Raw genomic sequence first — 56,215 nt, 5'->3', positions numbered from 1 at the left:
CGGCCACCTCTCCCTGTACGAACAGCCGGAAAAGGTGCGCGACCTCCTGCGCGAGCTCGACGACTGAGGCGGTGGAGGCGGACACCGCCGACACACGAGAAACGGGGCCTCTCCGGTGGCCGGAGCGGTTTTTCCCGGAGAGTGCGTGTGACATCACGTTTTGTGTGCGCGCTCGGGGCAGACTCTCAACTGTTCAGACAGTATCCGGAGAGGGGCCCACGTGCTCAGAAAACTCGCGCAGGGACTCGGGCTCAAGACAGACCCCGTGATTTTCTTCGCGGCGGCGGGGCTGACCATCCTCTTCGTGGTCTCTGCCATCGCCTTCACCGACACGGTCGACCAGATCTTCGGCACCACCTCCAACTGGATCCTCACCAACCTCGGGTGGTTCTACATCCTCGGTGTCACCACGTTCCTCATCTTCCTGATCTGGATCGCGAGCAGCCGCTTCGGCAAGGTGCGGCTCGGCCCTCCCAACAGCAGGCCCGACTACAGCAACGTCGTCTGGTTCGGCATGCTGTTCGCCGCCGGCATCGGCAGCATCCTGATGTTCTGGGGCGTGGCCGAACCCATCAACCACTTCGCCAACCCGCCCCAGCGGAACGTGGAACCGGAGTCGGTCCAGGCCGCCGAACAGGCCATGGGCTTCACGCTCTACCACTTCGGCCTCCACACCTGGACGATCTTCTGCCTGCCCGGCCTCGCCTTCGCCTACTTCGTGTTCCGCAAGGGCCTGCCCTTCCGGCTCAGCTCGATCTTCCACCCCTTCATCGGTGAACGGATCCACGGCCCCTTCGGCAAGGCCGTCGACATCTTCGCGGTGCTGGGCACCCTCTTCGGTGTCGCCGTCACCATCGGCCTGGGCACCATGCAGATCAACAGCGGCATCCACACCCTGTTCGGGCTGCCGGAGAACCGCGTCACGCAGCTGGTCCTCATCGCGGCGGTCACGACCATCGCCGTGATCTCGGTGGCGACCGGCCTCGACGTGGGCATCAAATGGCTCTCCAACATCAACATCGCCCTGGCGGTCGCACTCCTGCTCTTCGTGCTCCTGGCCGGTTCCACCCTCTTCCTCGCCAAGGGCATCATCGAGAGCACGGGCGTGTACCTGCAGTGGCTCATCCCGCTGTCGTTCTGGAACGACACCTTCAACAACACGGGCTGGCAGGGCTCCTGGACCGTCTTCTACTGGGCCTGGACCATCACCTGGTCGCCGTTCGTGGGCATCTTCGTCGCCCGCATCTCCCGCGGCCGCACCATCCGGGAGTTCGTGCTCGGCGTCCTTGCGGCGCCCACCGCGTTCAGTGTCGTGTGGTTCAGCGTGTTCGGGCTGTCGTCCTTCGACATCGAGATGAACCAGGACGGCCGACTGGTGGAGGAGGTCGTCAGACAGGGGGACATCCCCGGCGCGCTGTTCGCCTTCCTCGACCACTATCCGCTGACGACCTTCATGTCGGTGCTCAGCATCCTCATCGTGATCATCTTCTTCACGACGTCGGCGGACTCCGCCTCCATGGTGGTCGACATGCTGTGCTCGGGGTCCCACGAGGGCCCCGTCCGCCAGCGGGTGTTCTGGGGCATCGTCCAGGGCGTCGTCGCCGCGACCGTGCTCACCGCGACCGGTGTCGGCGGCCTGGAGGCCTTGCAGCAGACCATCATCGTGTTCGGTCTGCCGTTCTTCGTCATCGGGTTCCTCATGATGATCGGCCTGGTGCGCTCGCTCAACGCCGAGTTCAGCGAGGGCTCGGGCGCCGTGCGCGACCAAGGGGCGCCGCTGGCGGCCAAGGCCCGCCGGGCCCGCAAGGTCCGCAGGCGCGGAGGGGACAAGAGCGGACGCGGCTACGTCGGCGACGGCGCGCCGGAGTAGGACCGGGCCCCTCGGCGGTGCCCGGCGGCCCGGGCACCGCCCGCGGCCTACTGCCGGGCGCCGACGTGCTGGACGACCTCGTAGGTCCAGATCTCGCTGCCCGTCGCGGCCGGACCCGACCCCTCACCGTGCCCGTGCCCATGCCCGTGCCCATGTCCGTCCCCGCTCCGGCCCGCGTCGGCGGCGGCCTGCGCGTGCCCCTTGCGGAAGGACGGGCCGTTCACCCAGTTCTGGAAGTCCTCCTCGGAGCGCCAGCGGGTGTACACGAGGTACTTGTCGTTGCCCTCGACCGGGCGCAGCAGCTGGAAGTCCTCGAAGCCCGGCTGGCCCTCCACCAGGCCGGCCCGCTTGGCGAACCGCTCCTCCAGGGTGGGACCCGCGCCCTCGGGCACGGTCAGGACGTTGAACTTGACGACGCTCATACGGCACCTCCGGTGATCGGTGGATCTCTCCCCCAACCTAGGACAGCTCCTGTCCGTGCCCCTGCCGACCCGCCTGGGCGGGCATCAGCCCAGGCCGTGCCTGCGGGCCGTCATCCGCAGGATCACCGCGCGGGGCAGGAGCCTGCGCAGTGCGAACACCACGGGCGCGTTGCTGCCCACCGCGTAGAGCGGCCTGGGGTTGCGGGTCTCGACCGCGCGCACGACCGTGCGCGCCACCGCCCGTGCGGGCACGCCCCTGGCCTCGTTGGCGTCGAGGTGCTTGATCATGGTCCGGTAGTCGTCGGTGTAGGGCGAGCCCTCGCGCAGGTACTGGGTGCGGCGCTCGCTGATGCCGGTGTTGATCGACCCCGGCTCCACCGTGGCCACGCCGATCCCGTACGGCGACACCTCGCGGCGCAGCGCGTCGGCGAACCCCCGCAGTGCCGCCTTGGAGGCCACGTACGAGGAGCGGTGGGCCAGCGGGAAGCTCGCCAGCATCGACCCCACCATCACCACACGCCCCCATCGGCGCTCACGCATCCCCGGCAGGAGCAGCTGGGTGAGCCGCACGGCGCCGAACACGTTGATCCGGAACAGGCGTTCCAGGGCCTCCGGCGGCAGCTCCTCCAGAGGTCCGCTCTGGCTCTCGCCCGCATTGTTGACCAGTACGTCGACCTCGCCGGCCGCCTCGGCGCACGCCTCGACCGAGGCCGGGTCGGCCAGGTCCAGCGCCAGATATTCGACGCCCGGCACCGGGGCGGCCAGCGCCTCGGGCCGGCGGCTGGTGCCGAGCACGCGGTATCCGCGCGCGACAAGCTCGGCGGCGACCGCGTGGCCGATCCCCGACGACGCTCCTGTGACGAGGGCGGTCCTCCGGGTGGTACGTGGCATGGGTGCTTCCTTCCGGGCAGGGAACTGGCCGCGCTCGCGCCGCGCGTGAGCGACGATCCTACGACCCCGCCCCGGGGCGGAAGCGCCCGCAGGGTGCTCGGAGGCCCCTCCGCCCCGGAGACGGGGCCCGAACGCGCCGGCCGGGGGATCAGTCCCAGCGGTGGGGGTCGAACATGCCGATCGGCAGATCGGTCCGGCCGTGCCGGGCCAGGTCGGACAGGGCCTCGCCCACCGCGGAGGCGAACTTGTACCCGTGGCCGGAGAACCCTCCGGCCAGGACCAGGCCGGGGAGGTCCCGCCGCAGGCCGATGACGAAGTGCTCGTCGGGCGTCATGGTGTACATGCACGGCGCCATGCGCTCGGGCAGCTCCTCCACCCCGCGCAGCCCTGCCGCCAGTTCCGCCAGCCGGCGTGCGTCGGCCCCGTCGGGCTTGCGGGGGCCGGCGTCGGGGTCCACAGGTTCGCCCCACTGCGCCCCGGGGCGGTCGCCGCTGCCGGGGGCCTCCGCGTGGATCCCGATCTTCACGGTGCGCCCGTCCAGACTCGGGAAGCCGTACCAGGTCGTGCCGTCGGGCTCGTCGCGGGCGAACACCGGACCGCCCGCGTGCGGCGACGGGTCCTGCGTGGTGCGGAACCAGCCCAGCACCCGGCGTTCGACGCGCATGCGGACGGGTGCCATCGCGTCCGGCAGCAGTTGCGGCAGCCAGGCCCCAGCGGTGACCACGACCCGGCGGGCCCGGATCTCGGTGTCCCCGGCCAGGACGCGCGGACGGTCCGGGTCGGGTTCGATCCGGGTGACCCGGGTCCCGGTGAGCACCTCGGCGCCGGCTGCTCTTGCGAGCCGCAGCGCGGTCGTGATCGCGGCCTCGGGGAGGACCACGCCGCCCTCCTCCTCGAACACCCCCTCCTCCCCGGGGCGCACCGCATGCTGGGGGAAGCGTTCGGCCAGCTCCTGACCGGACAGGCGGCTGTGGGCGAGCCCGTGGTGCCCGGCTGCGGTCAGCGTGCCCGCCACGGCGGCGCTTCCGGGAGCGCCCAGCACGAGGGCCCCGGTGCGCAGCACCAGGCAGCTGCCCGACGCCTCCTCCAGGTCGGCCCAGGCCCGCCAGGCAGCGTGTACGAAGGGGACGTACTCGGCGCCCTCCAGGTAGGCGGTGCGGATGATGCGGGACTCGCCGTGGCTGGACCCTCTGCTGTGGCCGGGGGAGTACTGCTCGACCCCGACCGCGTCGACACCGCTGCGGGCCAGCTGCCACAGCGCCTGCGCACCCATCGCACCCAGGCCCACGACCACGGTGTCGGTCTCGATGTGCTCCGCCATGTGCGGCCTCCCGTCTTCCTGCTCCGGGGCCATGATCCCAGGTCGGCGGCGCAGGAGGGCCCCGCGGCGGTGCCGCGGGGCCGGGTGCCCGCCCCGGTCGGGACGGGGCGGGCAGGGAGGGAGGAAGGAACCGGTACCGGGATGCCGGGAGCCGGTACCGGCCGCTGTGGTCCGCGCGCGCCGAACGGGGAAGGAAAGGCCGGGAGGCATGCCCGTGGCGCGGTTCGCGGTTCGACATACGGATTTCGGGAATTCTCCCGAATCCGCTTCTCCTACGCCGGAGGAGTGGGGCCGGCGAGGAATGTTCTCGGGTGTCGGTATCAGTGGTGAGTGATGTCCTGGGCGTTCTCCAACAAGGGTTCTGCTCCAGTGCTGCCGGAAGCCGACGGCCGCCGCTTTCGAGGAGGAAGCGTGTGGCCGCAAGGGTGGGAGCGCTCCCAGTCGCATGGTGAGCGGGTGGAAGGTGGACGGATGGAAGCCGTTCCGTGGGTCCCCTTGCCGCGAATGCGGCTCCGGAACGGCTTTCCAGAACCGTAGCTTCTCAATGGTGATATGTAAACACCATAGGAAGAACTTGTTTTCGGGACCCGGTCCCTTTCCGAAAAGGTCCAGGTGATGCGCAATGCGCGGGCGGCCGGCCGTTCCGCTGTCGAAAAAATCCTCAACCTCTCCGTTTTGAGGTGACTCCTCTGGGTAACAATCAGCCTGGGAGCGCTCCCGTCGCACGGCACACCAGCCGAGAACGACGGAGACGCAATGAACAACAGCACCGACACCACCACGCGCACGACTGCCCTCGCGGCCCGCGCCCTCACCCTCACCGCCGTGCCCGTGCTGGCCATGACCGCCATGGCCGCGCCCGCCTCCGCGCACGGTTCGGTCGTCGACCCGGCCTCGCGCAACTACGGTTGCTACGAGCGCTGGGGAAGCGACCACCTCAACCCGGACATGGCCCAGGAAGACCCCATGTGCTGGCAGGCGTGGCAGGACAACCCCAACGCCATGTGGAACTGGAACGGCCTCTACCGCGACAACGTCGGCGGCAACCACCGGGGCCAGATCCCCGACGGCACCCTGTGCAGCGGCGGCAACACCGAGGGCGGCCGCTACGACTCGCTCGACACCCCCGGCGAGTGGAAGACGACCCCGATCAGCGGGGACTTCACCATCCACCTCTACGACCAGGCGTCGCACGGGGCGGACTACTTCCAGGTGTACATCACCAACCAGGGCTACGACGCGACCACCGACTCCCTCGACTGGGGCGACCTGCAGCTGGTCGAGCAGACGGGGTCCTACGCCCCGGCCAACGACTACTACATCGACGTCGACAACCCCGGCGGCCGCAGCGGACACCACGTCGTCTTCACGATCTGGCAGGCCTCGCACATGGACCAGGTCTACTACCTGTGCAGTGACGTCGACTTCGGCTGACCGGGGGAGCGCCGCTCCCTGAACCGGCCACGGCCCGCCGGGAGTCCGGCCTCCCGGCGGGCCCTCGCGCGCCCCGGACCCGCCGAGTGCGGTCAGCCCTCGCCGTGGAGGCGGTCGCGGGCCGCGTCGGTGACGGCGCTGCCGGGGTCGTGCACGAAGTCGCCGAAGGCGCCGGCCTGCTCCTCATGGGCCCGGGCGGCCTCAGCGGCCTGCTCCTGATATCCCTGCACCGCCTCGGCGGCCTGGCCGTGGGCCTCCTGGCTGTACCCCTGGGCGGCCTCGGCCGCCTGTTCCTGATACCCCTGCACGGCCTCGGCGGCCTGGCCGTAGGCTTCGTGCGCCCCACCGAAGGCCTCCTGGCTGTACCCCTGGGCGGCCTCGGCCGCGCCGTGGGCGTCTGCACCGAAGCCCTGGACGGTGTCGGCCGCACCCTGCGCGGCGGTGTCGGCCGCGTCGCCGAAGAGACCCTTGAACCATTCGATCAGACTGTCGAACATCGCGCACTCGATTCCTGGGGATGGGCTGTGCGTATACCCGGCCCCGATAAGCCGGGGATAAGGGCCTCACGTGCAGCGTGTTCAGGAAGGGGAGACAGCGCCGCGCGGGGCGGGGGCGAGGGCGAGCGCGAGCCCCGCCAGACCGACGGCCGCGGCCACTCCGTACACCGCCGGATAACCGCTCGGCACGGAGGCCGTGAGCACCGCACCGGTGACGGCCACCAGCAGCGACGTGCCCAGTGACTCCGACACCTGGAGGGCCGAGCTGTTGCCGCCCTGCTCCCGGGCCGGGGACAGCGCCAGGATCAGGGTGCTGAGCTGCGGGTAGAGAATTCCCATGCCCACGCCCATGAGCACGCACCCGGCCACCGCCGCGGCGAGGGGCGCCGCTCCGGAGACGAGCAGCACACACCCGGCGGGTCCGCACACCACCAGCGCCGCGGCCCACCGCAGCCCGGCCGGATCCCCTGCGGGCGCCTTCGACCGCGCCTGGATCCACGAACCCAGTGCCCAACCGAAGGAACCGACGGCGACCGCGGCCCCCGCCACCACGGGGCCGTGCCCCAACTGGTGCTGCAGGTACAGCGGCAGGTAGATGTCCGTCGCCGTGCAGACCGCTCCGGCCACGCCCCGGAACGCCACCACGCGGGGGATCCCCGGCCGGGCCAGCAGAGTCCCCCGGGGCAGCAACCGGGCCGCGGCCGCCACCACGGCCACGGAGCCGGCCGCTGTCCAGAGGGCCAGCCACGGCATCTCCTGCTGGCCGGCCACGTGCAGTCCCAGCACCGCTGCCGCCGAGGCGACGGCCCACATCCCCCGCCGGTCGAGGGGAAGCTTTCGGCCGTTCTCAGCCGGGAGGGTGCGCACGGCGCTCATCAGCACCGCCAGGGATCCCGCGGAGCCGACCAGGACCAGCGCGAAGACCGCCCGCCAGTGCATCACCTCCACCAGCGCGCCCGTGACCAGCGGCCCCGCGATCGACGGGAGCAGCCACGCCGCGCTCAGCAGGCCGAAGACGCGCGGGCGCAGCGACTCCGGCAGTGTCCGCGCGATGACCACGTAGAGCACCACGGAGTCGATGCCCCCGCCGACCCCCTGCAGCAGGCGCCCGAGCACGAAGACCGCCATGTCCGGCGCCGCCGCGCACAGGCCGATCCCGGCGAGGAACAGCAGTCCGCCCACCGCCAGCGGCCTCCCCGGACCGCGCAGGTCGGCCCACCTCCCGCCGACGGTCATCCCCACCAGGCCGGTGGTGACGGTCGCCGCGAAGGCCAGCGAGTACCACTGCTCCGCGGCCAGGTCCCGCGCCACCACCGGCAGCGCCGTGGTGACCGCGAAGGTCTCGAACGCGATGAACGTCATCATCCCGAACAGGCCGGCCACCACCGGCCGGTGGCGCCGCGCCCACAGGCCTCCGCCCTCCGGCGTGTTCGACGCCCCGACCCTCTCCACGCCCGCCCCTCTCGCCGCCCGTGGAGAAGAGTCCACAACCTCAACCTTGGTCGAGGTCAAGGGAGCGGGCGGTGACGCGGGACACTCTCCGGCCGCCGCTGCGCGGCACCGCCGGTCCCCGCGGGGCAGGGCGGCCCCTTCCCGGCCGAACGCACGGGACGCCGCCCGTGACGGGGAGCGTCCCGGAGGGCGCCGCGGCTCAGCGGACGTGCTCGGGGTCGCTCACACCGCTCTCGTGGTGCAGCCGGTCCAGAGCCGTCGCGTAGTAGGTGCGCGGACCCTTTCCGGCGGGTGCCGTGAACACCGCGGTACCGCCGCTCCCGGCCCGGACCGTGCCGACCAGCGTGCGGGGGTCCCCGATCCGGCACTCGGCCTCACGCCGGTCCGGCGGTGCCCCGTCGAAGGCGTAGACCGCGTAGTAGGCGGGACGCTCGCCCGGTCCGGGGCGGATGTCCAGCTCCACTCCGCCTTCGACCGGACCGGAGGCCGAGATCCGCGGAGCACTGGGGGCCGCTCCGCCCAGGTCCTCCTTCACCGGCACCAGCGCGGGGTGCGCGTAGTGCTCCTCCGCCACGATCCCCATGGCCTCCTCGGCGTTGGTGCGCAGCGAGTCCGCACTGAAGTAGACGTCGCCGCGCACCCCCGGGTGGTCCCGATTGAACTCCAGGTGCCGGGCCAGCTCGCGCGGGTCCGACCAGGCCCCCGAATTTCCGGCCTTGTAGGCCGCCTGCCCGATGTACAGGTGCACCCCGGTGCCCTCGACGGCCTTCTCCCACCACGGCACCAGTACCGCGTAGTCGGCCGCGGGATGCCCGATCTCCCAGTACACCTGCGGGTTGATGTAGTCGACCCATTCCTCGCGCACCCATCGGCGGCTGTCGGCGTACTGACCGTCGTAGGACTCGAATCCGCCGGTGTCGGAGCCCTCGGGATGCGTCGAGGAGTTGCGCCAGATGCCGAAGGGGCTCACTCCGAATTTCACGTGCGGCTTGGCGGCGTGCACCGCCTCGTCCATCTCCCGCACCAGGGTGTCGACGTTGTGGCGCCTCCAGTCGGCGATGTCGTCGAACCTCCCGCCGTGTTCCCCGAAGGTCTCCCCGTCGGGAATCTCCTCGCCCGGCACCGGATAGGGGTAGAAGTAGTCGTCGAAGTGCACCCCGTCCAGGTCGTAGTTCTCGACGGCGTGCATCATCGCCTCAATCACGAACTCGCGCGCCTCCGGCACGCCGGGGTCGTAGTAGAGCTTGCCGCCGTAGGCGAACACCCAGTCCGGGTTGCGCCGGGCGGGGTGATCGGCCACCAGTTGTCCGGGGTCGCCGTGCATGGCCACCCGGTAGGGGTTGAACCAGCCGTGGAACTCCAGGCCCCGCGCGTGCGCCTGCGCCACCGCGAACTCCAGCGGGTCGTAGCCGGGGTCGGCGCCCTGCTCCCCGGTGAGCCACTGCGACCAGGGCTCGTGCGGGGACGGCCAGAAGGCGTCGGCCGTCGGCCGGATCTGGACGAACACCGCGTTGAGTCCGCGGTCCACCGCCCGGTCGTAGAGCTCGATGAGCTCGGCCCTCTGCTCCTCGGGGCTCAGCCCCGGTTCCCCGGGCCAGTCGATGTTGTGCACGCTCGCGATCCATGCGGCGCGCATCTGGCGCTTGGGCGGTGCCGCGGGGTCGGCTCCGCACTCCGCCGCGCCCTGCCGGTCCCCGGTGGCGGCGGAGGAGGCGGAGGGGGTGGCGGGCACGCCGAGCAGGGCGGCGGCCAGCACCGCGGCGGCACCGCGCAGCAGGGCGCCGCTGCCGCGCGGCCCCCCACCGGTGTCGGCGGGTTTCGGAGGCGGACTGTTCACGGCGACTCCTCTCGGCGGGCGGAACCCGGATACGCAACCACCCATGGTGACGAAAGGAAAGCCCAGAGTGAAGAACCTTTCCGATCTTCCGGGAAATTGCCAGGAGACCGTGCCGATGCGGTGCAGAAGTATCGGGCGTGGCAGCGGGCTTCCCGCACGCGGACACGGGTCCGGACGGCCTTCCGGGGCCGGGGTGCGGAAACGCGGGACCCCGAAAACTCAGTAAGCTGCGTGGGCATCCCCAAAACAGCTCCGAGCGCTCCCCCGGCGCCATCCGGAGTCCGTTTCGCCCCGCCCCCTCCGGTCGGAGGCAACCGAGAAGTATCCAGGAGCAGCTCCGCCGTGTCCATCTTCGAAGCCATCGTCCTCGGCCTTGTACAAGGGCTCACCGAGTTCCTGCCGATCTCCTCCAGCGGCCATCTGCGCGTGATCTCCGCGCTCTTCGGCTGGCCGGATCCCGGTGCCGCCTTCACGGCCGTCAGCCAGATCGGTACCGAGCTGGCCGTGGTGGTCTACTTCCGCAAGCGGATCTGGGCCATCATCTCGACGTGGACCCGGTCGCTGTTCAAGCGCGACCTGCGCGGCGACATCAACGCGCGCATGGGCTGGTACGTCATCCTCGGCTCCATCCCCATCGGCGTCCTGGGCCTTCTCCTTGAGGACCAGATCGACAGTGTCTTCCGCGACCTGCGGCTCATCGCCCTGAACCTCATCATCTTCGGTGTGCTCCTGGGCGTCGTGGACCGGTACGCGAACAAGCGGCGGACCCTGGAGGACCTCACCGCCTCCCGCGGCCTGACCTTCGGCCTCTTCCAGGCTCTGGCCCTCATCCCCGGTGTCTCCCGTTCGGGCGGCACCATCACCGGTGGAATGCTGCTCGGTTTCAAGCGCGCGGAGGCCGCCGAGTACGCCTTCCTGCTCGCCCTGCCCGCGGTCTTCGCCTCGGGCGTGTACAAGCTCACCGACATCGGCGGCAACGAGTACGCCGGCTGGGGCGCCACCATCGTCGGAACGCTCGTCGCGGGCGTCGTCGGCTTCGTCGTCATCGCCTGGCTGATGCGCTTCATCTCCACGAACAGCTTCATGCCGTTCGTCTACTACCGCGTCGGTCTGGGCATCCTCATCCTGGCCCTGGTCAGCTGGGGCGTGCTGGAGCCGAACGAGGCCGACGAGAACCAGCCCGCCCGGAGCGAGATCGTCAGCACCGAGACCCCCGGCGAGGAGACCGAGGAGGAGGCCGCCTCCGAGCCCTCCCCGGAACCTGCCACCGAGCCCTCCGAGGAGCCCTCCGAGCAGGCCGCGCCCACGGTCGATCCGATCACCGGCTGGGAGATCGACCCCGAGGTCGGGCTGCCCCGCAACCCCGAGACCGGTCTCTACCACGACTCCGAACTGGGCATGGACGTGAACTACGACGTCACGTCCGGGCTGGCCACCAACCCGATCACCGGTGAGACCTACGACCCGAGCCTTCAGTACAACTGACGTACCCGGAAGGTGCCCGCGGCAGAAGGACGACGCCGCGGGCACCTTCTGCTTTCCCGGGAGGCCCGGAGGCGGAGGAGCCCGACCGCCGCGGCGCCCGAGGGCCCTCCGCGCGGTCGGGGGGCGGGTCTCCTCCCTCCCCCCGACCGAAGGGTGTCAGTCCTCGAAGCCCCAGTCCTCGGCGGCCTCCTCGAACTCCTCCGCGGCCTCCTCGAGTTCCTCGGCCGGTTCCTCGAAGGCGTCACCGATCTCGTCGATGACCTCGGCGGCCACGTATCCCGCCGCGATGCCGCCGGCCACGCCGAGCGCGATGCCGCCGGCGCCCTCGAGGAAGCCGCCCCGCTCCTCCTCGTGGTGGTAGCCGCCGTGGTAACCGCCCTGGTACCCGTGGAACTCGCGATGGCGCTGCAGCGACTGCACCACCCACGTGTCGATCATCCGCGGCCAGTCCATGCGGTCGGCGTCGGCGTGCTCGACGCGGAACCAGCCCGTGCCGTCCCCACCGCGGTGGTGGTCGAAGGTCAACCCCACCGACACACCGGACGGGTCGGCGACGAGGACGAGTTCCACCTCGCCCACCTCGGAGGCGTACTGCGGCGCGGGGTGGAACTCGATCTCCTGATAGAAGGGCACCGTCTGCGGAGCTCCGGGCAGGTGGCCCGTCTCCACGTCGGCGCTCTTGAACCCGAACCCGAGCTGGATCATCGCGGCCAGGATGCGGTCCTGCACCGGGAGCGGGTGGACGTGGACCTGGTCGAGGTCACCCTTGTCCAGCGCGCCCGCGACGGCCACCTCGGTACGCAGCCCCACGAAGATGCCGGGCAGCGGAGCACCTCCCGCCATGCTCACGGGCGCCTGCCAGGGAACCGGATGGCTGAAGGGGATCGAGACGTGCTGGCCGGGCGCCAGGTACAGGCCGCCGGCCACGGGGACGCGGGCGAACTCCACACCTCCGGTGTACTCCTCGTCGCCGATCTCCGCCTCGGCCCGGGTGACCAGGGCCAGGGTGATCTCGGTGATCTCGGCCGGGTTCTCACCGCCCATGAGCTCGACCCGGCCCTCGAGGAGCCCGCCGGGGTGGACGTGGGGCTGGGAGAGAACGGTGTCGACCGTGGGGCCGCCGACCCCGAAGGCCGAGAGCAGGCGTTTGAACATGGGGTTCCCTTCCGGGGGTTCGCGCCGGTGCACACCGGGGGACTCCGATGTGCGGATGACGAACACGCAACGCCGGGTACGGCGTGCGGGGTTCCCGCCCAGGGGGCGTCGCAGAGCGGGGGGACAGCCGCAACCGGTGCCCGTGGGATCGGGCGCCGGGAAACCGCTGGTGGAGGGGGCGGACTTCGACTCCCCACAGCAGCAAATGTGGTCCAGATCACTTTCTTTGCGATGGGCCTCAACCCCCGCAACGTCCCCGGTTTCCGTGGGCGAGCGCTGTGCCATCCTGGTGGGGACACGGCGCGGGCCGCGGTGGAGAAGAAGAGGTGCACGCGGGACATGGCTCTGGGAACCGTCGACCAGTGGGTCGTCAACGCCGCCGATCCGTCGGCCCTCGCCCGCTTCTGGGCGTTCGTGCTGGGTGGTGAGCCGGTGGACAGGGAGGACGGATGGGCCTTCGTCGAAGGAGCGGCCGGGCGGCCGCGCCTGTCCTTCCAACCCGATCCCGCCCCGAAGGCCGAGCGCAACCGCCTCCACCTCGACGTGCGGGTGGACGACATCGCCTCCGCCGCCGCGGCGGTCACCGCGCACGGCGGCCGGCTCCGGGGGAAGGCCGTCACCGACGCGCAGGGATCCTTCCAGGTCGCGCACGATCCCGAGGGCAACGAGTTCTGCCTGGTGTCCCCGGCCGGGCGCTGAGCCCGGAGGACGGCTCCATGCCGGGAACGGACCGGGCGCAGGGGCGGGGCGACGGACACTCCCCGGTCCGCTAACCGCGGCCTTCCTTTCCGGTGACCGGACCCTCGAAGGTCCCCCCGGAGAAGTCGACGTGGTCGCCGCCGTAGCGGCTCGCGTTCACACCGCCGTGGATGCTGCCCGCCTGGATCACGGTGCCGGAGACGTCGCCGTGGACCTCGTTGCGCACGTTCGGCCGCGGCTGCTCCCCGCCCAGTTCACGCACCAGACCCCGCAGCTGCTGCTCCGCGCCGGGGTTTGCCTCGACCAGGCGGCGCAGCCTGGTCCGCCATTCCCCGGTGACCTCCTCGGCCAGTCGGGGGCGTTCCACCACCTCGTTCCGCGAGATGTCGAGCTCGGCGGCCATCACTTTTCCGGCCTTGGGGGACAGGGCGGCGAAGGCCGCGCGGACCCGGGCCCAGGCCGTGCGGTCGGGGGAGGACATGGCTCTGACCAGGACCTCGGCAGCTTGTTCGGCCAGGGAGGAATCACCCATCGGAACTCGCACCTCGCTTCGTGCCGCAGGGAAGGGACGCCCGGCGATCGGGCGCACACGGATGAGAACACCGTAATGGCTCGCGAGATCCTCCACGCAGAAATCTGTTGAACCTGAGGATATATCTGCATGTTTGGGATATTCGGGATAAAAATCCCTTTCGCGCTCACGGTTCGCCGGAAAGGAAGAGCTCACTTTCCCGACAAGCGCGGACGAGACACAATGGTCGGTATGAGATGGCTGTGGACGTGGCTGCTGGTGGCGGTGGCGGTGGTGCTCGGCGGAGCCTGGGTGCTGTTCCGGTTCGCCGTCGACCTGAACGAGCTCTCCCAACTGTCCGGCGTCGGTTCACTGGCCACCGGCGTCGCCGCCCTGGTCGTCGCCGTCTGGACGCTCTACCGCCCGCCCGGTGGGAAGCCCGATCCCTCGGAGGCGGTCAGGACCGTCAACACCGTCAACGGCGATGTCTCGGGACCCGTGGTCCAGGCCGGGACGATCGAGAACGGGGTGCACATCGCCCGGTACGGAGGCGACCACGTCGACCCCTCCGACAGGGCTGTCCCCGATCCGGGCACCGGCAACCGGGTGGACCGCCGCGGCCGAGGCGGCACCGCCGAACCGTGAGGGGCCCCGCCCCGGAGGAAGGAGATCGGGCCCGGCCACGCTCGCCGTGATCTCGTTCCTGGCGGCACCGCCGGTGCCGCCAGGAGCAAGATCACCGGGGGCCGGGGCCCGGGTGCCGTACCGGTGACGGCGAGGTCCGCGGCCGCTGCGGTCTCAGGCCTCGAAGGCCCTGTCGGAAGCCGTGCGCGGCATCGGGGCGTACACCGTGTCCCGGATCAGGACCCCCTCGGGATCCCAGTGCTGGATGCGGATCTGGTTCCCCGCGTCGTCGAACTCCGTCCGCCTGGCGAGCCGCCCGTTGGGGTGCCACGTCCTCCAGACCCCCTGGGGGAGGCCGGTCCTGAGGGTGCCCTCGACCTTGAGTCGACCGTCGGGATACCAGACCCTCTCGGGTCCGTTCTCGGAGCCGTTCTCGTAGACGGAGTACTCGACGAGATTTCCCTCCTCGTCGTACTCGACCATCTCACCGGTGAAGGGCACCCCCTTGTAGAGGGTGTTCCAGTTGACGGGGTCGAAGTCGAGATCTTCGTCGCCGGCGTCCACCCTGAGCGGCCTCGCCATGGTGTCCTGCCTTCCGGGGGTGTGATCGATGGAGCCGTGGAGCAGCCGCCGACGGTCCCGGGGGACGGGATCCGGACAGCACGACTGTCCACGGCACCGATTGTGACGTGTCGGTTCCTTGTCACATAAGGGTTCTCGGACAAGGGGCCGCAATCGGCCAGATGTACGGAAACGGGAACCGTCCCGTACTTGTTCCGACGTGCGCTCCCCACCGCTGGGTTCCATGCGTCTCACCACCTTTGACGTGCCCACTGCCCCGTGTGCGGCACCGAAACCGACCTGACACGTCAGGGAACAGAGATGTCACCAGGGGTGAGGGGAACCGCTCCGCGCCGGTGCTCTCAGGGGGCCGGCGCCAGGGCGCCGGGGAGGGAGTCGAAGGCGGCCCGCACCTCGGTGATCAGGGTCTCGGCACCGCCGGTGCTCTCCGCGTGCTTGTAGGTGCGCACCCGGTTCATGCCGCCGAACCTGACCGCGGCCCCCCGCCGTCTCGCTTGCCGGCCGCAGCCGCACGTCCTGGCGGCTGTCGGAGCCGAGCTCCCCCTCCAGCAGTTGCACGCCCCGCTCCCGGAACGCATCCCCCGCGGGCACGCCGTCCTCGGCCGCAAACGTCCCGGACACGGGGACGGGCCACCGGGAAATCCCGGTGGCCCGTCGACGGCGGCTCGGCGCGGCTCAGTGGCCGCCGACCAGCGTGCCGGACAGCTCCTTGTGCAGCTGCTCGCTGGGCTCGTTGAGGCCGGTGATCTCCACCTCGACGCCGTGGCGACCGAAGTGCTCGGTCACCTGGTCCAGCACGGCCACCGCCGAGGAGTCCCACACGTGGGCGCCCGACATGTCGACCACGACCTTCCTCAGGCCCTCCTCGGCGTAGTCGAACCTCTGGACCAGTTCGCCGGCGGAGGCGAAGAACACCTCGCCGTTGACCGAGTAGACGCGGGTCCCGCCCTCGGGGTCCAGGACGCTGGTGACACCGGCCTGCACGGCGGCCTTGCGGGCGAAAAGCACCATCGAGACGACCACACCGACGATGACGCCCAGGGCGAGGTTGTGCGTGGCCACCACGACCACCACCGTCACCGCCATGACCAGGGTCTCGGTCCACGGCATGCGCCGGAGCGTGGCCGGGGCGATGCTGTGCCAGTTGAAGGTCACCAGTGACACGAAGACCATCACCGCGACCAGGGCGGCCATCGGGATCAGGCCCACGATGTCGCCCAGCACCACGCACAGGACCATCAGGAAGATCCCGGCCAGGAACGTCGACAGGCGGGTGCGGGCGCCCGACTTGACGTTGATCATGGTCTGGCCGATCATCGCGCACCCCGGCATGCCGCCGAAGAAGCCGACCAGGATATTGGCGATCCCCTGGCCGCGGGCCTCGCGGGCGTGGTCGGAGGAGGTCTCGGTCTGGTCGTCGACCAGCTTGGCCGTCATGAGCGACTCCATCAGGCCCACCAACGCCAGCGTCAGGGAGTAGGGCGCGAGGAGCACCAGGGTGTCCCAGGTGAAGGGCACGTCCGGGATCAGCGGCACCGGGAAGGCGTCGGGCAGCTCACCCTCGTCGCCCACGGTCCGGGTGGAGACACCCATGGCCACTGCCGCCACGGTCAGCACCACGATCGCCACCAGAGGCGCCGGCACGGCCTTGGTCAGGTACGGGAAGCCGAAGATGATCGCCAGGCCGATGGCGACCATGGCGTAGGCGGGCACGTCGAAGCCGATCAGATAGGGCACCTGCGACATGAAGATGAGGATCGCCAGTGCGTTGACGAACCCCGTCATCACGCTGGGCGGCACGAACCGCATCAGCTTCGACACCCCCAGCAGGCCCAGCACCACCTGGATGAGGCCGGCCAGGACCGCGGCCGCCATCAGGTGATCGGCGCCGTGCTCCATCGACAGGGGTGCCACGACCAGCGCCATGGCGCCGGTGGCGGCGGAGATCATCGCGGGGCGTCCGCCCAGGAACGCGATCGACACCGCCATGACGAAGGACGCGTACAGCCCCACGCGGGGATCGACCCCGGCGATGAGCGAGAAGGAGATGGCCTCGGGGATCAGGGCCAGGGCCACGACGAGTCCGGCCAGCACATCGGCGCGCAGCTGCGCCGCACCGGGGATCCGGTCCTTGAGGGGCCGGGGGGACTTCAGGGAGAGCTTCATGGAACCCATCGGGTCTCGGGCAGCCCGAAGCAGGGGCCGCGACGTTCGGGTCGGGTGAGGACAGGCTGCGTCCACACGGCCGACCGCGATGTCGGCTGCGGAGCAGGGCCCGGGATCCGGTGCGGCACGTGATCGTGCCCCGGTACGCGGCTTCCTCGCCGCGCGCCCGCCCGTGTCGGTACGGACGGGGAAGCGGAGGGGCGGTACGGCCCACGAGAGGTGGGCGGCGCGGACCGTCCTGCCGCAACACTACCGTTGCGTGAGAGTTGGCGTCGCGAAGGACAACTGAGACAACCCTCACAGGACGAGGTCCCCGGTTCTTCCCGCGGAAGTGCGCCGGATGTGTCAGCGGCGCCCCTTCGCCGCGTCGGCACCCCTCGCGCGGGGCCGTCCGGAGGTCACACGTCCGCGGACGACCCAGGGGGCCCGTGCCCCGACAGGTTCGCGGCCTCCGGGACTTCTGCGGGAGGGCGGGCGAGGCACACCACCGCTGCCGCGAGCGCGCACAGCGCTGCCAGGCCCAGCACTCCCGGCCGGTAGGACCCTGCCCACCCGTGCGCCAGCGACAGCAGGATCGGCCCCACCGCGGTGGAGGCCACCACCACCGACTGCGTCAGCCCGCGCAATGTGCCCAGGTGGGCCGTACCGAAGTAGAACGGAAGCGCGGCGCTCTCCACCGCCCGTGCGCCCGAGGCCGCCGACCCCAGCGCCGTGCCGTACAGCAGCGCGCCGATCCCGGGCTCCACCAGCGGGAGCAGGAGCAGAGCCAGCGCGTGCAGGCCCATCGCCGCGCACATCAGCACCTTGGGGGAGAACCTGTCGGCGGCCGAGCCGAACAGCAGTGCCGCGCCCAGACCCGCGACGGTCTGCGGCAGGAAGTTGGCCGCCGCCTCGGTGGGGGACAGACCCTGCTCGCCCAGCACGGAGATCTGGTGGAAGAACACGGCGGTGGCGACCAGCCCGCTGCACGCGATGGAACCGGCCATCGCCCAGAACATGGAGGTGCGCACCACCGCCCGCAGCGGCCACACCGGATCCCCGGCCCCGCTCCCGGAGGCGGCCTTCCCGCCCGGTTCGGACACGCGTACCCCGCGCAGTCCCCACCAGGCCAGGGGCAGGACCACCACCCAGATCAGCACCGCCTCCGCGGCGAAGGTGTGGCGCCACCCCAGCACGGCGATCACCCGCTCCGCCACCAGGGGGAACAGGGAGATTCCCGCGGCGCCCAGGGAGCTGACCAGGCCCAGGAGCGTGCCGCGGCCGCGCGTGACCGCGACCGCGACGGCCGTGGTGGCGATCATGCTCATACCGCCCTGGCCCAGCGCCCGTACCCCGACGAACCCCGCCGTCAGTCCTACCAGGCCCTGGGCGCACGCCAGCAGCACGAGGAAGCCGCCGAAGCCGAGCGCGACCAGTGCCAGCACCCGTCTCACGCCGAAACGGTCCACGGCGCGGCCGATCCACGGCAGCGCGAGCGCACCCGACAGTGTTCCGACCATGTAGGCCAGCGAGACGGCCGACCGGCTCGTTCCAAGGTCGGCGATGACATGGTCGACGAAGACGGAGATCCCGGCGGTCTGCCCCGGACCGCTCAGTGCAAGGACCAGGGCGGAAGCGGCCACGATCCGGAACGCGGACCGCGTGGATCCGCCGGCCGCCCGGGACGGTTCGGTGGACAGTGCTGCTCCTCGGGTCGTCAGGTGCCGGGCACCGGGCGGTTGCGCCGTTCGCGCAGCCGCTCGGAGAACTCCTCCGCCATCGCCAGTTTGCCGCGCAGAGCCCGGCAGCGGTCCGCGACGGCGGCCTCGAAGCCGTCCAGGCGCCCGGACAGCTCGTCACGCTCCTCGGGGCCGACACCGGCCTCGCCGAGCCGGTCGAGGGTCTCCAGGAGCTCCCGGGTCTCCTCCAGGCTGAACTCCAGCGGCTTCATCCGCTTGATCAGCTGGAGCCGGTCGACGTCCTCCTCGGTGTAGAGGCGGAACCCTCCCCGCGAGCGCGCGGACGGCTCGACCAGACCGACCTCCCCGTAGTAGCGAATCGTGCGCAGGGACAGGCCGGTGCGCCGGGCGACCTCGCCGATCTGCATGTGCTCTGCCGGGGGCATGTCGGCATCCCCTCTTGTGGATCCTGGGCCGGTACCGGGCAGCCGCGGGAAGAACGCGGGCGGCCCCGAGTCCGCCACGGTAGCGTGTCCGGACCGCCGGTGCGCTCCGCCCCGGAGCGGCAGGGGTTCAGGTGGGGGTGCGCAGCAGATCCGGTTCGATGTAGATGAGGTGCGCGATGGGCACGGCGGCGCGGATCCGCCTCTCGGCCTCGTCGATGGCTCGGGCGACACGGCGGGCGTCGTCCTCGGCGTCCACCGCCACCTTCAGGGCCACCAGCAGTTCCTCCGGGCCCAGGTGCAGAGTGCGCATGTGGATGACGGCGTCGATGTCCTCGCACTCCAGGACCGCCTGCCGGATCCGGCGGATGTTCTCCTCGCTCGCGGCCTCTCCCACGAGCAGGCTCTGGACCTCGATGGCCAGCAGTACCGCGACCACCACCAGCAGCAGGCCGATCGCCGCCGTACCGATCCCGTCCCAGACGCCGTTGCCGGTGACCAGGGTGAGGGACACCCCGACCAGGGCGAACGCCAGGCCGATGAGGGCGGCGGAGTCCTCCAGCAGGACCACCGGCAATTCCGGGGCCTTGGAACGGCGGATGTAGCCCAGCAGTCCGAAGCGGGCGCGTCCTTCCCTCGACTGCCGCAGCGCGGTGCGCAGCGCCGTCGTCTCCAGCGCCATCGACACCAGCAGGACGACGACAGGAACCCACTGCCAGGAGGTGATCGGATGGGGGTCGCGGATCTTGTGCCAGGCCTCGTACAGGGCGAACAGGCCGCCGAGGGTGAACAGCACGATCGCCACCATGAAGGCGTAGAGGTAGCGCAGGTGACCGTAGCCGAAGGGGTGCTCGGGGGTGGCCGTGCGCCGTGCGCGCCGCCCGCCCACCAGCAGCAGGACCTGGTTGCCCGAGTCGGCCACCGAGTGCACCGACTCGGCGAGCATCGCCGACGAGCCGCTCAGTAGGTAGGCGACGAACTTGGTGACCGCGATCCCGAGATTGGCCACCAGGGCCATGACCACGGCTTTCGTGCTCTCTCCGGAACTCAACGCCTACCCTCCCGCTGTTCCCGTACCGGCGGTTCGCCCGCGCGGTCCCGCTGCCACGGCCACCGGTTCTCCAGCTCCACCTCCAGGGAGAAGCTGAGGAAGGTCCGGACCAGGACGACCGCGGCCAGCACGCCCACCGAGCGGAAGGTCGGCTCGATCGCCACCGTGCGGATGATGTCGCCCGCCACGAGAAACTCCAGCCCCAGCAGAATTGCCCGTCCCACCGACTGGCGGTAGGAGCGGTAGATCCCGGCGAACGGCGACCGCACGGCCACCACCCGGTACAGGAACACCGAGGTCGCCGCGGCGACGCCGGCGACGATCACCGCGACCCCGGCGACGTCGATCGCCGTACCCACGGCCTCGACGGTCCCCTGGATGTCCATCGTCTTCCCCTTGCGGCCGACGGCTCCCCATGCCTCCTCTACCTGGGTCGGTGCGCACCAAACCCCGCCGTCGCGCAGGCGCACTCCGGTGGGCCGGTTCCTCAGGCCGCTCGCGGAGAGCTCCGCGTATCGGAAAGGGGTCGGAGCGGGCACGCCATATTTGTGATTACTGAGAATTTTGGTCTTTTTGTTTCTTGTGACTGATTTTCCCGCTCCGCGATGTCTGTGGCGGCCTTTGCCCTTTGGGGGGTACGGCTATTGTGTGGTGTGACGGATATCTCCTTGCCCGGGTGCTTTCTTCCCGGCGCCGCCCTCCGAAGGAGGTCCATGCTCCAGTTCGTCCCCCCGAACCTGACCGAGCACCCCCTGGTCCTGGCCCCCGACGAGGCGTACCGGGGCCCCGCGGGGCCGCTTCCGCCCTCCGGCCCTCCGTCGCCCTCCCCCACCTCCGAGAGAGGGGCCCTGACCGAGCGGGTCTTCCTGGGCGGTCCGGTCTCGGTGCCGATCACCCCCGAGTACACCGCCGGGGACCCCGCACTGAAGGCCTTCGTGGAGAGAGAGGCCGGCCACAGCACGTACCACCTCGTGCACCTGTCCGTCTCCTTCGCCAACGGCCCCGGCCTGCCCCCGCTGCGCACCGCCTCGGTGGAGCTGAAGCTGTCCTCCGCCTCCGGGGTCCGGCCGCCGGTGGCCTGGTCGATGTCACCGCTCAGGGTGGACGAGGTGAGCCAGGTCCAGCAGACGTTCCACCTCGGCCCCGAGCTCAAGTTCCAGGACGTCGAGGTGGCCCTCGGGGGCTACGAGGCGAGCCGCTCCGCCGCGCGGACCGCTCCCTTCCTCCTCGGCATGCGGGAGCTGCGCGACGACCCCGGGTGGGAGTTCACCCGGACACGGACGATGGCCCTGGACGGCACGCACCGCCTCGTCCTGGTCGTGCGCGCCGAACGCGGCGGCACCGCCGGTGTCACGGGCACCGTCCGGGCCACCACGCGGGGAAACCTGCTGCGCCGCTACCGGAGCGCGCTGCCCAGGCCCCTGACCCTCTCCACCGTCCTCTGAACGGAGACCCGGCCGTGGACGCGCACCTGACCCCCGAGGAGATCGGCGAGCTCACCCGGATCTTTCCCCCTCATCGGGCGCACCACCTCCTGAACCGGGCGGGCTTCCCACCGGGCGCGGTGCCCGCCTTCCCCTACACCGCGCGCGACTTCTGGGAGCAGGTGGCGGCGGAACTCTCCCACGGCGCCGTGTCGGACGGCCGCTGGCGCCTGCTGGAGGCGGCCCACCGCCTCTACCCGGGGAACGAGGTCTTCCGTGCCGCCCGCACCGCGCCGCCGGCCCTGCCGATGCGCGTACTGGTCATGAGCGCCGAGCCGCGCGGGACACAGCACCTGGAAGCGGGGAGGGAGGTCAGGGCGATCACACACGCCCTTCGCGGCAGCGGGGCCGAGGCCGAGCTGGTGCCGGCCGCCCGCTCGACCGACCTGGGCCGGGTCCTCTCCTTCGAACCGCACGTGCTCCACCTGGTCTGCCACGGCGAGGGCGACAGCCTGGTCTTCGGGGACGTCCACGGCGAGGCGCACCACGTGCCCGCCCGGGATCTCGCGGACACGCTGCGCCACTACCGGAAGACGTCGGACACCGGTCTGCACGGCCTGGTCCTCAGCTCGTGCGACGGCGAGCACATCGCTCCCCTGTTCACCGGCGCGGCCGAGGTGGTCGTGGCGCACCGGGGCCGCCTCGACGCCGCCTGCGCCGCTGCCTTCACCGGGCACCTGTACGAACGGCTGGCCCAGGTCGGGGACCTGGGCCGGGCCGCCGCGACGGCCGCGCACCACGTCCGGCTCACCGATGCGTCCTGCGCCCCGGTCGCGGACGGTCTGCTGGTCCTCAGGCAGGAGTGACGACATGTTCGAGAGGTTCGGCAAGCGGGCGCGGCGCGTGGTCGCCCTGGCCGAGGAGGAGGCGAGGGAGCTCCACCACGACCACATCGGGACCGGGCACCTCCTGCTCGGCCTGCTCCGCGAGGGCGAGAGCGCCGCGGCCCTCGCCCTGGCCGACCTGGGGGTGGGCCACGGCAGCGCCCTGGCCGGGGTGGTCGGAGAGGTCGGCCGCGGACGGGGGCGCCCCGCCGGGCACATCCTCTTCACCCCGCGGGCCAAGGACTCCTTGGAGCAGAGCCTGCGCGAGGCACTCCTGCTCGGGCACAAGTACATCGGGGCCGAGCACCTGCTGCTCGGCCTGCTCCCGGTCGAGGGCACCGCCGGCCGGGTGCTCCGCGGTCTCGGGGTCTCCCCGGAGCAGGTGCGCCGGCAGGTGTACCGGGCCCTGGACCACCTCAAGGAGAGCCGGAAGCGGGGCGCGGGCCTCTTCGGGAGGTTCGACAGCGGCGCGCAGCGTGCGGTCGTCCTGGCCCAGGAGGAGGCGAGGGAACTCCGCCACGACCACATCGGGGCCGAGCACCTGCTGCTCGGCCTGCTCCTGGTCGGGGGCACCGCGGCCAAGGCCCTGCACGGACTCGGGATCCAGGCCTCGGCGGTGCGCGGGCACATCGGCGAGACGGCCGGGTTCGGCGAGGGGCGCCCGGAGGGGCACATCCCCTTCAACCCCGAGGCCAGGCGCGCCCTGTCGGGTGCGTCGCGTGAGGCGGCCCTGCTCGGACACGACCGCATCGGGGCCGCCCACCTTCTGCTGGGCCTGGTCCGGATGCCCGACAGCGCCGCGGCGCGCCTTCTGTCCGGACTGGGGGCCGCTCCCGACGCCGTGCGCCTGCAGGTGCTGCTCCTGGAGGGCGGAGAGGTCCTTGCGGCGGCTCCGCCGGCCCCGCCGTCCGGTCTCCGCGAGAACGGTACGGCGGAGGCAGCCGTCCCTCTCCCGTCCCCGGAGCCCGAACCGGAGGAGATGCGGCCACCGGAGGTCGTCGCCCTGTCGGAGGAGGATCGCGACCGGTTGAGCGGGGAGCTCGCCCTCGTCTTCCCCGACCCGGACAAGGCGAAGGCCTTCCTCAAGAAGGCCGGCTTCCCGGTCGCCCAGATGCCGTTCCCCGTGAACAGCTCCGCCATGGGCATGTGGGAGGCCCTCCTGGACGAGATCGGGTACGGCATCGTCCAGGACGGTTTCCGCCTCCTCCTGGGCAAGGCCCTCGGCAGATATCCGGGCAGCAAGGTGTTCCAGCTCCTCGCGGAGAAGTACGGGGTGGCGCCGGCGGCCTGACCGCGCACGGGGGGCCGGGCCCGCGGGCCCGGCCGGTCCGGTGCCCGCAGGCCTCAGCCCGCGTACAGGGCCTCGCGCAGCGCCCGCACCTGCTGCTCCCGGAAGCGCTGCGCGACCCCGGTCCTCGGGAAACCGGCGTTGAAGCCGTGGAAGGCGCCCGGGACGACGGTCAGCTCGCAGGGGACCCCCGCGGCCCTCAGGCGCTCCGCGTACACCGTGTCCTCGTCGTGGAACAGGTCCGCGGTGCCCACCCCGATCCATGCCGGGGGCAGGCCGCCGAGGTCCTCGCGCCGGGCGGGGGCGGCGTAGGGGGAGATCCCCTCCCCGCCCGGCGCCCGGCCCAGGTAGGCGCCCCAGGCGTACCGGTTGTTCGCGGGCGACCACAGGCGCACGCCGCTGGTGTCCATGTCGGTGCGCAGCACCGTGCGGTCGTCGAGCATCGGGTAGACGAGCAGCTGGAAGACCGGGTCCGGACCGCCGCGGTCGTGGCAGAGCAGCGCCAGTGCCGCGGCGAGCCCGCCGCCCGCGCTCGCACCGCCGATCGCGATCCGCCGCGGGTCCACCAGGAGCTCCTCGGCGTTGCCCGACACCCAGACCAGGGCCGAGTACGCGTCCTCGAGCGCGGCGGGCGCCGGGTGCTGGGGGGCGAGCCGGTAGCGCAGGGACACCACCGTGATGCCGAGCTCCCGGGCGAACGCGATACTGCCCGCCTCGTCCTGGACGGGGCTGCCCATGACGTAGCCGCCGCCGTGGGCCCAGAGCAGGGCCGGGGCGGGGCGTGCGAGAGACCTGGGCCGGTAGACGCGCAGGCCCACCGGCGGCGCGCCCTCCGCGCCGGGCACGGTCAGGTCCTCGATCACCAGGTCCTGGGGGGTCTTCCCGGGACGGAGGCCGCGGGTGAGCCGCTGGAAGAGACGGACGGTGCTCCGCCGTACGGGCGGTGTCGGGAGGTACTGGGCGCGGGCCAGTTCGGGGTGCAGGGAAGGCATCTCACGCTTCTTCGATCGAGCGCCGGACGTCGTGGGCGGCGCGTCACGGGAGCGGCGGGCCGCGGACGGCGTCGGCGGCCGGTGCCGCTCCGACAAACGTTAGCCCACCGCAGGAACCGGGGCGGGCCGCCCGGCAGCGGAGGCACCGGACATCCGGTCGGACCGCCCCGCGTGTCGAGGGCCGCGGCCCGGACCGGCAACTCCGGGGGTCCGCGCCGGACCGCCCCAAGATTGCATGCTCATTCATAATGATGCATACTTATTTCCATGTCCAAGGTACTCACTTCCCTCCCCGTCGGCGAGCGCGTCGGTATCGCCTTCTCCGGTGGCCTCGACACCTCGGTGGCCGTCGCGTGGATGCGCGACAAGGGCGCGGTCCCGTGCGCCTACACCGCCGACATCGGCCAGTACGACGAGCCCGACATCGCCTCGGTGCCCGGCCGCGCCGCCGACTACGGCGCGGAGGTCGCCCGGCTGGTCGACTGCCGGGAGGCCCTGGTCGAGGAGGGGTTCGCGGCCCTGGCCTGCGGAGCGTTCCACATCCGCTCCGGTGGCCGCACCTACTTCAACACCACCCCCATCGGGCGGGCCGTCACCGGCACCCTGCTGGTGCGCGCCATGCTCGAGGACGGGGTCCAGATCTGGGGGGACGGGTCCACCTACAAGGGCAACGACATCGAGCGGTTCTACCGCTACGGCCTGCTCGCCAACCCCTCCCTGCGGATCTACAAGCCGTGGCTGGACGCCGACTTCGTCAACGAGCTCGGCGGCCGCAAGGAGATGTCCGAGTGGCTCCTGGCCCACGGCCTGCCCTACCGGGACAGCACCGAGAAGGCCTACTCGACCGACGCCAACATCTGGGGCGCCACGCACGAGGCCAAGTCCCTCGAACACCTCGACACCGGTATCGAGATCGTCGACCCCATCATGGGCGTGCGGTTCTGGGACCCCGAGGTCGAGATCGTCCCCGAGGACGTCACCGTCGGCTTCGAGCAGGGCCGGCCGGTCACCCTCAACGGCAAGTCCTTCGAGTCCGGCGTCGACCTGGTGATGGAGGCCAACGCCATCGGCGGACGCCACGGCCTGGGCATGTCGGACCAGATCGAGAACCGGGTCATCGAGGCCAAGAGCCGGGGCATCTACGAGGCGCCGGGCATGGCCCTGCTGTACATCGCCTACGAGCGGCTGGTCAACGCGATCCACAACGAGGACACCCTCGCCAGCTACCACAGCGAGGGACGCCGCCTCGGCAGGCTCATGTACGAGGGCCGCTGGCTGGAGCCGCAGGCGCTGATGATGCGCGAGGCACTCCAGCGCTGGGTGGGCACGGCGGTCACCGGCGAGGTGACCCTGCGGCTCCGGCGCGGCGAGGACTACTCCATCCTGGACACCGCCGGCCCGTCCTTCAGCTACCACCCGGACAAGCTGTCCATGGAGCGCACGGAGGACTCCGCCTTCGGGCCCAACGACCGCATCGGCCAGCTCACCATGCGCAACCTCGACATCGCCGACTCCCGCGCCAAGCTGGAGGAGTACTCCAGGCTCGGCATGGTCGGCAGCGCGCAGGGGACGGCCGCGATCGGTGCCGCGCAGGCGGCCTCGACCGGCCTCATCGGCGCGATGCCCGAGGGCGGCGCCGAGACGATCGCCTCCCGCGGCCAGGCCGAAGAGCACGACCTGCTCGACCACGCCGCCATGGAGGCCGGCAACGACTGACCCGCGCCCGTCCCCCGCCGGCGCGCCCGGCGGGGGCGGTGCGTGCGGGATGCCTTCGACCGGTGCCCCCCCGGGACCCCGCCGCGGCCGGCGCGGAGATCCGGCCGACCCGGGGCCCCGGATCGGCGCCCGGGCTCAGCCCAGGTCCGCCTCCAGGAGCCGGTGGAAGGTCCCGGCAGGGTGCTCACGGGTGGGCAGCGCCTCCACGAACGGCAGGAGCTCCCGCTCGGCCACCCCGTGCACGCGGCGCAGCTCGGCCACCGGGTCGGGGTGCTCGTCCACCCGCAGGTCCAGGTAGGGATACGGGTGGCCGCTGTGCACGTACAGCGCGGCGCTCTGCCTTCCGCGCCTGTCACCGCCCGCCGCCTGACCGGCCTCCAGGGCGGCCAGCAGCCGCCGGTCCAGCGGGCCCTCCGCGGACTCGAAGCGCTCGGCCATCGCCTCCAGCGTCGCCCTGCCGGTGAGGATGTTGCCCGCCACCGCGTAGCCGTCCCCCAGCAGGTGGCCGCTCCACGGGTGCGTCTGCGGTCCGGTGTGGGCGGCGACCCGCCCCTGGCGGTCCACCATCGCCACCTGCCGCGCGTCCGCGTCGGGATCGGCCTCCAGGACCTCGCGCAGCACCTCCTCCGCGGGGCGGGACCGCAGCAGCTCCAGCCCGTCGGCGCCCAGCAGCGGATTGATCAGTGCCTGCGTGGCGATCGCGCCCGCATCGGCGCGGGCGAAGACCGTCAGGGAGCCGATCGCCGGCATCCGGCTGCTGGTCGCGACCCCGCACATCCCGTTGGCGGCGTCACGGGCGACGATCGAGAAGGTACCTGCGTACAACGGCGACCACTTCTGAACTCGGGCGCCCGGGCCGTGCGGCCGGGAGCGCCGGGGAATCGGTACGGCATCCGCGGAGGCCACTGGGGATGCTACCGGGTCCCGGCGGAGCGGTCCGGGATCCCGGCGGCCCTGCGGAAGCGCGCGAACTCCTCGGTGAGCTCCCCCTGCTGCCAGTGGGCGTTGCGCCCGCTCGGGTTGGGCAGCAGCCACACCCGGGTGCTCCCCACCGTCGCGGCCTGGGGGCCCACCTTCGCCTTGGGCTCGCCGAAGGCGTCGCGGTAGGCGGTGATGCCCAGGACGGCCAGCCACCGGGGGCGCCACCGCAGGACCTTGCGCCGCAGTTCCTGGCCGCCTCGCGTGATCTCCTCCCGGCTCAGCTCGTCGGCCTGGGCCGTGGTCCGGGCGACGACGTTGGTGATCCCCAGGCCCAGGGACAGGAGCAGGTCCTCCTCGTCGGGCCACACCCGGCGCGGGGTGAGCCCGGATCCGTGCAGGGCGGGCCAGAAGCGCGTGCCCGGATTGGCGAAGTGGTGTCCGAGGGAACCCGAGATCAGGCCGGGGTTGATGCCGCAGAAGAGCACGTCGAGGCCCTCCGCCACCAGGTCCGGGACCACCTTGTCCCGTGCGGCCTCCAGTTCCTCCTTGCTCGGCCGGGGCGTTCTTCCCCGTACGGGCATGCCTTCGTCCCGGGCCTCCATGGACTCTCCCTCCGGTGTCCGGTGACATGTGCGCCTTCTGTGCCCTTTGTTCCCTCCAGGTGGCATCCGATGCGATCGGACCGCACCCGGAGAGGGATCTCCGGGCGGTACCGCGCGGGGGTCAGGACGGCGGCGTCCAGGTCCCGGCCTCGGTGAGGGCGGCCGTGACGACGGCGGCGTCGAGGGTGACCACGGCCATCTCGAAGGTCTGCGGGCCCGAGCGGAAGGTGACGATGCGCACGTCGCCGAGCTGCCGCTCCCGGAAGGAGGACGGCTCCCGCACGCCGAGCAGCTCGACGGGGCCGGAGATCGGAACGGGGTCCGCGTAGGACCGGAACGGTCTCCAGGCGCGCCACGTGAGCCGCTGAGGAGCGGCGAGGTGCATGACGAGGACGCCCTGCCGGAAGCCGCGGCCCCTGCGGACGCTTGCCACGGCGTGCAGGGGGAGGCCCTGGCGCAGATCGCGGAGGTCCTGCTCGGCGGCCGCGGGATCACCTCCCCGGAGCCCCTGCCACAGCAGCCGGGGATCGCGGACCATGCCGAGGACGCTTCTGGTGCCTGCGGTGTTGCGGGACGGGAGAGCCATGGGATGCCGACCACCGTTCCTGGGAGGGGGGACTTCGGCTCCTCCGACGGCCGGGCGGGCACGCGGGTTCCCCGGAACCCGGGCTTTTCCCGCTTTTCGGATTTCCGGAGAGAATCCTCCGAAGGTTCCGACAACCCCCTCCGAGGGTGTTCTGCGTAAAAAGAATGTGTCTTCCACGTCCCTTTTCTCGGTAGATGGGAAACGGGTCTTCCCATCCGGGAGCATTGGTGTTCCCATAACCCCCACCTTCTTTCCGGAATTGGTCTACCGTGAAAGCAGGCCGCTCCGGAGAAAACTTTCCGCGGAGCCCAGGAGGGGTTCCGCCGTCCGGTCTCCCGGGCGGAGGAACGACCGTGACCCCTGTCCCGCACCCATGCCGCGAGGAATCTTCATGGCAGCACCCCTGTCCGATCGGAAACGCTCTCGTCCGCGCCCCGGACGACAGGCGTTCGCCGCCCTCCTGGCCGTCGCCGCGCTCTCCGCCGCCGTCTGGCTCTGGGCGGTGAACGAGAGCCCCGACACGATCCGTGCCGCCGTCGCGCAGGTCGGCGGTGCCGCCGCTCTCCTGCTGTGCGCTGCCGTGACCGCTGCCGTCCACCAGGCCGCCGCCGCGCGGAGCGCCCTCGCCCGGCTCGCCGACGCCGAGGCCCGGTCGCGCCAGGACCGGGAGGCGCGCACGGAGATCGAGGACCAGGTCACCGCGCTGGCCGACACCGCCGTCCCCCTCATGCTGCGGCGTATCCGCGAGGACCGGACCACCGCCGCCGAGGTCCTGGCAGGGGAACTCCCCGAGGTGCTCCCGCCGGTCGCCCACCTGCGGCGCACCGTCCTCGACCAGCTCCTGGAGGCCGACAGCCGCACCGCCACCGCGATGATCTCGACCGCCGACTGCGGGGCGCGCATCCAGGCCCGCCTGACGACCCTGCTCGCCCAGCTGCGGGAGCTGGAGGAGCGCTACGGTGACCGCTCCGACATCTTCTCCGACCTGTTGAAGGTCGACCACAACGTCTCCCGCACCGGCCGCCTCGCCGACACCCTCGTCACCCTGGCCGGCGGACGCTCGGGCCGCCGCTGGACCCGCCCCATCGTCATGGAGAGCATCCTGCGCGGTGCCGCGGGCCGCATCACCGCCTACCGCCGGGTCCGCCTGCACTCCACCAGCACCCTCGCGGTGGTCGGCCACGCGGCGGAGGGCGTCATGCAGGCGCTGGCCGAGGTCATGGACAACGCCGTGAACTTCTCCGCCCACGGCACCGACGCCCACGTCTACGTCCAGGAGGAGGACACGGGGATCGTCGTCACCGTCGAGGACAGCGGACTGGGCATCCGCCGGCGGGAGCGGCGGCTCGCCGAGAGCCTGCTGTCCGAACCCCGGGACCTGTCCACCCTGCCCAGCTCCCGGATGGGCCTGGCGGTGGTGGGCAGCCTGGCCCACAAGTACGGACTGAAGGTGAGCCTGCGCCCCTCCGCCCGGGGAGGCACCGGAGTGGTCCTCCTCATCCCGACCCACCTCCTCACCGAACCCCGGGCCCCCGAGCCACGGCCGAGTACCCGGAGCACCGCGGAGTCCTCCGACGGCCCCGGGGAGACCGTGGCCTCCGGGGAGGACGCGTCCTCCCGGCCGGACGGCTCCCGCCCCTCCCTTCCCCGCCGCAGCACGGCCGGTACCGCCGAGGCGCCCTCCGCGCAGCCCGGCGGCCTGCCGCGGCGCCGCCGCGGGCGCACTCTCGCCGAAGCGGTGCGGGAAAACCCCGAGCAGCTCTTCCCCCTCCGCTCCGCATCCGCCGGGAAACAGGTGCGCGGCGGCCTCTCCACCCGGTTCTCCGCCTTCCGCGAAGCCGTTCCCGGCTCCGAGGAACAGCACTCGCAGAACGACGCATGACCGCGGCCCCCACCGCGTACCACCGCCGACCAGAAGAGGAAGGGAGGAAGGGCTGCCCGAGCGCACCGCGTTCCGGACCCGGCCCTGCCATCCGATGACCACGACCGACCTCGGCCTCGACCAGGTGCTCGAGAACCTGCGCGGCAGCATCCCCGGCGTCCACCACGTCCTGGTGCTCTCACGCGACGGGCTCAAGATGTGCCACACCCGCGACCTCGACGCGGACCGGGCCGACCAGCTCGCCGCCGTCGCCGCCGGCATCCAGAGCCTGTCGCTGAGCGCCTCCGTCGAGTTCGGCGACGCCACAGGAGCGGGTCAGGCCATGCTCGAGTTCGGCGGCGGGCTCCTGCTGATCGTCGGAGCCGGGGAAGGGGCCCACCTGGCCGTGGTCGCCGGCCTCGAGTCCGACGTCGGCGTGATCGCCCGCCACATGAACGGATGCGTCGGCCAGATCGGCCACCTCCTCACGGCGGAACCCCGGAGGAGGGCGCAGGAGACGGAACCCGCCCGATGAGAGCCGACCCCCTCCACAAGGAGAAGCCGGACCGCCTGTACATGGTGACCGGAGGACGCGGCGGCGCCGACGAACCCTCCCTCGACTCCGTCGCCCTCATCGTCGCCGAGTCCGAGCCCTCGCCCGAGATGCAGTCGGAGCACGCCGCGGTCCTGCGGCTGTGCGCCCGGCCGACCGCGGTGGTGGAGCTTTCCGCCGAACTCGGACTTCCGGTGAGCGCCGTACGGGTCCTCCTGGCCGACCTCCTCGACACCGGGGCGGTGACCGCCCGACACCCCGCGCCCTCCACCGTGCGGGAGGGACCGCAGCACGACCCCGACACCCTGAAGCAGGTGCTCCTTGCTCTCCAACGCCTTTGAACGCACCAGGCCCCGACAGACGTGGGCCGCCCCCGGACCGACGGACCGGCACCCCCTCGCCGAGACGGTCGACAGCGCCCTGAAGATCGTGATCGTCGGCGGGTTCGGGGTCGGGAAGACGACCATGGTGGGCTCGATCAGCGAGATCCGGCCCCTGAGCACCGAGGAGGTCATGACCCAGGCGGGGACCGGGGTGGACGACCTGCGCGGGGTCCGCCACAAGCGCACCACCACCGCCGCGTTCGACTTCGGCCGGATCACCGTCGACGCCACCCGGGTCCTCTACCTGTTCGGCGCCCCCGGGCAGAAGCGCTTCTGGTTCCTGTGGGAACAGCTCTTCACGGGCAGCCTGGGCGCGGTCGTCCTCGTCGACACCGCCCGCGTGGAGGACTCCTGGTACGCCGTCGACCGCCTCGAACACCACGGCATGCCCTTCGTCGTCGCGGTCAACCGGTTCGGCCCGGGCCCCAGCCTGGACCGGGTGCGCACCGCTCTGGACCTGTCCGACGACGTTCCGCTGCTGGAGTGCGACGCCCGCCGCCGCGAGTCCAGCCGCGACGTCCTCATCACCCTCGTCCACCACCTGGCCTCGTCCGGCCGGACCACAGCGAAGGATCCGACGTGAACGACACCACGGGGACCCGCGACGCCCCGCAGCCCGACGCGGCTCCGCCTCCTCCCGCGGCCGACCACGAAGACGCCATGCGCCTCTACGGGCCGGACGTCGCCCGCGACCCGGTGCCGCTGTACGAGGAGATGCGGCGCCGGTTCGGCCCGGTGGCGCCCGTCCTCCTCGACGGCGACGTCCCGGCCTGGTTCGTCCTGGGCTACCGGGAGCTGCACCACGTCGCCGGACACCCCGAGTGGTTCGCCCGGGACTGCCGGCGCTGGAACCAGTGGGACCGCATCGGCGACGACTGGCCGCTCCTGCCGTACGTGGTGTGGACGCCCTCGGTGATGTTCGCCGAGGGCGACGAGCACCGGCGGCGCGCCGGGGCGATCGGCGACGCCCTGGCCGCCACCGGCCGGGCCCATCTGCACACCCTGTGCCGGCAGGTCGCCGACGACCTCGTCGACCGGTTCGCCCAGGACGGCGAGGCCGACCTGATCGGCCAGTACGCCCACCGGATCCCCGCCGGGGTGATCGCCCGCCTGTACGGCATCCCCGCGCAGGAGGTGCCGGGCCTGGTCGAGGACAACCTGCTCTCCCTGGACACGAACCCCGAGGCGGCCCTGGCCCACCAGCGGATCCTGGAGCGGATGCGCCGCGTGGTCGCGCAGCGGCGGGAGCATCCGCGCGACGACATCCCCTCCCTCCTGCTGAACCACCCGGCCGGGCTCACCGACGAGGAAGTGGTCGTCGACCTGCTGGTGATCATGTCCGCCGCCCAGGCGCCCACCGGCAACTGGATCGGCAACACACTGCGGCTGATGCTCCTCGACGACGACTTCTCCCTCACCCTGCAGGGCGGACGCAGCAGTGCGGGCGAGGCGCTCAACGAGGTGCTGTGGAAGAACACCCCCACCCAGAACTTCATCGGCCGCTGGGCGGTGCAGTCCTGCGAACTGAGCGGACGCCGCATCCGCCAGGGCGACCTGCTGGTCCTGGGACTGGCCGCCGCCAACGGGGACCCGCGCCTGAACACCGGTGACCTGGACATGCACGCCACCAACCGGGCGCAGATGTCGTTCGGGCACGGGGAGCACGGCTGCCCCTTCCCCGCACCCGTGATCGCGGAGACGATCGCGCGCACCGCGGTGGAGACCCTCCTGGACCGGCTGCCGGACGTGCGCATGGCGGTGGCCCCCGAACAGCTGCGCTGGCGCCCCTCGATATGGATGCGCGGCCTGTACGAGCTGCCCGCCCGGTTCAGCGCCGCCCTCGGGGTCCGGCACCGGACCGCGGCCGGGAGCACCGCCGCTCCGACCGCGTGACGGGGCCGTCCCGCCCGGGACGGCCCCTCCGGCCTCAGCTCCCCGAACGGGAGGAGGACCCCGCGACCGGGGTGAACTCCACCGGCAGCGCCTCCAGGCCGCGGGTGAACAGACCCCGCTCGACACGTCTGGCCCCCGGGGCCGGGCGCATGTCCGGCATCGCGTCGAGCAGGTCGTTCACCCCCACCCGCACCTCGGCCTCGGCCAGCAGTGCCCCCACGCAGAAGTGCCGGCCCAGGGCGAAGGCCAGGTGCCGGGCCGCCGCGGAGAAGGACGTGGTGCCGTCCAGCTCGGGGCGGAACAGGTCGAAGGTGTCGGGCGAGCCGAAGTGCTCCGGGTCCCGGTTGGCGGCTCCGATCAGACAGGTGACGGTCGATCCGGCAGGCACGGTGCCGCCGCCGATCTCCACGTCCTCGACGGGCTGGCGCATGATCATGTGCACCGGCGGGGTGAAGCGCAGCGACTCGGCGAAGGCGCGCGGGATCAGGGACCGGTCCTCGCGGACCGCCGCGAGCTGGTCGGGGTGGTCCAGCAGGTTCGCGAACAGGCTCGCGACGGCCTTGTCGGTGGTTTCCCCTCCCGCGGCCAGCAGCAGGCTGCAGAAGGCCTTGACCTCCTCGTCGGTCATCCGGACGCCGTCCACCTCGGCCAGGCACAGCCGGGACAGCAGGTCGTCACCGGGTGCCTCCCGCCGCTGCCGGATGATCGGGACCAGATAGGCGGCGAGCTCGTCGCGGGTGCGCATCCCGGCCTCGGCCACCCGGGGGTCCTGGCTCAGGTTGCCGAGGAAGGCGATGATCGCCGTGTACCACCGGTGGAAGCGGTCGTGGTCCGCCTTGTCCAGGCCCAGCATGTCCACGATGACGTTGATCGGGAACCGGGTGGCGTACTGGGAGACGAGGTCCACCCGGCCCTCGTGGCGGAACGCGTCGATCAGCTCCCGGCTGTTGCGCTCGATCACGGGAAGGAAGCGCTCCTCCAGCTCCTTGCCCCGGAAGGCGGGTGCGACCAGGGCGCGCCGCACCGCGTGCGCGCGCCCGTCCAGCTGCAGGATGGTGCGGCCGTGCACCGGCTCCAGCTGCCAGCTGTAGTTCTCGGTCGAGAAGAGGTCGTCCTTGAAGGCGCGCCGCACGTCCTCGTAGCGCGAGACCACATAGCTCCCGGTGGCCTCGTGCCACAGCAGCGGCGCGTGTTCGCGCAGCAGCCGGTAGGCGCTGTAGGGGTCGGCGGCGAACTCGGGGGAGAGGAGGTCCGGTATCTCGTCGGCGATGGTCACATCGATCACGCTCCTGGCGGCTCGGGCAAAAGGGCCACGATAAGAAGGGGTGCTTCTTCAGGCAAAAAAGATTCTCGAATTGAGGGGAATGGTGTTCCGTGTCCGATTTCAGGTGCAAGGAGAATTCGGATCTTCCCGGCCTCGGTGTGGAACGGCGACGGCGGTATTTCTCGGAATTCCCCGGTGTTCTCCGGGGCCGGTGCCGCTCACTCCGCGGAGGCGGCGGATCGGTCCCGCCGTACGGCGAGGGCCACCGCGCCCATGACGGTCAGCAGCACCGCCAGCGCGCCCCACACCATCGGCTGCGTGACGAGCATGTCGCCGCTCTCGGCCCCGGGCGTCCGGCCGCCGTCGCGTCCGGTCACGGTGACCAGCAGGAGGACCACCACCCCGGCAGCGGCGGCGGCCCGGCCGCAGAGCCGGAGCAGGGGACCGGGACGGCGCAGGTCGCGCACCGCGAGGCGCTCCTCCCGGCGCAGCGGCGCCAGCAGGCGGGCCAGGAACAGGAGGGCGACGGGCAGCTGGAGCGCCCACACCGCGGTGCGGAACCAGCCGTCGAACCACACGTTGGTGCCGTAGAGCAGGGTGTGCCAGACGCTGAGGGCGTACACCACGACGACGAACCGGTGCAGCACCCGCCACAACCGGGTGCCGGTCCAGGAGCGCACGTAGAACGACAGCCCCAGCGGGATCGCCAGATAGAGGGCGATGAGCCCGAGCAGGATCGCGACGCGCCCGGTGCCCGAGTCGTACCCGCCCGGGACGAACACGTCCACGAACGCCGACCACACCAGGGCCGCGGTCCCCAGCCCGTCGGCGTTCTCCCGCAGGAGTTCGAGGAAGAACGCGAGGGCGTGGGCGAACATCAGCCCGATGGTGGTGAGGGACGTGACCCGGTGCCAGCGCTCGATCCGGGCGTGCGGCACCACCGTCCACCGTCCCGGCGCAGTGGCGCGCAGCAGACCGAGCATGACGGTGATCCATGCCCAGAGCAACCCGGACCACCCGAAGGCCTGGCACAGCCAGTAGAGCAGGTAGAGGTCGGCGTCGGCGAGGTACGGCATCACCGCGAGGGTGGGCGATGTTCCCTCCGCGACGCGGTGGCGCAGGACGGCGAGGACGGCGGCGGTGACCGCCAGGGCGGCCGTCGCGTCCAGGAGGAGATGGCGCAGGTCGGTGCGCAGGGTGCGGACGTCCACGCGGGCGGGGCGGCCGGTGCTCGAGGACGTTCCGGGGGAGGAGGACGAAGACATGGGGGGGTTCCTGTTCCAGATCGGCGCGTGAGCATCAGAACACTTTCTGTCCCCTTTGCCCATCCCCCCACGGGACCGGGACCGCGGACGCGGTGGTCGCGGATCCGGAGCGGTCGGGGCCGCCCTCTCGGGGGATCGGCGCCCGGACCGCGTGAGTGCGGCCGACCGGTGCCGTCAGGTGTCGGACAGCACGGGCCTGCGCCGGACAGGGGGCGGTTCGATCGCGGTGCGCAGGGGACCGCGGGTGTCCGCGCAGGTGCCGAAACGGATCCAGGCCAGCTCCCGCGCCCGGCGCCGGTCGAGCACGAGCAGGCTGCGCGCGCCCGGTGCGAACGCCGCCGGCCCGCGCCGCGCGGCCGCGCGCAGCCGCCGCCAGCGGCGGGAGTGCAACCGGTGGCTGCGCTCGGTCACCCGCCGGCCCCGGGCGTCCTGCCCGCGCCGGGCCTCCTGCGGAGTGGCGTCGATCATCACCACGTGCATCTCGTACCGGCGGAGTCGGCAGAGCAGGGCGAGCAGCACGCGGATCGGGCCCCGCGTCCCGCACTCGTGCAGCACCACCGGGCCGCCGCGCAGCGCCGCGGCCATCCGGGCCAGGTGCAGCACGTGCACCACCCAGCGCCACAGCGGGTAGGGGATCCGGCCGAGCAGCGGTGCCAGACGGTGGCGGGACTGCAGCGAGTCGATCACCCGCACACCCTCGGCGGTGAACACGGTCCGCTGCTCGTTCTCGCGGAACCCGAACAGCCGCCGCAGCAGGGTGCTCTTCCCGGCCCCGGGCACCCCGGCGACCAGGACCAGGGACCGGCGGGGGTAGACGATGCCGTGCACCGCCGCGTCGTTCACCGCGGGTACGTACCGTGCCGGCTCCCGGAACATCTTCTGTAGCTCCTCAAAGCCGACCTTCGCGCCGGTGAGGCGCGGCTCTGCAGTGGCTGCATCACCGATGCCATGACGCTACCGGGTATCGGCGGTTCCGAAAAATGCGGGCGCCCCGCCTTCGGCGACCCCGGCGCGCGACAGCAGGGGACCTTTGCTTCATGCCCTGCCCGGTGCCTCGGCGACCCGGTGCGAAGGACATGTGTTCGGACGACGGAAGTACCCGGCCTGCGCCATCAGGCCCGCCTCGGAGCCTCCGGCCCGCCGTCGCCGACGGCGACGCGGAGTCTGCGGGGCAGCGACCCGGGAGGCCTCGGCCGACTCCGCCGTGACGGTTCCGAGCCCGGTGACGGAGACGACCTGGTGGCTCTCGACAGTACGGACACGGTCCAGGGCCGCCTTCAACGGCTGTGAAGCAGGTCCGGACATCGGGGGTGGGAGCATGGGCGGATGACAGAGTTGACCGCCCGCTGGCAGGTCGTGCCGTCGGGGGAGACCCGTCGGCTGGCGGAGTTGACCGGGGACGACGGTCTCACCGGGTTCATGCCACCGCCGCTGCCGGATGCCGTCTGGGTGCTCCACCCCATGTACGAACACGAACACGGCCCGTCCGACAGGACGTACGACGACTACCATCGCGCCCGGTCGGTGGATACGGGCGTCTCCCCCTGGCGCTTCGGGGACGTCGACCTCACACGGGTGGGAACCGTCATCGGAGGCGGGTTGGGCCGCGCCGAGCACCCGGGCCCCGGTTGGCGGCGTCTGCGCTGGGAGGAGTTGGCTCGCAGGGTCGGTGATCCGCCGGTGCCCGAGGGACTGCTGCCCTCCTACCGCTGCTTCCCCTCGGCCAAGAGGCAGGGAAGTTGGCCGCTCGGTATCGTCCCGCCCACCGAAGGAAGCCTGGATCGGCAGAGCTGGAAACGGTTGATCGAGATCCTCGACCAGTGCAGTCCGGCAGGAGCGGACACCCGCTGTCTGAGCTACCACAGCCCCTTGACCCTCAGGACCGCCGACTACGGCAGCCTGCATGTCCGGGCCGGCCGACTCGGTGACGCCGAGATCCTGTACGACTTCCCTGAGGCGGACTTCAGCCCGTCCAATCTCTGGGCGGAAGACTGTTCGTGGGTGGTGTGCACCGACTACGACCTGTGGGCCACCAAGGTGGCCGGTCCCGCAGCGCTCATCGAAGCCCTCCTGAGTGACACCGAGATCGAGGCCGTACGGCTGCCCTGGGCGCCGTGAGTCCGGTTCTGCCTTCGGAACTGTTTCCCGGAGCGCGGCAGGAGGATGCCCGAGAAGAGGCACGACCGCAGCGCGGTGCCGGGAAGCGTGCGGGACAGCGGCGGACGGCCGCGCCGGGGCGGGGCCCTGGCGCGGCCGTTGTGTCGGGGGTCAGAGGAAGAAGAGCAGGTGAGCGGCCAGGACCCCCACCCCCAGAGCCAGGACGTGGGCGGCCACCATCAGGGCCGGGCCCGGGCGGGGCGCGGGCTTGCGGTGGCTGTGCGGGCGGTCCGGGTGGCGGCGCGGCAGCGGTGGCCGGGGGCGGAGCGGCCGCTTGGGGGTCGGCGCGGGCGGTGGGCCGTCGTCGGGGGCCGAGCGGGGGCGCGGGACCGGGGTCGTGCCGGTGCGGTCGGGGCGGGCCTGCTGGTTCTCGGCGGCCAGGCGTTCGGCCTGGATGTGCATCCACAGCGGGAGCTCGCCCTGGGCCAGGCGGCGCTGGACGCGGGGGTTGCCTTGCATCTGGGCCAGGAGCCGCTGCTGTCGCGGGAGCGAAGCGGCGGGGCGGGAGAAGCGGCGGCCGTGGGGTGCGGCCAGGACGGCGCGCACCCCCTCGGTGGCCGGAGCGGTGTCGGTCACCGGGCCTCCTCCGGGGAGCCGGCGGGCGCGCAGACGCTGGTGAGGGCGAAGTCGGCCCACACGGCCGTGCCCCGGCCGGCGCAGAAGGGCGAGTCGGTGGCCGACTCGCTGCCCCAGTCCAGAGCCAGCGCCTGGATGATCAGCAGCCCGCGCCCCGATTCGGCCAGGTCCCACTCGGCACAGGTGCGCTCGGCAGGCACACGGGCAAGGGCGGGGGCGTCCGTGCGGGTTCCGCCGTCGACCAGGCACAGGCGCACCGTGTCGACGGCGGGCTGGAACAGGGTACGCATGACGCGCCCGCCGGGCTCGCCGGAGCGCGAGTGGGCGCAGGCGTTGGCGAACATCTCGCCGACGCACAGTACGGCGTCGTCGGCCACCTGTGGGCACAGCCCTTCGAGCCGGGACAGGTCGGCGGCCAGATCGGCACGCACCCAGCGGGCCTGGGCCAGGTCGCCCGGGTAGAAGCGAGAGGGCCACCGCCGCCCCGCAAAGGGCGGGGTGGGGATGTGGAACGGCGCGCGCGGACGCGGCACAATGGTCATGTCGATGAATCCCTTTCATGTTGTGGGTGTTCTGTCGGCGCGGCTCCGGTGGGTGGTACCAGCACCCCCGGGGCCTTTTGTGTGGGTTTCTGTGCTGCTGTCCCCCGTGTTGTGGTTTGTGTGACGTTCGGTCGGTGGCCGGTGCGGTTTGCCGGATGGGCAGCCCGGTGTGAGGCCAGAGACGCGCTGGAGGGGCTCCTCAGCTTGGAGAGTGGCGAACAGGTCGGTTCAGACCTTGTCGCGTTCTCGGATGGAGGTGTCTTGTACGGGCGTATTTGGGGCTGGGCTCAGGCGCACCTATCCGGCGTTCGACGCGGATGGCGGCGGCGGTGTAGTCGTCGATGAGGTAGGGGCCGGGGGCCAGGAGTGCCGCGTAGGTGCGGACCTGGTAAGCCTCGGCGGTGATGTCGGCGAGGCTCAGCAGCCGGTGCCGGAAGAGGCCGCCCAGACGGGCTGCGGCCCATGTGCCCCACAGTTCTCCTTCGGCACCGAGGGCTTGCTCGAGCTTGCATGAGAGGTGGTGCCCGGGGTTGCTCTCTCCTGATTCGTCCTGCTGGTGCGGCATCAGCGTGGTGCCGGCGCTACCTGGGAGGAGGACAGGAGAGAGGTCCTGTCGCTTCCGTGTTCGCCACGGGATGGCGCCCAGCCCTTTCCAGCTCGCCCCCAAGCCGACGGCTGCTCTCCCACGACTACCAGCCATGACGTCTCCTCAGCACGAGTCCCTCCTCCCACCGTGCGCGGGTGAGGCCCTGGTTACATTAGAGACGATGAAACCCGCAGATGCAATCCGCATATACAAATTCCCCAAAAATTTGGCTGAGGTCGAAGCCAGAGGCAGTATGGACTGCATGACAATGAGCCCCACTGTCGCCCAATGGCAACTTGCTACCGACCTGCGCAAGTTGCGTGGAGATAGGAAGCTTTCCGAGGTAGCACGAGCTATCAAGGTCAACATCTCCACCGTGTCTCGATGGGAGACGCCAGGCGTCGAGGGGGTGATCCCAGGACCAGGCAGCCTGGAGCGACTGCTGGAGTACTACGGGCTGGATGCGGGGGCCGTCCAACGGCTTCTCCACATGCGTAGGGAAGCACGCTCATCAGGCTGGTGGCAGTCCAGCGGTGTCGCTGACGACTACGGCACATACATCGGACTTGAGAGCGCCTCACGCCGGATCCGCACCTACGAGCCCGTTCTCATACCCGGGCTCATGCAGACCGAGGGCTACGTACGGGCTCTGTTCAGAGGCACTATGCCCAGTGCACCGCCGGAGGAGGTTGACGCAGGTGTCAAGATCCGTTTGACCAGGCAAGCGGCTTGGCAGAAGAACGGCGCGCATCTCTGGGCAATCGTCAGCGAAGCAGCGATCCGCACCATTGTCGGAGGCTCTAGGCTGATGATCGAGCAGATCCGACACCTCACCCAGTTGGCGGAGCAGAGGAACGTGACTCTCCAGGTCCTGCCTTTCGAGGCAGGAGCTCACGCAGCTCTGGAGATCGGCAAGTTCACCCTGCTCACGTTGGATGAGCTGTCGGTTCTGGTTACCGTCGCTGACGGCACAAGTCTTTTTTGGGACAATCAAGACGCTTTGGACAGGCACGCCGACGTGTTCGAACGTCTCCTTGCGGACGCCTGGCGTCCTGCGCAAACGGTCGAGTTTCTGGAGCGCACTGCCAAGGTCTTGGAGAAGGAGGGGTTATGAGGCCGCACGCAGCCAACTGGCACAAGTCCAGCTACAGCGGAACCTCGTCCGACTGCGTCGAGGTGGCTGACCTGGTAGGTGGGACCGCGGTGCGCGACACCAAGCACCGCGATCTGGGCATGCTGGTCTTCCCCGCCTCCGAGTGGCAAACCTTCCTCAACAGCGCCCGCAACGACCTCTGCTGAGTGTTCCTCCCGGTGATCTTGCTGCTGCTGTCACTCTCGACCGCTGGGAGGGCAGGGCAGTGTCATACCGCGATGCTCGGACCTGCGACCGTCGGATGAGAAGTCCGGAGTCGGGCGATGTCGCCCGGGGTGCCTCGGTACGGGACCGCAGAGCATGAACGGGGCCCGCATCGGCCTTGAGGGCGTCCGACGGCAGCGCGCAAGGTTCTTGCCGGCCACGGGACGGCGGTGATGCTCCGCAGTCCCGTGCCCGGTCAGCGGTATCTGTCTCGTGCCGGGTCTGATGGAGCCGTGTTTCTGGATCCTCAGGCCACAGTGCCCGGCTGTTTGTCCTCGAACTCTACGGGTGTCAGCTCCCCGATCGCTGAGTGCCGGCGTTGCCGGTCGTGGAAGACCAGCTGATTCGGCCTTGCACCTGAGAGCGGAATACGCCATCCTTGCGGCCATGATGATGAACCTTGCACGGAAGGGCGGCCTCCGCCCGGGCCTTTGAGCGCCCTCGAGTGGACCCTCGGCGCCCCCGCCGACGGACGATCCACTTTCTTTCAACACATCACCTCCCTTTTCGCCGAGCACGGCGAGCCCCCGTGGCCCAATGATGGTCGACCCTTTCCCGATGATCCTCCCGGCTGGGCCAACGACATGGTGCACAGCGTCGTCCTCGACGGGGTCCGCATCCACCACTTCGGGGTCAACGCGGATACGGAACAGGCAGACGCCCTGGCCGAGATCATCTCCCGAACCGTCGAGGGGCCTCCCGACATCGCTGCTGCACAGCGTTTCCACGACGCGCTCGCCGATACCGACGCCCTGACGGTCGTCGACGATCTCCTCGAACCACTCGCCGCACGCAAAGTGCCCCGTCGACGTGCGCGGACGCTCTTCCGGTGGGTGCTTGAGAACGGCACCCACCGCAACGCGATCAAGATCGCGCTCGGGCTGCTGGGCCTGTGTGGAGACGAACGCGAACGCGAGCTCTTCGTCCTGCTCGGAACACTGGACGAGTTCACCCTTTATGCGGCTGTCGCGCTGTGGCGCTCCGTACCCGACCCAGAACCGGATCTGTTCCGTCTCGCCCGACGGGCCACAGGATGGGGCCGCATCCACGCGGTGAAGCGGTTGGAGGGCACCACCGACCCCACCATCCTGGCCTGGCTGCTGCGCGAGGGGTTCCGCAGCGGGATCATGGACGAATACCTCGCCCATTTCGCCGCGGTGAACGGCAGGCTGCTGGACGCCCTTGCCGGTGGCGGAGCCCCGGGGGAGGTGGACGACGCACTGCTCGACGGGGCGGGCGGCATCCTCAGCGCCATGATCCTGTCCGAGGGCGGCCCGGCCGAAGGGCTGGCCGACTACCCGGACGCGTTCGCCGCCCTGGAACGCTACGCCGAGCTGATCAGCGACGCGCCTGCTGTACTGGGACGCTTCAGCGATCTGGTGGTCATTCGGAATCATCTGCTCGGCGGCCCTGACAGGCTGGGGGTTCCGGCCGGCGAGGTCGTCGAGCTCGGCCGACGGTTCGAACGGGTACTCGAGCGTCCCGAATGGAAGGCACAGGTCCATGCGCACCTGGACGATCCTGAGGACAAGGATTTCCATGTCGCGTTGGCAGCAGCAGACCGCTTGGGAATGCGTCCGTTCGACGCCGTCCTCCGACGCCTGAGCACCGTGCCCCAGGACTTCCTCTCCTGGTACCGGGCCTTCCGCTGGGCAGGCCCTGAGCGGGTGAACGAGCTCGTGGAACTGGCCGGCGCTGTGTTACCGGTCGACGAGTTGTCGACGGGGCCTTCCGAGGTGTCGTCGGTGGGGCCCGGTTACGAGAACGATCTGGCCTTGGAGAGCGTCCTGCGGGGCCTGGTCCATGCTCCGGGATCGGGCTGGCCGCTCATCCGCGCGGGTCTGCGCAACCGCTGCATCGGGGCCCGTTCGGCAGCGGTCGCCGCACTGGAAGCGTGGCCGGACGTCTCCCTGTCGGCGGAGGCGGTGTCCGTGCTCCGCCTGGCCGAGTCCGAGGAGCCGCACACCGGCACGAGGGAAGGGCTGTCGATGCTTCTGGCACGAATGGACCCTGCCGCGGTGAAGGACTGATATCTGGGCGGCAGCAGCCCGGATCTGCGTCCCTCGCTGATCCGGGCTGTGCTGTTCGCCTGCCCGATCGAGGTGTGCCAGCTCCGGTCGGGAAAAGCCAGACCTTGCACCGGGGAGGAGCCGGGGAACGTCTGGGGCTTGGAGTGTGGTGAGGGCTTCGTTCCAGTTCCTGGCGCGTCCTCTCTGCTGAGGTTTTGCGGCGCGCTCGGCAGCTTCGAATTCGGGGCCGTCGGACCAAAGACCTCCCGGTCCAGGTTTTGAACGTGAGGTCGTTCTCGTTGAGCAGAGTTGTACGGCAACACATGTGATGCCGGTCCTGACTGCCTTTGGCTGTACTTGTCACCGGTCGATGCCCACGCGAGTCACGCACTGTGTAAGTCTGTACGCCTAACCCATCTATCCTCTTTGCTGCTGCAAAAGTAAGGCTGTGATGTAGTATTGCAGCACCTGGGAGGAGGAAAGATGTCTGCTGCCCTCGATCTTGCTGACCTTGCGGCCGAGCAGTGGGGCCTTGTGACGACTGCGCAGGCCCGTTCCCTGGGTGTGTCTCCTCAAGCGGTCGCACGACTCGCCAACCAGGGTGCCCTCGAGCGCATGATGCACGGCGTCTACCGCGTGACGGGGGCTCCACCCTCGCCGCTTGACGGCCTCCGTGCGGCCTGGCTTGCCCTCAACCCTGCCCGCCGGGCCAGAGAACGTCTTCTTGACGATGCGCCAGCCGTGGTGTCACACCGATCTGCGGCAGCGATCCACGAGCTCGGGGACCTGGAAGCAGATCAGTACGAATTCACCAGCGGAGAGCGCAAGCAGACACGGCGGCCCGACATTCGCATTCACCGTGGCCAGGTCAGAAAGGAAGAGTGGATAGCGATCGATGGGCTTCCGGTGACATCGGTTGTCCGAACGGTGGCCGACCTTGCAGCTGCGCGTGTCGATGGCGGCCACCTCGCCAGTGTTGTGCGTGATGCGCTCACTCGACAGCAGGTCGACGACCAGCAGCTCATTGACGTGCTCCGGCACTACGCCCACCACTACGGCGCGCGGATGGGCGATGGCAAGGCTCTTCTCTCTCGTCTTCTCCAGGAGTCCGGCATCTCTGAACCGATCGAGCGCGCGGTCGAGCTCACGAGGGCTCGGGCGCTCGACAACGTTGACGAGTCTCGGGTTCGGTGGCATTCAGACGAGCAGATGCAACTGCAGCAGCTCAGTGAACAGATCGCCTCCATTCAGCGTGCGATCACATCGGATGCCCGGATCAGCGAGCAGGTCGCGAATTCACCAGCGATGAAGGCCATGGCCGAGCTCGCGCGCCACCTGGAGTCCCCAGGTATGCAGTGTCTCGCGAAGCAGTACGCGGAGGTGGCCGAAGTATCCCGGCTCGCCCGTACCGTCAGTGAGGCCGTTCGGGCTCCTGGGACCCCGCTGCCTGAGGTCGAGCCGCGCGCTACCGAGGATGGATAGTAAGAAAGCATGGTCAATGGGTCGCCGCAGTACGTCACGACGAACGCGTTCCGCAGGGCGCTCGAGGATCGGCTGAAGAGTGAGGCCAAAACTCGCGGTCGGTTGCTCGAGCAGCTACGACGAGAGTTCCTGTTCCAGCGGTTCCTCGCGCTGATCTTTTCTGAGCCCCATGGCCATTGGGTACTCAAGGGCGGCGCGAGCCTGCTGATGCGGCTTGCTGAGGCGCGTTTCTCCAAGGACCTAGATCTACTTCATCTTGGGGATCTGTCACCAGATGCGGCGGTCGCTGAGCTACGAGCGCTCACAGCTCCGCGTGAGGGTGATCATCTCACGTTTGTGATCGAGGACGGGATCTCTTATAGCCGCACGAATCCAGTTGTCGAGATCAGCGTCACCGCCTATATCGGTGCCAAATACAGCGGCTTCCCCATCGATCTTGCGCGCGAGCTGCACCTGCTGGCTGCGCCTGAGCGGATCCAACCCGCACCCGTCGTTGAAATCCCCGGACTGGCCAAGCTTCCCGAAATTGTGGTGTACCCCCTGGCGGACCAGGTGGCGGACAAGGTTTGCGCAATGTACGAGCTCTACGGTGATCTGCAGAGTACCTCGTCGCGGTACCGCGACCTGGTAGACCTGGCACTCATCGTGTCTACATGCGAGCTTGAGGCCGAACCCATCTCTCGGTCGTTGCAATCGGAGAGCAAGCGCCGAGGGATGCGACTACCTGAGCAGATGGTGCCGCCAGGGCCACAGTGGCCAATCGGTTACAGGTCATATGCTCGCAAGACCAAGATCGACACGGCACTTCACACTATGGAGGCTGCACTCGAGCACGTGGGGGCTTGCATGAACCCGCTCTTGAACGGGTCGCGCGACCGCGGTCGCTGGTTGCCTGAGACTGGTTGGTCAGACTGACCTACTGACAGGGCTCGTTCAAGTTCCCGATGGTTCGGGTTCGTAACCGATCCTGAAGAACAGCAGGGCCCGTTCGGGTAGGTCCCGGACCGCGCGGGTGGTCCCGCTTGTGCCGCCGAACCCAATTGCGGAGTGTTTCGGAGTTGATGCCGAGGTCTTTCGCGACCTGGGCGATCGGCTTCTGTATCTCGATTACCATGGACCGCTTCCTCGTGGAACTCTGGTGAGCACTTGCTTTGCCTGGCCATATTTTCCCCGTTTCCTTACGGGTCCATGTTATTTGGTCCCTGCCCGGAAACCTCGGGGCACCTTACCTGGCTGTGATCACGCCAGCAGCCTCTGTGCTGAGGCTTCATGGGATTAGCAGGGGGCGGACCAAATTCCACTCTTGGTCAGTGAGCTCGAATCTGCGTTTCATATAACGGTTGTACACCGGCGTTGAGAGCCACAGACCCGAGACTCAAGATCCACAGAATACGCCCTAAGCGCTCCAGAGGTGAGTGCCCCACTTCGGATGCCAATTACGGGATGTGTGTTGCGGAGTGGCTCAGTGATGCCTCGCATGGTGGCATGGAGAGTTCGGTTTGGTTTCTCTGGCGGAACAAGAAAGTGGCTTCTGTCAGTAGGAATTCAGGCTCGCGCATGTTGAAGTGTTGCTCGACATCTATAGGACCATTCCAGCACAAAACATCGACAGGCCTCACGGGAGAAATCCTGGGCGGCCGTCGGCAGCGGTGAAACTGTAGGTGGTGGCCTCAGAAAGGACACCGAGGGGCGGATCGCCGTTCTCGATGATCACGGCCTGTCCGGGGAAGGCAAGCATGTCCTCATAGAAGCGCTCCACGACGGTGGATGTGATTCGCACGTCGGGTATGTCGGGGTCCTCCGGGGTGCTTTTCAACGGCTGGCGATAGGTGACCACAGGGGAATCTAAAATCACGAAGCCGAGATGGGGGAGGTCTCGTTCGATGCAGTGGCGGGCTAGCGAGGTGGTGAAAGCTGAATGCAATACGGATCGCACACCCTTGCCACGGCTAGCGCGCGTGCGGCCCCCGGCCCAGACCTCGGCATTGTATTGGTCATACCCGGCGTTGTCGACCCCTGGTACTTCCCAATTGCTCAGGGTGCGTTGGAGAACTGAGTCGAAGTCGTTGACGACCGAAGCACCGATGTACTCCGCAGGTCGGGTAGCAGGCACCGCCCCCTCTCCATCGATGCGAGAGCGTTTGTCCTCAAGCTCTGCGATCCGCGCATGCAGTTCCAGCCCTCGCTCAACTGCAGATCGTGCATCTAGTAGTTCTTGAAGCCCCTCTCTGAGCGGTACCAGCTGGCTCTCGGCTTCGGTGATGAGTTCGTCCAGCGCCTCCAGGTCGTCTTTGGTGGTCTGCCAAGACTGGGCGACTTCTTCCTGCTCGCTGGCGAGGTCTGCGATAGTCGGCAGGAGATCAGTGAGCAGGCCAGTCGTCTTCTCGGCTTCCGCCTGAACCGCAATGTGGAGTTGAGTGGTCTCATGCTGGTTGTGACCGGGATGCTGGTGCTCAGGTTTTGCTCCGCAAAAGACGCAAGTGCCAACGCGGAAGTAGCCGAGGATACTGCCAGCCTCGTTGATCATCACTAGACGCTCGAGATCGGAGCGGTACTGGTTTTCTAACAGACTGAAGCGTCCCAGCAAATCGCTAACCTCGGCCAATCGCTCGTCTAACTCAGCAAGTTTGCGGGCGTGCGTCATACGCTTGCGTATCGCTTCCCGGTGACCGTCGTCGGCTATGCGAAGAGCGCTGCTCTGTGTGTTAATCGCGGTTTTAATCCGCATCAGGCGGTCCTTGAGCTCGCATTCGGTCTCGTCCGATTCAAGTTTCTGGGATAGATCGATCACAAGCTGGTCCAAAAGGTTGATCTGTCCCTTATTTACACGCCGCTGCCCCGCATTCGGACCAGCGTCGGTGGGAGAGTCTCCCTCCCCGGTTAGCAGGAACCGCATGACCGACGTCTCCGCGGTCCTTGTGGTAGCGGTGCCAGTGCGTAAGACCGGTGAGGGCATGGCGATCATGCGATCCTCATTAACCACGGACAGGTGCACCAGATCGGTCAGCGTGAGGGAACGGGTGCCGCCAGCTTCGTTTTTGCGGATGAGAACCTCGTCTAAACCCATGGCGCGCATCAGATGGACTGAGAGGCTGTTCTTACTGCGCGCGTTATGCACCGAGTTCACGATGGCGTCAGGTGGCCGTTGGATCAGACTGCGAATGTCCTCGCGATGCAAATGTGTGGAGTTAGTGCCGGGACGCCGGACGAGGGTCAGCGGGCTGCCGTCGGGCAGCAGCAGGCCGAGGAGGATCTGGGTGTACCCCTCGGTCTCAGGAACCATCTCCAGCTTGGCTCCGCCGAGCATGTACTCGATAGACCTGACGATGAAGGTCTTCCCGGTGTCGGAGGCGCCGTAAATCGTAGTCAGCTCGGGCCCGAAGACGATTTGTGCTGACGGCTTGCCCGGTCCGGCGTAGGTGAGGTGGACCAGTTGGAGACTATTCACGATGGCCCTCCGACGGGTGTTTGTTCATGGAGGCAGGATGAGTTGTGAGCAAGGCGTGAGTGGCGACACGTACGTTAGTGTTCGGAGCCCATTCGTGGACGGCCCACTTCGCGCGTTCGCGGAGCTGTAGGACGTACGGAGCTCTGAGGATGTCAACAAAAGCCGGACCACGTTCAGTAGCCCGGTAAACCAAACCAGTCCTGTCGCCAGTTTCGAGTTCAGCAAGACCGGCGCGGATTAGGACCAGAAGTGCCTGTTCGAAAATTGTGCGCTTCAAAGCGAGCTCTCCTGTGCGAGCAGGTAGATCCGGGTGCAAGCTAGGCGGCCCGTCAAACTCTGCGCTGTGTAGCATGGCATAGTCCAGGAGTGCGATCTCGGCAAGGTCCAGGGCATCGGGGTGGCTCTCTGAGAGCAGCACTAGCGCCCGCACGCCGATTTCCAGGGGCCCGTTCAGCGGCTTCATGAGCCTTCTTCCTCACACCATGTGAGCTCGTCCTCGTTCGCCAGGTGATGGCATACCCCGCGGCGATCCAGAGGTCTCACATGCTGAGCGAAAACTGTCTGAGTCAGCCCAACACTGTGCGCCTCCGAGATGACGGCACTTAGACGCTTCCACCCCGTCGGGTGATCGTCTCTCGCCACGTCGATCACGGCGTCGTAGATGTCCTTGACGATGGCCTCGAAATGACCTTCGGGATAAGCCTCCTCTCCGAAGCGGCGTAGAGACTCGGCACTGAAGAATGCTTCACGCTGGTGGCGTAGGTGAGGACCAGCCTTGTGATGCTGTGCGATCTGGTCGAGGGTGCTGGTGTGATCGGGCCAACGCTCGGCATATACCTGGACTAACTGCTGTATGTAGCGGGCCTCACTCGGCTCCGGCCTCTCGGGTGGTTCCATGATGGTCGGGCGGGGTGGAGACTGTGGCGGGAACCGCTTCGCCCAGGCGCTAGTGGTCTTGTGCTGCTCGAGCATCTCTTTCATGTTGACGGTTCGGAAGATCTCGAATGACGTGTTCGCCGCCAACTCCTCGACCTCACGCCTCAATCGCGGGCCCAGGTCGGTGATGACCTTGTCTGTGGTATCGCGCAGCTCTTCTACGAAGTCCTTCCGGGTAGCGACCGGGCGTTGCAGGGCCTGTTGCAGGCTGGGGCCGATCGAAGGAGCGACGAAGGTGTACTTCTCTGGTATGACGAACTCACCGGTGACGACGCCCGCGAACATTTTCCGCATCTCACCCGTGGCGGTGCTCAGAGCCAGCGTTCTCTTGTAACGTTTGCACTGGTAGTTGTGCCAAGGGCCTTCTAAGCCCTGGTGAGTGAGGAAGCCCGCTACGTCGATGCCGTGGTCACCCGCGCCTCCCTGGCGCTCTACCCGGACGTACAGACTGTCCAGCGCAGGAACCCACTCCTCGACGAACCTCTCGAATTCGTCAGGGTCGTAGGTGAAGACGATCTGTTCAGGTGACGGCATAGCCGGGAAGTGCATTGCTGTTGGATAGTTGAGGATGAGCGACGGGGTGTCATCCTGGTTTCTTGCCCCTGATGAGCCCGGAATCGACTCCAATATCTCCTCCTCAACGACGGACATCTGCCGCAGGTGTCGGTTAGCTGTCGAACGTCATGACGGCACACTAGCTAAGATGAGCTATGGGATTGCTCCTGTTGCCGGTTCCGGCCAGAACACTTGAGTGTGAGCCCTGGTCAGGGAAGATGTGAATGGAGTGCCGAAACCGCCTCTCGGGACTCGGGCGGCTGACATCTGCCGCGTTCTTCGTTCGAGACGGTTGAATCCCGGGTTCGCTCGGCGGCTCGGCTCTACACTCGGGCCATGCCGCGAACCCTGTACCTGGTGCTGTCCGGAGCCCCCGCGCCGGAGGGGGTGGTCGAACTCGTTCAGGCCTTCCAAGGTCATGACTGGCGGGTGACGGTGCTGTCCACCCCCACCGGCACGGACTTCCACGACCCCGCCCGCCTGGAAGAGGTCACCGGCGACCCGGTCCGGGTGACATTCCGCAGGCCTGGCCAGGGCAAGCCCCTACCGCCCGCTGACGCGGTGCTGGCCTGCCCGCTGACCTTCAACTCCACCAACAAGTTCGCCCAGGGCCTGGCCGACAACTTCGCGATCGCCCTGCTGTGCGAGATGGCCGGATACGGCGTGCCCACCGTTGTGGTGCCCCACTGCAAGCCCCAACTGGCGTCCCACCCGGCGTTCACCCGCTCCCTGGACACCCTGCGCTCCATGGACGCGGTCACCGTCCTGCACGACCCTCACGCCCCCTACGAGAAACGTCTGCCCTCCTGGCAGCAGGTCATCGACACCGTGAACAGCCTCTGACCGAAAGGCACGCCGTGGCCCCCGCCACCCGAGGCCGGACGATCACACACGCCCGCCGACGCCGCAGTTACTCCCAAAGCGTGCCGGCAGGCCTCCTCGGCCACTCGGAACCGTGGCTCTCCCAGGCCGGACGCGGCATCTTCACGGTCGACTCCCATGAGATCCTCACTCGCCTGACCAGGGTCCTGCGCCCACAAGTGGCAGGACGTTGCCGCAGTGCGTTGGATGCGGAGCGGATTGCTTCCGGACTCATCCACTATGACTCGGGCGCGGCTGCGGTGCGAAACGCATCGGCAGAGCCGTTCGGGCTTTCTTCTGACAGGCTGAAGCGTCATGGACGAAACATCGGATGGTCAGGCTGCTCAAGATTTCTTGGCAACGGTCCGTCGCGGCGAGCATTGCAGCGGGACCGTCACCAAGGTGACCCGTGACGGTGACGTGGTAGTGGCCCTGGACGGCTTTCCTGGACGACCACTGGGGGTGGTCGGACCGTTGGACGTCTCCTGGACCCGGTTCGCGCGCACGAACAGGGAAGTGGAGGTCGGCCAGCGTGTCACGGCGGAGGTGATCGCCGTCGACAGGGAGGCGGGCCGAGTCCGGATGTCGATGGCTGCCACGGAGAACCCACAGCTGTGGGCGTTCCTCAAAGGGCTTCGCTACGGCGAGATCGTGTCCGGCGTGATCGCGTCGATCGAGTCGTTCGGCGTGTTCGTGAGGTTGGACGAGGGGCCCGGCCACCCTGCTTTCCCCGGCGTCGGGTTCATCTCCTATGCCGCGTTGTCCTGGCACCGCTTCGATGCGGCTTCGGACATCGTTCAAGTCGGTCAGCGTGTCTCATGCGAGTTCCTCAGGTTCGACACATCGAACGGAGAGGCCCGGTTGTCGCTGAAAGCGATGCAGCCCGACCCGTTCCAGGTGTTCGCCGACACTGCCCGAGAGGGGCAGGTGCTGTGTGGGCGCGTCACCAAGCTCGTGCCGTTCGGTGTCTTCGTCGAGGTGGCCGATGGTGTTGAGGGCTTGGTGCATCTGCGAGAACCGACGGAAGCGCCGGTGGAAACCCCGGAGGAGGTGGTCCGGGTGGGTGAGGAGCTCTCGGTGGTCGTCCTCGAGGTGGATCGAGGACAACGCAGGCTGACTCTTGCTCGGCAGCAGGTTCTGCCTGACATCCGGTGACCTTCAGGGCCCCGAAGCTCTCGCGTTCTGCCGAGGAACACACGAAAGCCGGAGCTGACCGGGTTGCGGGGATAGAACCGAGCTTTGGCATGCAGAAACCGGCACGAGCCTGAAGGAACATGGAATTGTCGAGAAACCACTGTCCATAAGGCCACACGCTCGACGAGCACACCCTGCGCAGCCTCCTCGCGCACCCGGGCCATGGGCAGTCCGCGCCGGCCTCCGCCCTTGTTTCCCTCGGTGGCGGCGTCCCCGAGCGGAGCAAGGAGCAGGTGCGGACACGGGCGCGGATGTGGGCGCAGGAGTGGGTGCAGGCGCAGGAGTGGCCGAAAGTTTCCAGTCGACCCCACCCCGGCCAGCGGCTTTTCTTCCGGTGATCTTGTACTTGCGGTCACTTTGGCCGGTGATAGGGCAGCAGCGGGGCAGGGTGAAGTTGACCGCAGGTGCAAGATCTACTGGTCCACCATGGTGGTGTCAGGGAGGGTTTCGACGGGAGCTCTCCCCGATCGCGACGCTGGGGTGACTCCTACAAGATCTGTCCGAGATGGCTTTCTCGTGACGTGTCCACCAGCGCTCGCACACCAGGGCCCTGCCTGTGAGAGTGACCTGATAGAAGCCTGTGCATCCCATAATTCACAGTAGATCTGTCCCCCACGGCAGAGCCCTGGCAGCAGTCCCGTCCCTCCACCAAAAGACAAGGACAGGACACCACCATGGTGACACTGGGCATCGATCCGCACAAGCAGATGCACCTGACCGTCGCGCTGAGCCTTGCCGCCGGCGGCGTAGGCGATATGACGGGACTCCTCGGGCGGGGGCCAGGCGGGTGAGGAGGTTGTGCAGGGTGTGCTCGTCGGGGACGTTGATGTGTCGGGTGAAAGGGCATACGGGCAGGCCCAAACCCGGGAGGACGTGCTCGGGTACGTTGCGGGTCCGCTCGATGATGGCGCAGGTGGTGGCGTGGTCGGCGCTGGTCAGGGCGCACACGCACAAGGCGGGCAGGCTGTAGCGGCGGCCGCGTGGACCGCATGGGCCGTTGGCGGTGGACAGGGTCCCTCAGGCCGGGATGGGCGCATTGGTGGGGGTGGGTGGTTGCGCGGGTGGGGCTGAGGAGAAGCATGGGCGCGGGAGGATGACGCAACGGGCGTGTGCCCTTATGGAAAGTGGTTTTCCGGCAACTCCATGAGGCTTCAGGGCCGTGCCCGTTGTTGCATGTCAAAGCTCGGTCCGTCCCCGCGATCTGTCCAAGTCCGCTTTCGTGCGTTCCTCGGCAGGGCGCGAGGACTTCGGGGCCTTGGCCGTGGGGGGATCAGTCGGCCATCGGATCAAAAGTATCTCCTGGTTGCATTACTTCTGACCTGCTGTTTTCTATGTGGCCGGATCCGGCCACGAAAAACTCACGTAGTGAAAGTGTGCAGGTTAGACATGTGAGAAGGCGCTTAATGGTGAAGTTCTGAGCTGTTTGGGTCAGGTGGGCTGCTCGTAGTTCTGGTAGCTTCACTCATGGTTCGAGTCTTTAAGGGAAAACCCCTGTGAATTCCCCACAGGTCAGTCAGGGGGCCTCTTATGAAGAAGACGATGAAACGCGGATGACAAGTCGTACTGGAGAAACAGCTGTTGACGCGCTGAAGCAGACAGGGCCCGCCATTCGTCCCTCTGGTCGGCGGGCCGCCGTGGAACCACTTTGAACGAGACCCGTGCTACACCGCAATATCGCCTTCGGTCACATCATCTCTGTCTTGATGTCCATCATTCTGGCATTCCTTGCAATGAGCCTTGCCGATCGAGATGTGGCTGCCGGAAACCCACATCTCTTATGGATCAGGGAAAACAGCAACATATCCACTTCGGCGGAGGTCGCTGCTGCAGTTCAAAGAGCGGCTGAAAGCACGAGAAGTACGGTCGTGCTCAACATCCCTGACCTCCGGGATCCGGGAAATCTGCGTCACTTCTACATCGCCGCTGGAGATTCGTCCGGTCCGGGTGCCGAATGGGCAGAGAGCGGGTACCCCGACTTCAGCCCGGCCATGCGCACCGAGGTGCACGATTTCTCCGAACTCTCCCTCGCTGATCCTCGTGGTTACTACATGGTCTTTGGCGAAGAGGAGGACGCGCATGCTGTCCAAGACGCGCTCTCCGACGTCGGCCTGGTTGGCGACTTCGCCCACCGTGACGATGAACGGGTACTCCACCGGGAGGACTACCTCTTGGAAGGTGACCTCTTCAACGCACTGGTGACCACCGCGCTGTGCATTGTCGTCGTCGTTGGCTCCGGTGTGTTGTTGAACGCCAAGGCCTACGGTGTGATGCGGCTCAACGGCCACTCTTACCTGCGCATCCTCGGTAGCGATCTGTTCCGGATCGCGTGTGTATGGGTGGTCGCAGCTCTCGTCACCACCGTGCTCGCACTCACCCTTCTCGGCCTCTACAACGGCTGGGCGCAGCTCCGGGAGTTCGCAGCCCTCACCGGATACGTGGTCGCCGGTCTCACTGCGGCCGCGGTGGGCGCACACGCGCTCGCTCTCGGGATGCTGCACCTGTCCGACGTGCTTGGCACACTCAAGGGCAAGCTCCCGGTCCGCTCGACGGTCCTGGCCACCTACACCGTCCGGATCACCGTGCTGGTCCTGGCTTTCGGCGCGATCGGCGCTCTAGCGGGCTCCGCCCGAGAAGTGCGGGTTTCCCAGGAAGGCTTCGACCACTTCGTCGAGGCGGACGACACCTCCCAGATCACGTTCCTCGGCAGCGTCCGGGCAGAGGAGATGGAGGAGGCCTTCGAGACGGACATCGGACCGTGGCTGCGCGAGACCGACACAGACGGAGACACGATCCTGGTGCGCCCTGGGCAGGCCGACTACTACGTGCCGCCCGGCTCCCCCTATCCGGACTTCGAAGCACTGCTGGTCAATGACACCTACCTGCGACATCAGGAACTCCTCTCCCCGGACGGGGAGCGCTACGGCCCTGGTGAGAGCGTGCGCATTCTCATCCCCGAGTCACACGCCGATCTCGCCCCTACCCTGCTTGAGGGCGTGGAGGCATGGCTGGACTTCGAGATGAGAGACGACGAGCCCGTCGACATCGAGGTCCTCGCGCTGGCCGGCGGGCAACAGGTGTTCACCTACGGTCGGACCGAACAGGCCACTCTCACAGCCACGCCCTTGCTCACCGATGCCGTCATCGTCGTGATCCCCAACGGCATGATGCCTGCGCCCCGCTATGCCCACCTCGCCTCTCAGGGGTACCTGTTGTTCCCGGACCCCACCGACGTGGAGACAGCCATTGCTCAAGAACCACTGTCGTCCTACGTCAACGGGCTGCAGCCCGTTGCGCTCGCCGCTGCCGACCAACACGACCGGCTCCTGTCCGAGGTGCGCATCCGTACCGCCAACCTGGCCGCCCTCGGCGTGGTCGTGGCACTGACCGGCCTCGCTGCCTGCCTGATCTACGTGCGTACCCGCGCCCAGCAAATCTTCGCCCGGCACATCAATGGGTGGACGTTCACAGCCGCCCACCGCGGGATGCTTCTGGCTGAGGCCTGTGTCATGGCCGGCTTCGTCGGCTGGGCCACCTGGTGGACCCTGAACCGGCTCGCCCTGCTGCAAAACCCCCAGACCTTCTCGCCCGAGGTGACCGGTACCACCGGGACCGAACCGTTCATGGCCGCTGGTGTCGCAGGAGTCGCCCTCATTTTCGTCCTGGCCACCCTCGCCTTCTTCCATCGCCGTATCGTCCACGAGGGCGCCACCCAGGCCTGAGGGCCGCGCACGCAGACATGGTGTGTCCTGCGTTTTTTGGAGTCGGTTTTTCTGGATCCTGGGACCACGTGCCCCTTGAAGGAGGGCATCGTGGGACATCGTGGATACCCGGCCGAGTTCCGCCGCAAGGTCTTGGACTCGGTCGAAGCAGGGCGCAGCGTCGCCGATATGGCACACGATCTGGACATCAGTACCGAGACCGTCTACGCCTGGCGGCGCCAGGACCGTATCGCCTTACGAGTTGGTGCGTGATAGCGGGTGAGGCTTCACTTGTTTCGTGCCGGGTTTTTTAGAGGCTTGGAACCAACGCATCGGCGGGTGCCGATGCGGGATTGTGCTGGTAGAAGTCGGCTTCGAACTCCGCTGGCGGGACCAGGCCGATCTCGCCGTGCAGACGGCGGTGGTTGAACCAGTCGATGTACTCGGCCACCGCCAACTCGAGGTCGTCGATGTCCTTCCACGGCCCGCGGTTGCGCACCAGCTCGGCCTTGAACAGTGAGTGGAACGCCTCGGCCAGAGCATTGTCGTAGGAGTCACCGGTGGAACCGACCGAGGCCACCGCGCCGGCCTGGGCCAACCGTTGGGTGTAGCGCACCGCGACGTACTGCACGCCGCGGTCGGAGTGGTGGATGAGCCCGTCGACGCTGCGGCCGGCGTGCTCGCGGCTCCACAGGCCCATCTCCAGTGCGTCCAGAGCCAAGTCGGTGCGCAGTGACTTCGACACCTGCCAGCCCACCACACGGCGGGAGAACACGTCGATGACGAAGGCGGCGTAGACCCACCCGGCGAAGGTGCGCACATAGGTGATGTCGGCCACCCACAACTGGTCGGGGGCCATGGCGGTGAAGGAGCGCTCCACCAGGTCCGGGCGCATGTCCGGGGCCGGTGCCGGCACGGTGGTGCACGGCCCCTTGGTGCGGCTGATGCCGCGCAGCCCAGCTCGTTTCATCAGCCGCTGCACGGTGCAGCGGGCCACCCGGTGGCCCTGCCGGTTGAGTTCGGCATGGACCTTGCGCACACCGTAGACGCCGTAGTTGTCGGCATGCACCTTGGTGATCTCCGC

General features: G+C 69.2%; 53 protein-coding genes (1 of these 53 cut by a window edge). 25 read left to right on the top strand and 28 right to left on the bottom strand.

Annotated elements, in window-relative coordinates; all coding sequences use genetic code 11:
- Window positions 1-67 carry the final stretch of an alpha/beta fold hydrolase gene (locus FHS13_RS02595; RefSeq protein ID WP_184286882.1) on the top strand. It extends 815 nt beyond the left edge of the window, so 67 of the gene's 882 nt are visible here — the last part of the coding sequence; the start codon falls outside the window, past its left edge; its stop codon occupies window positions 65-67.
- Between the two features lie 153 nt (window positions 68-220).
- Window positions 221-1,870, top strand: coding sequence for a BCCT family transporter (locus tag FHS13_RS02590; RefSeq protein WP_184286879.1), 1,650 nt, complete (start codon window positions 221-223; stop codon window positions 1,868-1,870).
- Window positions 1,871-1,917: 47 nt separating this feature from the next.
- Here FHS13_RS02590 and FHS13_RS02585 read toward each other — a convergent pair whose 3' ends face one another.
- The 3 genes from FHS13_RS02585 to solA form a co-directional block, all read right to left on the bottom strand.
- Window positions 1,918-2,292: an antibiotic biosynthesis monooxygenase family protein gene (locus FHS13_RS02585; RefSeq protein ID WP_184286877.1), complete on the bottom strand. Its 375-nt coding sequence runs from the start codon at window positions 2,290-2,292 to the stop codon at window positions 1,918-1,920.
- A gap of 84 nt (window positions 2,293-2,376) precedes the next feature.
- On the bottom strand, window positions 2,377-3,183 hold the full coding sequence (locus tag FHS13_RS02580) for an SDR family oxidoreductase (RefSeq protein WP_184286875.1): 807 nt from the start codon (window positions 3,181-3,183) through the stop codon (window positions 2,377-2,379).
- Between the two features lie 148 nt (window positions 3,184-3,331).
- A complete protein-coding gene (solA, locus tag FHS13_RS02575; RefSeq protein ID WP_184286872.1) occupies window positions 3,332-4,504 on the bottom strand; it encodes an N-methyl-L-tryptophan oxidase in 1,173 nt (390 codons plus the stop codon).
- 756 nt (window positions 4,505-5,260) lie between these two features.
- Between solA and FHS13_RS02570 the strand changes: the two genes are divergently transcribed.
- On the top strand, window positions 5,261-5,938 hold the full coding sequence (locus FHS13_RS02570) for a lytic polysaccharide monooxygenase auxiliary activity family 9 protein (protein ID WP_184286869.1): 678 nt from the start codon (window positions 5,261-5,263) through the stop codon (window positions 5,936-5,938).
- 92 nt (window positions 5,939-6,030) lie between these two features.
- Here the strand turns inward: FHS13_RS02570 and FHS13_RS02565 are convergent, their stop codons facing one another.
- From FHS13_RS02565 to FHS13_RS02555, 3 genes are all read right to left on the bottom strand, one after another.
- Window positions 6,031-6,435 carry a hypothetical protein gene (locus FHS13_RS02565; protein ID WP_184286866.1) on the bottom strand — a complete coding sequence of 135 codons (405 nt, stop codon included), beginning with the start codon at window positions 6,433-6,435 and terminating at the stop codon, window positions 6,031-6,033.
- 81 nt (window positions 6,436-6,516) lie between these two features.
- Window positions 6,517-7,887: an MFS transporter gene (locus FHS13_RS02560; RefSeq protein WP_343064878.1), complete on the bottom strand. Its 1,371-nt coding sequence runs from the start codon at window positions 7,885-7,887 to the stop codon at window positions 6,517-6,519.
- 199 nt (window positions 7,888-8,086) lie between these two features.
- The gene (locus FHS13_RS02555) at window positions 8,087-9,769 is read right to left on the bottom strand and encodes a glycoside hydrolase family 10-like protein (RefSeq protein ID WP_184286863.1); all 1,683 of its coding nucleotides are present in this window, start codon (window positions 9,767-9,769) and stop codon (window positions 8,087-8,089) included.
- A 297-nt stretch (window positions 9,770-10,066) separates the two neighbouring features.
- On the opposite strand from FHS13_RS02555, the gene FHS13_RS02550 reads away from it, so the two are divergent.
- On the top strand, window positions 10,067-11,209 hold the full coding sequence (locus tag FHS13_RS02550; protein ID WP_184286861.1) for an undecaprenyl-diphosphate phosphatase: 1,143 nt from the start codon (window positions 10,067-10,069) through the stop codon (window positions 11,207-11,209).
- Between the two features lie 156 nt (window positions 11,210-11,365).
- Here the strand turns inward: FHS13_RS02550 and FHS13_RS02545 are convergent, their stop codons facing one another.
- Window positions 11,366-12,364 (bottom strand): sporulation protein, encoded by a 999-nt coding sequence (locus FHS13_RS02545; protein WP_184286859.1) that lies wholly within the window; start codon window positions 12,362-12,364, stop codon window positions 11,366-11,368.
- A 339-nt stretch (window positions 12,365-12,703) separates the two neighbouring features.
- Here FHS13_RS02545 and FHS13_RS02540 point away from each other — a divergent pair, with 339 nt between their 5' ends.
- Window positions 12,704-13,063 carry a VOC family protein gene (locus FHS13_RS02540; protein ID WP_184286856.1) on the top strand — a complete coding sequence of 120 codons (360 nt, stop codon included), beginning with the start codon at window positions 12,704-12,706 and terminating at the stop codon, window positions 13,061-13,063.
- A gap of 70 nt (window positions 13,064-13,133) precedes the next feature.
- Here the strand turns inward: FHS13_RS02540 and FHS13_RS02535 are convergent, their stop codons facing one another.
- Window positions 13,134-13,595 carry a hypothetical protein gene (locus FHS13_RS02535; RefSeq protein ID WP_184286853.1) on the bottom strand — a complete coding sequence of 154 codons (462 nt, stop codon included), beginning with the start codon at window positions 13,593-13,595 and terminating at the stop codon, window positions 13,134-13,136.
- Between the two features lie 231 nt (window positions 13,596-13,826).
- Between FHS13_RS02535 and FHS13_RS02530 the strand changes: the two genes are divergently transcribed.
- On the top strand, window positions 13,827-14,219 hold the full coding sequence (locus FHS13_RS02530) for a hypothetical protein (protein WP_184286851.1): 393 nt from the start codon (window positions 13,827-13,829) through the stop codon (window positions 14,217-14,219).
- Between the two features lie 153 nt (window positions 14,220-14,372).
- On the opposite strand, the gene FHS13_RS02525 is transcribed toward FHS13_RS02530, so the two are convergent.
- From FHS13_RS02525 to FHS13_RS02500, 6 genes are all read right to left on the bottom strand, one after another.
- A complete protein-coding gene (locus tag FHS13_RS02525; protein ID WP_184286848.1) occupies window positions 14,373-14,780 on the bottom strand; it encodes a toxin-antitoxin system YwqK family antitoxin in 408 nt (135 codons plus the stop codon).
- Between the two features lie 675 nt (window positions 14,781-15,455).
- Entirely contained in the window at window positions 15,456-16,955 is a 1,500-nt protein-coding gene (locus FHS13_RS02520; protein WP_184286846.1) for a SulP family inorganic anion transporter, read from the bottom strand.
- Window positions 16,956-17,344: 389 nt separating this feature from the next.
- Window positions 17,345-18,568: an MFS transporter gene (locus tag FHS13_RS02515; protein ID WP_343064877.1), complete on the bottom strand. Its 1,224-nt coding sequence runs from the start codon at window positions 18,566-18,568 to the stop codon at window positions 17,345-17,347.
- A gap of 74 nt (window positions 18,569-18,642) precedes the next feature.
- Entirely contained in the window at window positions 18,643-19,050 is a 408-nt protein-coding gene (locus FHS13_RS02510) for a MerR family transcriptional regulator (protein ID WP_184286841.1), read from the bottom strand.
- A gap of 127 nt (window positions 19,051-19,177) precedes the next feature.
- Window positions 19,178-20,098: a cation diffusion facilitator family transporter gene (locus FHS13_RS02505; protein WP_184286838.1), complete on the bottom strand. Its 921-nt coding sequence runs from the start codon at window positions 20,096-20,098 to the stop codon at window positions 19,178-19,180.
- The gene (locus FHS13_RS02500; RefSeq protein ID WP_343064876.1) at window positions 20,095-20,637 is read right to left on the bottom strand and encodes a DUF1622 domain-containing protein; all 543 of its coding nucleotides are present in this window, start codon (window positions 20,635-20,637) and stop codon (window positions 20,095-20,097) included. The genes FHS13_RS02505 and FHS13_RS02500 overlap by 4 nt, the downstream gene beginning before the upstream one ends.
- A 174-nt stretch (window positions 20,638-20,811) precedes the next feature.
- Here FHS13_RS02500 and FHS13_RS02495 point away from each other — a divergent pair, with 174 nt between their 5' ends.
- Genes FHS13_RS02495 through FHS13_RS02485 form a run of 3 tightly spaced genes read left to right on the top strand, consistent with a single transcriptional unit; the run spans window position 20,812 to window position 23,697 of the window.
- Entirely contained in the window at window positions 20,812-21,543 is a 732-nt protein-coding gene (locus FHS13_RS02495; RefSeq protein ID WP_184286835.1) for a hypothetical protein, read from the top strand.
- Between the two features lie 14 nt (window positions 21,544-21,557).
- Window positions 21,558-22,388 (top strand): effector-associated domain EAD1-containing protein, encoded by an 831-nt coding sequence (locus tag FHS13_RS02490; RefSeq protein ID WP_184286832.1) that lies wholly within the window; start codon window positions 21,558-21,560, stop codon window positions 22,386-22,388.
- A gap of 4 nt (window positions 22,389-22,392) precedes the next feature.
- Window positions 22,393-23,697, top strand: coding sequence for a Clp protease N-terminal domain-containing protein (locus FHS13_RS02485; RefSeq protein WP_184286829.1), 1,305 nt, complete (start codon window positions 22,393-22,395; stop codon window positions 23,695-23,697).
- A gap of 53 nt (window positions 23,698-23,750) precedes the next feature.
- On the opposite strand, the gene FHS13_RS02480 is transcribed toward FHS13_RS02485, so the two are convergent.
- Window positions 23,751-24,686, bottom strand: coding sequence for an alpha/beta hydrolase (locus tag FHS13_RS02480; protein ID WP_184286826.1), 936 nt, complete (start codon window positions 24,684-24,686; stop codon window positions 23,751-23,753).
- A 267-nt stretch (window positions 24,687-24,953) separates the two neighbouring features.
- Between FHS13_RS02480 and argG the strand changes: the two genes are divergently transcribed.
- On the top strand, window positions 24,954-26,402 hold the full coding sequence (argG, locus tag FHS13_RS02475) for an argininosuccinate synthase (RefSeq protein ID WP_184286823.1): 1,449 nt from the start codon (window positions 24,954-24,956) through the stop codon (window positions 26,400-26,402).
- Between the two features lie 135 nt (window positions 26,403-26,537).
- Here the strand turns inward: argG and FHS13_RS02470 are convergent, their stop codons facing one another.
- The 3 genes from FHS13_RS02470 to FHS13_RS02460 form a co-directional block, all read right to left on the bottom strand.
- Window positions 26,538-27,227 (bottom strand): DUF1028 domain-containing protein, encoded by a 690-nt coding sequence (locus FHS13_RS02470; RefSeq protein WP_184286820.1) that lies wholly within the window; start codon window positions 27,225-27,227, stop codon window positions 26,538-26,540.
- Window positions 27,228-27,316: 89 nt separating this feature from the next.
- Entirely contained in the window at window positions 27,317-27,925 is a 609-nt protein-coding gene (gene mug / locus FHS13_RS02465) for a G/U mismatch-specific DNA glycosylase (RefSeq protein ID WP_246404385.1), read from the bottom strand.
- A gap of 121 nt (window positions 27,926-28,046) precedes the next feature.
- Window positions 28,047-28,511: a hypothetical protein gene (locus FHS13_RS02460; RefSeq protein ID WP_184286817.1), complete on the bottom strand. Its 465-nt coding sequence runs from the start codon at window positions 28,509-28,511 to the stop codon at window positions 28,047-28,049.
- A 391-nt stretch (window positions 28,512-28,902) separates the two neighbouring features.
- Here FHS13_RS02460 and FHS13_RS02455 point away from each other — a divergent pair, with 391 nt between their 5' ends.
- The 5 genes from FHS13_RS02455 (at window position 28,903) to FHS13_RS02435 (ending at window position 33,201) form a co-directional block, all read left to right on the top strand.
- Window positions 28,903-30,393, top strand: a complete 1,491-nt coding sequence (locus FHS13_RS02455) for a sensor histidine kinase (RefSeq protein WP_184286813.1) — start codon at window positions 28,903-28,905, stop codon at window positions 30,391-30,393.
- Window positions 30,394-30,487: 94 nt separating this feature from the next.
- Window positions 30,488-30,907 (top strand): roadblock/LC7 domain-containing protein, encoded by a 420-nt coding sequence (locus tag FHS13_RS02450; protein WP_184286810.1) that lies wholly within the window; start codon window positions 30,488-30,490, stop codon window positions 30,905-30,907.
- Window positions 30,904-31,266, top strand: coding sequence for a DUF742 domain-containing protein (locus FHS13_RS02445; protein ID WP_184286807.1), 363 nt, complete (start codon window positions 30,904-30,906; stop codon window positions 31,264-31,266). The genes FHS13_RS02450 and FHS13_RS02445 overlap by 4 nt, the downstream gene beginning before the upstream one ends.
- The gene (locus tag FHS13_RS02440; RefSeq protein WP_184286804.1) at window positions 31,247-31,891 is read left to right on the top strand and encodes a GTP-binding protein; all 645 of its coding nucleotides are present in this window, start codon (window positions 31,247-31,249) and stop codon (window positions 31,889-31,891) included. The genes FHS13_RS02445 and FHS13_RS02440 overlap by 20 nt, the downstream gene beginning before the upstream one ends.
- Window positions 31,888-33,201 (top strand): cytochrome P450 family protein, encoded by a 1,314-nt coding sequence (locus tag FHS13_RS02435; RefSeq protein WP_184286801.1) that lies wholly within the window; start codon window positions 31,888-31,890, stop codon window positions 33,199-33,201. The genes FHS13_RS02440 and FHS13_RS02435 overlap by 4 nt, the downstream gene beginning before the upstream one ends.
- A gap of 34 nt (window positions 33,202-33,235) precedes the next feature.
- Here FHS13_RS02435 and FHS13_RS02430 read toward each other — a convergent pair whose 3' ends face one another.
- The 3 genes from FHS13_RS02430 to FHS13_RS02420 all read right to left on the bottom strand — a co-directional run bounded on the left by FHS13_RS02430 (window position 33,236) and on the right by FHS13_RS02420 (window position 36,606).
- A complete protein-coding gene (locus tag FHS13_RS02430; RefSeq protein ID WP_184287917.1) occupies window positions 33,236-34,477 on the bottom strand; it encodes a cytochrome P450 in 1,242 nt (413 codons plus the stop codon).
- A 206-nt stretch (window positions 34,478-34,683) separates the two neighbouring features.
- A complete protein-coding gene (locus FHS13_RS02425) occupies window positions 34,684-35,730 on the bottom strand; it encodes a ferric reductase-like transmembrane domain-containing protein (RefSeq protein ID WP_184286798.1) in 1,047 nt (348 codons plus the stop codon).
- A gap of 174 nt (window positions 35,731-35,904) precedes the next feature.
- Window positions 35,905-36,606, bottom strand: a complete 702-nt coding sequence (locus FHS13_RS02420; RefSeq protein ID WP_184286795.1) for an AAA family ATPase — start codon at window positions 36,604-36,606, stop codon at window positions 35,905-35,907.
- Between the two features lie 450 nt (window positions 36,607-37,056).
- Between FHS13_RS02420 and FHS13_RS02415 the strand changes: the two genes are divergently transcribed.
- Window positions 37,057-37,848 carry a hypothetical protein gene (locus FHS13_RS02415; RefSeq protein ID WP_184286791.1) on the top strand — a complete coding sequence of 264 codons (792 nt, stop codon included), beginning with the start codon at window positions 37,057-37,059 and terminating at the stop codon, window positions 37,846-37,848.
- 150 nt (window positions 37,849-37,998) lie between these two features.
- On the opposite strand, the gene FHS13_RS02410 is transcribed toward FHS13_RS02415, so the two are convergent.
- On the bottom strand, window positions 37,999-38,463 hold the full coding sequence (locus FHS13_RS02410; RefSeq protein ID WP_184286789.1) for a hypothetical protein: 465 nt from the start codon (window positions 38,461-38,463) through the stop codon (window positions 37,999-38,001).
- Entirely contained in the window at window positions 38,460-39,005 is a 546-nt protein-coding gene (locus FHS13_RS02405; protein WP_184286786.1) for an ATP-binding protein, read from the bottom strand. Before FHS13_RS02405 ends, FHS13_RS02410 begins: the two co-directional genes overlap by 4 nt.
- A 767-nt stretch (window positions 39,006-39,772) precedes the next feature.
- On the opposite strand from FHS13_RS02405, the gene FHS13_RS02400 reads away from it, so the two are divergent.
- The 5 genes from FHS13_RS02400 (at window position 39,773) to FHS13_RS02380 (ending at window position 45,354) form a co-directional block, all read left to right on the top strand.
- Complete coding sequence (locus FHS13_RS02400; RefSeq protein WP_184286783.1) at window positions 39,773-40,705, top strand: helix-turn-helix domain-containing protein; 933 nt, start codon at window positions 39,773-39,775, stop codon at window positions 40,703-40,705.
- Window positions 40,702-40,890, top strand: coding sequence for a DUF397 domain-containing protein (locus tag FHS13_RS02395; RefSeq protein ID WP_184286780.1), 189 nt, complete (start codon window positions 40,702-40,704; stop codon window positions 40,888-40,890). The genes FHS13_RS02400 and FHS13_RS02395 overlap by 4 nt, the downstream gene beginning before the upstream one ends.
- Window positions 40,891-41,532: 642 nt before the next feature.
- Window positions 41,533-42,978: a hypothetical protein gene (locus tag FHS13_RS02390; RefSeq protein WP_221442279.1), complete on the top strand. Its 1,446-nt coding sequence runs from the start codon at window positions 41,533-41,535 to the stop codon at window positions 42,976-42,978.
- A 462-nt stretch (window positions 42,979-43,440) separates the two neighbouring features.
- Window positions 43,441-44,439, top strand: coding sequence for a type IV toxin-antitoxin system AbiEi family antitoxin domain-containing protein (locus FHS13_RS02385; protein ID WP_184286777.1), 999 nt, complete (start codon window positions 43,441-43,443; stop codon window positions 44,437-44,439).
- A 9-nt stretch (window positions 44,440-44,448) separates the two neighbouring features.
- Complete coding sequence (locus FHS13_RS02380) at window positions 44,449-45,354, top strand: nucleotidyl transferase AbiEii/AbiGii toxin family protein (protein ID WP_184286773.1); 906 nt, start codon at window positions 44,449-44,451, stop codon at window positions 45,352-45,354.
- A gap of 1 nt (window position 45,355) precedes the next feature.
- On the opposite strand, the gene FHS13_RS21920 is transcribed toward FHS13_RS02380, so the two are convergent.
- The 4 genes from FHS13_RS21920 to FHS13_RS02360 form a co-directional block, all read right to left on the bottom strand.
- Window positions 45,356-45,553, bottom strand: a complete 198-nt coding sequence (locus FHS13_RS21920; RefSeq protein WP_184286771.1) for a transposase — start codon at window positions 45,551-45,553, stop codon at window positions 45,356-45,358.
- A gap of 501 nt (window positions 45,554-46,054) precedes the next feature.
- Window positions 46,055-47,887 carry a coiled-coil domain-containing protein gene (locus FHS13_RS02370; protein WP_184286768.1) on the bottom strand — a complete coding sequence of 611 codons (1,833 nt, stop codon included), beginning with the start codon at window positions 47,885-47,887 and terminating at the stop codon, window positions 46,055-46,057.
- Window positions 47,880-48,350: an ABC-three component system middle component 2 gene (locus FHS13_RS02365; protein WP_184286765.1), complete on the bottom strand. Its 471-nt coding sequence runs from the start codon at window positions 48,348-48,350 to the stop codon at window positions 47,880-47,882. Before FHS13_RS02365 ends, FHS13_RS02370 begins: the two co-directional genes overlap by 8 nt.
- Entirely contained in the window at window positions 48,347-49,474 is a 1,128-nt protein-coding gene (locus tag FHS13_RS02360) for an ABC-three component system protein (RefSeq protein WP_221442278.1), read from the bottom strand. Before FHS13_RS02360 ends, FHS13_RS02365 begins: the two co-directional genes overlap by 4 nt.
- A 240-nt stretch (window positions 49,475-49,714) precedes the next feature.
- On the opposite strand from FHS13_RS02360, the gene FHS13_RS02355 reads away from it, so the two are divergent.
- From FHS13_RS02355 to FHS13_RS02340, 4 genes are all read left to right on the top strand, one after another.
- Entirely contained in the window at window positions 49,715-50,221 is a 507-nt protein-coding gene (locus FHS13_RS02355) for a flavoprotein (RefSeq protein ID WP_184286761.1), read from the top strand.
- Window positions 50,222-50,554: 333 nt separating this feature from the next.
- Window positions 50,555-51,394: a S1 RNA-binding domain-containing protein gene (locus FHS13_RS02350; RefSeq protein WP_184286758.1), complete on the top strand. Its 840-nt coding sequence runs from the start codon at window positions 50,555-50,557 to the stop codon at window positions 51,392-51,394.
- A gap of 1,742 nt (window positions 51,395-53,136) precedes the next feature.
- Window positions 53,137-55,152, top strand: coding sequence for a hypothetical protein (locus FHS13_RS02345; RefSeq protein ID WP_184286755.1), 2,016 nt, complete (start codon window positions 53,137-53,139; stop codon window positions 55,150-55,152).
- 90 nt (window positions 55,153-55,242) lie between these two features.
- Complete coding sequence (locus FHS13_RS02340; RefSeq protein WP_184286752.1) at window positions 55,243-55,404, top strand: transposase; 162 nt, start codon at window positions 55,243-55,245, stop codon at window positions 55,402-55,404.
- A gap of 37 nt (window positions 55,405-55,441) precedes the next feature.
- Here FHS13_RS02340 and FHS13_RS02335 read toward each other — a convergent pair.
- Window positions 55,442-56,215: IS3 family transposase (locus tag FHS13_RS02335; protein ID WP_184286749.1), on the bottom strand; the 774-nt coding region annotated here is incomplete at its 5' end.

Source organism: Nocardiopsis algeriensis (assembly GCF_014203695.1).
Classification (GTDB): domain Bacteria; phylum Actinomycetota; class Actinomycetes; order Streptosporangiales; family Streptosporangiaceae; genus Nocardiopsis; species Nocardiopsis algeriensis.
Note: the sequence above shows the minus strand (reverse complement) of the source record. Positions and strands in the feature narration are given on the sequence as shown.

Bases quoted from the DNA above. Each gene is read 5' to 3' on its own strand.
- FHS13_RS02585 (WP_184286877.1), bottom strand. From the start codon at position 2,292: ATGAGCGTCGTCAAGTTCAACGTCCTGACCGTGCCCGAGGGCGCGGGT.
- FHS13_RS02580 (WP_184286875.1), bottom strand. From the start codon at position 3,183: ATGCCACGTACCACCCGGAGGACCGCCCTCGTCACAGGAGCGTCGTCG.
- solA (WP_184286872.1), bottom strand. From the start codon at position 4,504: ATGGCGGAGCACATCGAGACCGACACCGTGGTCGTGGGCCTGGGTGCG.
- FHS13_RS02570 (WP_184286869.1), top strand. From the start codon at position 5,261: ATGAACAACAGCACCGACACCACCACGCGCACGACTGCCCTCGCGGCC.
- FHS13_RS02565 (WP_184286866.1), bottom strand. From the start codon at position 6,435: ATGTTCGACAGTCTGATCGAATGGTTCAAGGGTCTCTTCGGCGACGCG.
- FHS13_RS02555 (WP_184286863.1), bottom strand. From the start codon at position 9,769: ATGGGTGGTTGCGTATCCGGGTTCCGCCCGCCGAGAGGAGTCGCCGTG.
- FHS13_RS02545 (WP_184286859.1), bottom strand. From the start codon at position 12,364: ATGTTCAAACGCCTGCTCTCGGCCTTCGGGGTCGGCGGCCCCACGGTC.
- FHS13_RS02540 (WP_184286856.1), top strand. From the start codon at position 12,704: ATGGCTCTGGGAACCGTCGACCAGTGGGTCGTCAACGCCGCCGATCCG.
- FHS13_RS02535 (WP_184286853.1), bottom strand. From the start codon at position 13,595: ATGGGTGATTCCTCCCTGGCCGAACAAGCTGCCGAGGTCCTGGTCAGA.
- FHS13_RS02530 (WP_184286851.1), top strand. From the start codon at position 13,827: ATGAGATGGCTGTGGACGTGGCTGCTGGTGGCGGTGGCGGTGGTGCTC.
- FHS13_RS02525 (WP_184286848.1), bottom strand. From the start codon at position 14,780: ATGGCGAGGCCGCTCAGGGTGGACGCCGGCGACGAAGATCTCGACTTC.
- FHS13_RS02520 (WP_184286846.1), bottom strand. From the start codon at position 16,955: ATGGGTTCCATGAAGCTCTCCCTGAAGTCCCCCCGGCCCCTCAAGGAC.
- FHS13_RS02510 (WP_184286841.1), bottom strand. From the start codon at position 19,050: ATGCCCCCGGCAGAGCACATGCAGATCGGCGAGGTCGCCCGGCGCACC.
- FHS13_RS02495 (WP_184286835.1), top strand. From the start codon at position 20,812: ATGCTCCAGTTCGTCCCCCCGAACCTGACCGAGCACCCCCTGGTCCTG.
- FHS13_RS02485 (WP_184286829.1), top strand. From the start codon at position 22,393: ATGTTCGAGAGGTTCGGCAAGCGGGCGCGGCGCGTGGTCGCCCTGGCC.
- FHS13_RS02480 (WP_184286826.1), bottom strand. From the start codon at position 24,686: ATGCCTTCCCTGCACCCCGAACTGGCCCGCGCCCAGTACCTCCCGACA.
- argG (WP_184286823.1), top strand. From the start codon at position 24,954: ATGTCCAAGGTACTCACTTCCCTCCCCGTCGGCGAGCGCGTCGGTATC.
- mug (WP_246404385.1), bottom strand. From the start codon at position 27,925: ATGGAGGCCCGGGACGAAGGCATGCCCGTACGGGGAAGAACGCCCCGG.
- FHS13_RS02460 (WP_184286817.1), bottom strand. From the start codon at position 28,511: ATGGCTCTCCCGTCCCGCAACACCGCAGGCACCAGAAGCGTCCTCGGC.
- FHS13_RS02455 (WP_184286813.1), top strand. From the start codon at position 28,903: ATGGCAGCACCCCTGTCCGATCGGAAACGCTCTCGTCCGCGCCCCGGA.
- FHS13_RS02450 (WP_184286810.1), top strand. From the start codon at position 30,488: ATGACCACGACCGACCTCGGCCTCGACCAGGTGCTCGAGAACCTGCGC.
- FHS13_RS02445 (WP_184286807.1), top strand. From the start codon at position 30,904: ATGAGAGCCGACCCCCTCCACAAGGAGAAGCCGGACCGCCTGTACATG.
- FHS13_RS02425 (WP_184286798.1), bottom strand. From the start codon at position 35,730: ATGTCTTCGTCCTCCTCCCCCGGAACGTCCTCGAGCACCGGCCGCCCC.
- FHS13_RS02420 (WP_184286795.1), bottom strand. From the start codon at position 36,606: ATGTTCCGGGAGCCGGCACGGTACGTACCCGCGGTGAACGACGCGGCG.
- FHS13_RS02415 (WP_184286791.1), top strand. From the start codon at position 37,057: ATGACAGAGTTGACCGCCCGCTGGCAGGTCGTGCCGTCGGGGGAGACC.
- FHS13_RS02405 (WP_184286786.1), bottom strand. From the start codon at position 39,005: ATGACCATTGTGCCGCGTCCGCGCGCGCCGTTCCACATCCCCACCCCG.
- FHS13_RS02400 (WP_184286783.1), top strand. From the start codon at position 39,773: ATGAAACCCGCAGATGCAATCCGCATATACAAATTCCCCAAAAATTTG.
- FHS13_RS02395 (WP_184286780.1), top strand. From the start codon at position 40,702: ATGAGGCCGCACGCAGCCAACTGGCACAAGTCCAGCTACAGCGGAACC.
- FHS13_RS02390 (WP_221442279.1), top strand. From the start codon at position 41,533: ATGGTGCACAGCGTCGTCCTCGACGGGGTCCGCATCCACCACTTCGGG.
- FHS13_RS02385 (WP_184286777.1), top strand. From the start codon at position 43,441: ATGTCTGCTGCCCTCGATCTTGCTGACCTTGCGGCCGAGCAGTGGGGC.
- FHS13_RS02380 (WP_184286773.1), top strand. From the start codon at position 44,449: ATGGTCAATGGGTCGCCGCAGTACGTCACGACGAACGCGTTCCGCAGG.
- FHS13_RS21920 (WP_184286771.1), bottom strand. From the start codon at position 45,553: ATGGTAATCGAGATACAGAAGCCGATCGCCCAGGTCGCGAAAGACCTC.
- FHS13_RS02365 (WP_184286765.1), bottom strand. From the start codon at position 48,350: ATGAAGCCGCTGAACGGGCCCCTGGAAATCGGCGTGCGGGCGCTAGTG.
- FHS13_RS02360 (WP_221442278.1), bottom strand. From the start codon at position 49,474: ATGTCCGTCGTTGAGGAGGAGATATTGGAGTCGATTCCGGGCTCATCA.
- FHS13_RS02355 (WP_184286761.1), top strand. From the start codon at position 49,715: ATGCCGCGAACCCTGTACCTGGTGCTGTCCGGAGCCCCCGCGCCGGAG.
- FHS13_RS02350 (WP_184286758.1), top strand. From the start codon at position 50,555: ATGGACGAAACATCGGATGGTCAGGCTGCTCAAGATTTCTTGGCAACG.
- FHS13_RS02345 (WP_184286755.1), top strand. From the start codon at position 53,137: ATGTCCATCATTCTGGCATTCCTTGCAATGAGCCTTGCCGATCGAGAT.